This is a genomic window from Brucella tritici (assembly GCF_902825325.1).
Taxonomy (GTDB): Bacteria; Pseudomonadota; Alphaproteobacteria; order Rhizobiales; family Rhizobiaceae; genus Brucella.
This window is the reverse complement of record NZ_CADEAR010000002.1, coordinates 230,687-287,103: the sequence shown is the minus strand read 5'-3', so window position 1 is coordinate 287,103 and position 56,417 is coordinate 230,687. Positions and strand designations below refer to the sequence as shown.

The window sequence follows — 56,417 nt, the reverse complement described above, 5'->3', positions numbered from 1 at the left end:
GTTGTTTGGTTTCAGTGTTTCAATTTAGCCCGAATTGTAACTTTTTCAGGTTCGGAACGAAATTGAAACTGTCTGTCATGCAATATCAAATAGGTACGCATGATCGGGATTTGAATGATGACGTAAGCCGATCTATATGTATGAGATACAAACCAGGGATAGGGAAAGGCGAAATGCCTGATCCTTCAATCAGCGGCAGGCGGCATGGAATTTTTTGATTTTGGCACGATATTCTTCTTCATCGCAGCGGTGATCATCTTTCTCCAGCTGAGGAATGTTCTTGGCCGTCGTACCGGAAGTGAAAAACCGCCCTTCGATCCTTACACTTCAGCCCGCAGTGCCGATGCGGCACCGGCAAGCGGTGAGACCGATAATGTCGTCTCCCTCCCACGCCGTCCGGGCGAAAAAGATTTCACTGCCATCGACAAGGCCGCTCCGGTCGGCACGCCGATCAATGACGGTCTGCGCGCGATTTATTCTACCGATCCTTCGTTTGATCCGGCCAGCTTCGTGGATGGCGTGAAGATCGCCTATGAAATGATCGTGATGTCCTTTGCCGATGGTGATCGCAAGGTTCTGAAAAATCTGCTTTCCAAGGATGTTTTCGAAGGGTTCGTTTCGGCAATCGACGAACGCGAAACCCGTGGCGAAAGCGTGCGTTCGTCCTTTGTCGGCATTGATAAGGCGGAAATTGCCGGCGCAGAGATGAAGGGGTCTGAAGCGCATGTGACTGTCAATATCGTCAGCCAGATGATTTCCTCCACCTTTGACAAGGACGGCAAGCTGATCGACGGCGATCCGGAAAACGTGCTCGAGATCAAGGATCTGTGGACCTTTGCCCGCGATACACGATCGCGTGATCCAAATTGGAAGCTTGTCGCGACCGAGGCGGAAGACTAAGAGAAAGCGTATGAATCGGGCCGCTGACCCAGCTCAGCGGCCTTTTTGTTTATATATAGCTAAACGGATGCGGCGATGAACGACTTGGCGAGGATTTTGCGCCCGGTGGCTTTTTCCGATTGTCCGGGCTGGAACCGGGACGATCAGTCGGCAGCATTTGCTGCGTTTCGCCGTTCTGCTGATTACGCATCACACCAAACTTACAAGAGTGGCAGTCTGGGCATCCGTTTCGAAGCGCTGGAGCCGATCTTTGCGGCTGCACGTAGTCTCGACAATCCGGGTGTGGAAGAAGCGCGTGCTTTCTTCGAACAGAATTTCATCCCCTGCCGGATCGTTCCCGATCAGGGAACAGGCTTTGTAACTGCGTTCTATGAACCGGAGATCGAAGCCTCCCTTGAGGCCGACACCCGGTTCAACGTGCCCTTCCTGCGCCAGCCCGACGACCTGGTGAAAGTGACGGATGAAGCCCGTCCAGCAGGTCTCGATCCGTCCTTTGCCTTTGCGCGCCGGACGGAGAACGGCCTTGCCGAATATGATGATCGACAGTCAATCGAACGGGGGAGTCTTTCCGGGCGTGGGCTGGAAATCGCTTTCGTCGCCGACCGGGTCGATGCCTTTTTCGCGCATGTGCAAGGTGCCGCGCGCCTGAAACTGCACGATGGCGGGTTGCTACGCATTACATATGCAGCCAAATCCGGCCACCCGTTTACAGGCATCGGTCGCATTCTGGTTGCCAATGGCGAAATTCCGGCTTCAGAAATTTCCATGCAGTCAATCCGCCGCTGGCTGGCCGAGCATCCGGGCGAGGCCAATGATCTCATCTGGCAAAACCGATCCTACATTTTCTTCCGGGAAGCTTCTGTGGACGACCCGGATGCCGGTCCGATTGCGGCTGCAAAAGTCCCGCTGACTGCCGGGCGTTCGCTTGCTGTCGACAAGTTGCTCCACACATTCGGCACGCCGATCCATGTCAGTGCACCCAATGTCACGGTCTTTGACGGCGAACCTTTTGCACGCCTGATGATCGCGCAGGATACGGGAACGGCCATTGTCGGCCCTGCCCGCGGAGATCTGTTCGCCGGTTCCGGCGATACGGCAGGCGAGATCGCCGGTGGCGTGAAGGACGATGCTGACTTTTATGCGCTGGTGCCGCGCGGGCTTCTGGAGGCTTGAACGGGATGGCGCGCGACACCGACAAGCCGGAAAAAGACTATCTGCGGCCCGAAGACCGCATCCTGTGGGAAACGGTCGCGAAAACCGCAAAGCCGCTGATAAAGCCAAAGGCGAGTGAGGACGAGCTTCCTGATTTCAAATCCCTGATGGCGGAAGAAGAAAAGCGCCCTGCCAAGCCGAAAGTTCAGCCTGCGGTGGAGGCGAGCAAACCGAAAAGGGGCCTGTCGACGCTCAGCGAAATGCAGATTCAATCACTCGACAAGCCGACGCATCGAAAGATCGCCAAAGGTCGTGTCGATATTGAAGCCCGCATCGATCTGCACGGTCTCACGCAGGGAGAGGCGCACGGCCTGCTCTATGGATTTCTGGTTAGTGCACATGCACGCGGCCTGCGTCATGTCATGGTCATTACTGGAAAAGGGCGTTCATTCGGCAGTGAGGGGATTCTGCGACAGGCGGTGCCGCACTGGTTTTCCACACCGCTGTTCCGGCTTCTGGTGAGTGCCTATGAGGATGCGGCGCGTCATCATGGCGGGCATGGTGCCCTCTATGTAAGGCTTCGCCGCCAGACCCAAAACATGCCACAGCAGACCGTATTGCCTGGGGGGAGCAGACCGCGATGACGCCATTTGGAATACGCTTGCGCGAGTTGCGGGAAGAACGCGGTGTTACGCAGAAGGATATGGCGGCAGCGCTTCGCGTTTCACCTGCCTATCTGTCTGCGCTGGAACATGGCCGGCGCGGCCAGCCGACCTGGGACCTGCTTCAGCGCATCATCACCTATTTCAATATCATCTGGGATGAGGCGGAAGAGTTGCAGAACCTTGCCGCCGTGTCGCATCCGCGTGTTGTAATCGATACGTCGGGCCTGTCACCACAGGCAACGGAACTTGCCAATCTCCTGGCGCGCAATATCCGCATCATCGACCGCGAGACGATCAGGCATCTGAGTGAGGAAATAGAGGCGGCGCGAAAGCGCCGCCGCGGTATCAAGCCTGTTCAAGTTGATTAGAGCGCATCCCGAAAAGTGTGAAACGCCTACGCAGGGAAATCAGTCCACTGGACTGATTTCTGATCCTGCTTCGATCGGAAAAGATGCGCGTAGAAACAAATACTCAGAGCGCCCATCTGATCCAATCAGATCGAAACGCGCTCTAGTGGATTGAATTTGACGTTTGATACCCGTCCGATATAAATCACGTTTCAAACGTCAAATTCGAAAAATCCACTAGGATCATAAAGTTACTAGTGGTCTTTTTGCCTCCGACATTTGCTCAGCGCCCATATCCGAGGGATGCAAATGTCGGAATCAGACCACTAGAAAAGCGCTTTCAGCTCATCGAGCTTCGAATTGACCAGCCAGCCATAGTAGTTTTCCTGCGGTAGCACAGGTTCCTGACCGTCCGCCTTTCGCTTGGCGTTTTCATTGGCCAGCGCTCGTGCGCGTGCTTCCGCACCGCCCGTATTGTAAAGCGTGGCAGTGAGGCCGGGATTCTTCGAAATGTCGAAATCGGCAATCTGGCGGTAGGAGTTGATCGACTGTTTCAGCGTCGCCGCGATGTAGGGCAGCGTCAGATCGGGGTCCATGATCGTCTTGTAGACCACATTGCCGTCTTCTGCGTTGAGCTTGGGCAGACCGGAAACGCGGTTCACCATGTCGGACATCTGCAAGGCCGTCAGCGGATTGATCTGGCCAAGACCGAATGTCTGTCCGGCATAGAAAGGCTGGAAGAAGACCGCGCTGAAACGGTTGTTCGGATAGGCATTGCCGCCGACCGATTTGCCACGGAAGGTTTTGTTCCAGACATTTTCGCGGCAGGACCACAGCGAATAGCTGTCCTTGTGCTTCAGGCAGTCGGCAAATTCCGGCCGCTTGATGAACTGGCCGATGCTTTCGCCATTGTAGCCGAAACTCACGCCCTGGTTCACATAGGACATGGCCTTGACGTAATAGGTCTGGAGCCGGTCATAGACGTCGACATTATAGGTGTGCTCGCCCACAATCGCGCCGACGATGTGAATGGGATCGATACCATAGGCCGCTGCCGTCGAGCGGATCTTGGAGCGCAGCGAGGCATCCTTTTTCAGAAGATTGTAGATCTTCTGATATTTCTTCTCGTACGTCGTGCTCAGTTCACGCGTGCGCTTGGCGGATGCGCCTGGAATCGGCGGCTGTTCCGCATTGCGATTGCCCGGAGGCACGACCGTTGCCGCATAGGCGCTCTGGCAGGCAAGGCTGATAGCCAGGGCAAGTCCAACAAAAATGCGTCGCGGCTTTGCGCCCATTATTCTGATCATTGTAGGGGAACGGTCCTGCTATGGTGAATATTCGGTAAAAGTTGCGGGGAAAATAAAAAACCCCCCGATGCAAGTCGAGGGGTTTTTGCAGTATTTGCGAAAGTGAATTCGCGCCGTGGCTTTATGGCCACTTTTAGAGAATAAAGCGCGACAGATCGGTGTTCTTGGCAAGGCTGCCGATCTTGTCTTTTACATAGGCCGCGTCGATGACGAAAGTTGCACCGGTCTTGTCGGGCGCGGTGTATGAAATTTCATCGAGAACACGTTCCATCACCGTCTGCAACCGACGCGCACCGATGTTTTCGACCGACGCATTCAGATCGACAGCGATATCGGCCAGAGCGTCGATGGCGTCATCGGTGATTTCGAGCTTCACCTCTTCCGTCTCCATCAGGGCAATATACTGCTTGATCAGGCTGGCCTCGGTCTCCGTCAGGATGCGGCGGAAGTCTTCACGCGTCAGCGCATTGAGCTCCACACGGATCGGCAGACGGCCCTGCAGTTCCGGAAGAAGATCGGACGGCTTGGATACGTGGAACGCACCCGATGCGATGAACAGCACGTGATCGGTCTTCACCGGCCCGTATTTGGTCGCAACCGTGGTGCCTTCGACCAGCGGCAGCAGATCGCGCTGCACGCCTTCGCGCGACACGCCGGCACCCATGCCGCCTTCCCGCGATGCGATCTTGTCGATCTCATCGATGAACACGATGCCTTCGTCTTCTGTGACGCGAAGTGCTTCCTGAATGATCTGGTCCTGATCCAGAAGCTTGTCGGATTCATCGTTGATAAGGATCGGATAGGAATCCTTGACCGTGGTCTTGCGCGTCTTGGTGCGCCCGCCCATGGCCTTGCCCAGCATGTCGGACAGGTTCATGACGCCGATATTGGCGCCCGGCATGCCCGGAATTTCAAAGCTCGGACCGGAACCGGTATCGGCAACCTCGATTTCGATTTCCTTGTCGTCCATTTCGCCATTGCGCAATTTCTTGCGGAAGCTGTCGCGCGTGGCGGGGCTTGCTGTCTTGCCAACCAACGCATCCAGCACGCGTTCCTCGGCATTGAGATGCGCCTTGGCTTTCACGTCCTCACGGCGCTTTTCGCGAATGAGACCTATGGCAACCTCAACGAGATCGCGGACGATCTGCTCGACATCGCGGCCGACATAACCGACTTCGGTGAACTTGGTCGCTTCAACCTTGACGAAAGGCGCACCGGCCAGCTTTGCGAGGCGGCGGGAAATTTCCGTCTTGCCGACACCGGTCGGCCCGATCATCAGGATGTTCTTCGGCATCACTTCTTCGCGCATCTGGCCTTCGAGCTGCTGGCGGCGCCAGCGATTGCGCAGCGCGATGGCCACCGCGCGTTTGGCGTCGTTCTGGCCGATGATGAAGCGGTCGAGTTCGGAGACGATTTCACGGGGAGAGAAATTACTCATAATTATAACCCACTTTGCCACTGCTTGATGAACTCGAACGGATGCAGCAGCATGATCACGTTGAGCGTAAGATTGTCGCGAATGACGATCAGCGCCAGAACTTCAAAGAACAGCGCGATGGCGACGGTTATTTTCATTGGCAGTTTGGCTGCGATCAGAAAGCCAAGTGCGGCAGCGAGCGTATCGGAAACCGAATTCACGATGCTGTCGCCGAAATAGTCCACCGAGGACGTATTGGCGCGATAGCGTTCGATGATGAAATTCGAATTCTCGACCAGTTCCCATACCGCTTCGATGCCGACCGCCGCTGCAAGCCTCAAGCCGAGCGGGGCTTTGGGTGCGATGACCGTGAACAGCCAGTAGAACAGAAAGCCATGGATGATGTGCGACAGCGTATACCAGTCAGATATATGCTGGGAGTTCTCCGATTTCAGCGAACCCGACCATAATTTTATGGTTCCGCATTCGCACATGGCAATCCGCCCGTCGAGATAGAGCCAGAAGGCTTGTACCCCAACTATGGCGAGAACGATCAGGGCGCCCAGACCCCAGCGTTGCGCACTCGGTTTAGAGGCCTGCGCCAGCGAGCTCATTCTGCGTCCAGGCTTTCCACGATGATGTTGTGGTTGGTGTAGATGCAGATATCGGCGGCGATATCCATCGCCTTGCGGGCGATTTCCTCGGCTGACTTGTCCGTGTCGACCAGCGCGCGGGCGGCGGCCAGCGCATAATTGCCGCCCGAACCGATGGCCATGACGCCATGTTCTGGCTCAAGCACATCGCCGGTACCGGTCAGCGCCAGCGTGACCTTGCTGTCGGCAACCAGCATCATGGCTTCCAGCTTGCGCAGGTAGCGGTCGGTACGCCAGTCCTTGGCAAGTTCGACCGAAGCCCGCATGAGCTGGTCTGGATATTGTTCGAGCTTCGCTTCGAGGCGTTCCAGAAGGGTGAAGGCGTCGGCGGTGGCTCCAGCAAAACCGGCAATCACATTGCCCTTGCCGATGCGGCGAACCTTTCGCGCATTGCCCTTCATGACGGTATTGCCGAGCGAAACCTGTCCGTCGCCGGCAATGACGACCTTACCGTCCTTGCGCACGGTAACGATGGTTGTTCCGTAAATTGTCGTGGGATGATGTTCGATCATGGATGCTCCTTTGGCGGCACATGCAATCCCGGAAGGCAATTGCAGATGCCCCTTCATCTGTTAGAGAAACAGGTTCGGCCAGCCGTCGGCGGATGAATCGTGCTTCGCTGAGAATATTTAAGAACGTACGGACGAATTGCAAATGCCGATTTGCAGCTTGCCAAACCGGCAAAAGGAATTGGCAAAGTGAGCAAGCTGTTCTAGAACGCCTCCAAGCTATTGAATGAGGAAAGCTTATGACTGCTGAAAGCACCCGCAAGGCAAGCATCGAACGCTCCACGAAAGAAACGAGCATTGCCGTTTCGGTCGATCTGGACGGCGTTGGCAAGTTCGACATCACCACCGGTGTCGGCTTCTTCGATCACATGCTGGAGCAGCTTTCCCGACATTCGCTCATCGATATGCGCGTCATGGCCAAGGGCGACCTGCATATCGATGATCACCATACGGTCGAGGATACTGGCATCGCGCTTGGTCAGGCCATTGCCAAAGCCTTGGGCGAGCGGCGCGGTATCGTGCGCTATGCCTCGATGGACCTTGCCATGGACGATACGCTGACCGGCGCTGCCGTCGATGTATCGGGGCGCGCCTTTCTGGTCTGGAACGTCAATTTCACCACAGCCAAGATCGGTACATTCGATACCGAGCTGGTGCGTGAGTTCTTCCAGGCTTTCGCCATGAACGCTGGCATCACGCTTCATATCAACAATCATTATGGTGCCAACAACCACCATATTGCGGAATCGATCTTCAAGGCGGTTGCCAGGGTTCTGCGCACGGCGCTTGAAACCGATCCGCGCCAGAAGGATGCAATTCCCTCCACCAAGGGTTCACTGAAAGGGTAAGCCATGGCGCAATTCGTCGTTCTTGAACCGGAAGATACTCAAAACCTTGAGCAAGCCGTGTTCGTGCGCGACGGATTCCACGTTCTGGCGCTGGTCCTGCCTTTCGTCTGGCTTCTGACTCAACGTCTGTGGTTCGAAGCTTTTGCCGTTCTGGGCATTTCGATCCTGCTCGGACTTGCCGGTGCTTACTTTGGCATTACCGATGCGGTTCCGCTTCTGACCCTGCTGGTATCGCTGTTCGTGGCGCTGGAAGGCGTCGACTGGAAGATCGCCAAGCTCAGGCGACAGGGTTTTGTCGAGAAAGCGGTCATCGATGCCTCCAATCTGGAAGAGGCAGAAATCCGCTACTTCTACGGCCTCGAAGATGCATCCGGGCCAGCTACCGCTCTTACGGAAAAGCCTGCGCCGGAATGGGCACAGCAGCCCCCTCGTCCCACCTATTCCTCATTTGGCTCGACGATCGGGTTTGTCGGCCATCGCGGAGAAAACTGAAAATGCGTGTTGCAATCATCGATTACGGCTCCGGCAATCTGCGCTCGGCCACAAAGGCTTTTGAGCGCGCAGCGCATGAGGGCGGTGTCGCAGCAGAAATTGAACTGACGGCGGATGCCGACCGCGTGGCGACGGCTGACCGCATCGTGTTGCCGGGCGTTGGCGCCTATGCGGATTGCCGTCGCGGACTTCATGCCGTTCCGGGCATGGTGGAAGCGCTGGAAGATGTCGTTCTAAAAAAGGCGCATCCCTTCCTTGGCATCTGCGTCGGCATGCAGCTCATGTCAGAACGCGGGCTTGAAAAGCAAGTGACCGAGGGTCTTGGCTGGATCGCGGGCGATGTGCGTGAAATGACGCCGTCCGATCCTTCGCTGAAAATTCCGCAGATCGGCTGGAACAGGATTCACGTGAAACATTCTCACCCGATCTTCGAAGGAATCGAGACCGGCGAGAACGGGTTGCATGCCTATTTCGTGCATTCCTATATGTTCGATGCGAAGAACAAGGCTGACGTGCTGGCTGTGACCGATTACGGCGGCGATGTCACCGCCACGGTCGGTCGCGACAATATGGTGGGCACGCAGTTCCATCCTGAAAAGAGCCAGCTGCTCGGCCTTTCGCTCATTGCCAATTTCCTGAAATGGAAGCCCTGACATTATGATCCTATTTCCCGCCATCGATTTGAAAGACGGTCAATGCGTGCGCCTGAAGCTCGGCGACATGGATCAGGCCACCGTCTATAATGAAGACCCGGCCGCGCAGGCCAAAGCCTTCGAGGATCAGGGCTTTGAATGGCTCCATGTGGTCGATCTCAACGGTGCCTTTGCTGGCGAAAGCGTCAATGGCAAGGCTGTGGAAGCGATTCTGAAAGCCACCAAAAATCCGGTGCAGCTCGGCGGCGGCATCCGCACGCTCCAGCATATCGAGAGCTGGCTTTCCAAGGGGCTGCGCCGTGTCATTCTCGGCACGGTCGCCGTGCGCGATCCCGCACTGGTTATCGAAGCCTGCAAGGCGTTTCCGGGTCAGGTTGCCGTCGGCATCGATGCCAAGGGCGGCTATGTCGCGGTTGAAGGCTGGGCCGAGGCTTCCGAGCTTGGCGTGGTGGAACTGGCGAAAAAATTCGAAGGTGCTGGTGTTGCCGCCATCATCTATACCGACATCGACCGTGACGGCGTTCTGGCTGGCATCAACTGGGATTCGACGCTCGGCCTCGCAGATAGCGTTTCCATCCCGGTGATCGCATCGGGCGGCCTCGCTTCGATGGATGACATTAAACGTCTTGCCGCACCTGATGCCCGCAAGCTGGAAGGCGCGATTTCCGGTCGCGCGCTTTATGATGGCCGCATTGATCCGGCAGAAGCACTAGCGGTTCTGAGGGCTTCAGCATGACACTCAAAGCACGTGTAATTCCTTGCCTCGATGTTAAAGACGGCCGCTCCCGCCTGCCCGCAGCGAACAGTCCGGCAAAGGCCGGACCGCGAGGACAGGCAAAACTGAAAAGAGACGCGGCAGATCGAGGACAACCATGCTGAAAGCAAGAGTGATACCGTGCCTCGATGTGAAGGACGGACGCGTCGTCAAAGGCGTGAACTTTGTCGATCTGATCGATGCGGGTGATCCGGTGGAAGTTGCCCGCGCCTATGATGCGGCGGGCGCAGACGAACTGTGCTTCCTCGACATCACGGCGTCTTCGGACAATCGCGAGACAATTTTCGATGTGGTGGCCCGGACGGCAGAACAGTGCTTCATGCCACTGACGGTTGGCGGCGGGGTGCGTCAGGTTGCCGATATACGAAAACTGCTTCTGGCCGGGGCCGACAAGGTTTCGATCAATACGGCTGCGGTGAAGAACCCGGAATTTGTTGCGGAAGCCGCCGACAAGTTCGGCAATCAGTGCATCGTGGTAGCCATTGACGCCAAGAAGGTTTCAGGCGAAGGCGAAGCTGATCGTTGGGAAATCTTCACCCATGGCGGTCGTCAGACGACAGGCATCGACGCGGTGGAATTTGCGCAGAAGGTGGTGAGCCTTGGTGCCGGTGAAATCCTGCTGACCTCGATGGATCGCGACGGAACCAAGGCTGGTTATGATGTGGCACTGACCCGCGCCGTGGCTGACAGCGTGCGCGTTCCGGTGATTGCATCGGGCGGCGTCGGCAATCTGGATCACATGGTTGCAGGCATTCGCGACGGTCATGCGACGGCGGTTCTCGCTGCTTCGATTTTCCACTTCGGCACCTATACGATTGGCGAGGCCAAGCGCTATATGGCCGAAGCCGGTATTCCGATGCGGCTCGATCCGGTCCGTTGAGAATACAGCATGTCGCGGAAAAGTGGGAACCGTCTTCGCGGGGAAATCAGTCCACTGGACTGTTTTCTGATCCCGCTACGATCCGATAACGACATGCACAGAAATCTGAAGGAAATCCGATGACTGAGTTCACTCTTTCCGACCTTGAACGGATCGTCGCGGAGCGTGCCAGCGTGACGGACGGTTCGTCCTATACGGCAAGTCTGGTGGCAAAAGGCCAGACACGGGCTGCCAAAAAGCTTGGTGAAGAAGCCGTGGAAACGGTCATTGCCGCCGTTGAAGGCAACCGTGCGGAAGTGGTCACCGAAAGCGCTGACCTTCTTTATCATCTGCTGGTGGTTCTCAAGGTTGCGGACGTGCCACTCAATGAGGTTCTTGCAGAGTTGCAACGCCGCACGGCGCAGACCGGCCTTGAAGAAAAAGCCGGTCGTCCGAAAGCCTAAATGCAAATAGGATCGGAAGCTGTTAGTGCAGAATTGGCGTTGAGGGAGAGCAGCGACAATATGTGGGAAAAAGTGGACCAGCTAACGCCGTCGCGTTACTCGCCTTACCGTTTCTTTTCGGCTGAGGAATGGGCGGGCTTTCGCGCCGACACGCCGCTCACTTTGACGTATGATGAGGTCAAGCGACTGCGCTCGCTGGGCGATCCCATCGATCTCGACGAGGTACGGCGCATCTATCTGTCGCTGTCGCGATTGCTGTCGGCGCATGTGGAGGCAAGCCAGCTCCTGTTCGAGCAGCGCAAGCAGTTCCTCAACATGGAAGAGTCGTTCAAGACGCCGTTCATCATCGGCATCGCCGGTTCGGTTGCGGTTGGTAAATCCACGACTGCGCGTATCCTGAAAGAGCTCCTCGCACGCTGGCCGTCAAGCCCGAAGGTCGATCTGGTGACGACCGACGGTTTTCTCTACCCCAATGCGGTCCTGCGCGAGCAGAACATGATGGAGCGCAAGGGCTTTCCCGAAAGCTATGATGTCGGTGCGGTCTTGCGCTTTCTGTCAGCGATCAAGGCAGGTATGAGCCAGGTGCGCGCACCGCTCTATTCGCATTTGAGCTACGACGTCCTGCCGGGCGAATATCAGATCGTCGACAAGCCGGATATTCTGATCTTCGAAGGCATCAATGTGTTGCAGGTGCGCGATCTGCCGGAAGACGGCAAGATGGTGCCCTTTGTTTCCGATTTCTTCGACTTCTCGATCTATATTGATGCGGAATCCCAGCTGATCCACAAATGGTATATCGACCGCTTCATGCGGCTGCGGGAGACGGCTTTCGTCAATCCGGAATCCTTCTTCCATCGCTATTCGCAGCTTTCGGAAGATGCAGCGCGTTCGATTGGCGAAGGGCTGTGGAACAATATCAACCTGAAGAATCTCAAGGATAACATCCTGCCGACGCGCCCGCGCGCCGATCTGATCCTGCGTAAGGGCAGCGATCATCTGATCGAGGAAGTGGCCCTGAGAAAAATCTAGAGCATTTCCAGCAAAAATTCGAAGCGGTTTTGCGCAGGATAATGCGACGAAACAAGTACTTAGATATGAAGAGGGCCGGTTATCCGGCCCTTTCGTCTTTTGGCGATTGCAGCGGGTCAGGCCGTGCAGTCGCGTATAAAACGCTGCAGATAATCATCGAAGATGGCTGGTGTCTCGCGGAAAGGCGCATGCCCTGCCCCGTCGATGACATGGGTTTTGCCTTCCCAGAGATTGCCAAAACGGACTTTCGAGACGAAATCCAGTTCAACAAACGGCTCGTTGCAACCGTTGACGACTGCAATCGGGAGTCTTGCTTCGGCAACGATATCGCGCTGGTTGCCACCGGTTCCGGCTGCGAATTTTTCGAACATGATGCGCCGCGCGCGCCCATCCGTACGGGCGACAATCTCAAGCAACTGGTCTTCGAACGGTTCACCGCAGGTGCTGCGCGCATAGGATTCGACATCGCGGTCGGAAAATGCCTCTTGCCCGGCAAGTGCCATATCCGGGCCGCTTTTGAACCCCTGCCCCACTTCCTCACGCGCCACAGGGGGCGTGCCGGTAATCATCAGGCCGCGCATGCCGGGAAAGCGTGAAATCATCTCGATGCCGATATGGCCGCCAAGCGACCAGCCGAAAACGACCGCATCCCAAATGCCGAGCTTCGTCAGCACTTCCGTCATCGCGTCGGCATAGCCTTCCATGGAATAGCTGCGATCCGGATCAAGCGCGTTGCCGGACTGGCCATGGCCTGGCAAATCCGGCGCGATCACCCGCCAGTTTCTACCGATTTCGCCTTCAAGCTGGTGCGCGAAGATGGCGCCAGCGCTGGAATTGCCGTGGATCATCAGCAAGGGCGTTCCGCTGCCCCTGCTTTCACGGATGGCAATGCGACCGTGGCTGGTCTCGACTTCATGGGATTTCATGGTCTCGGGTTTCCCTGTGTGGAGTCTTTTTGGATCAGTCGTAAGAAACCTTGCCGCGGCCCTTCTTGATGTCGGATCGTCCGGACTTGGCCTTGAGGCGGCGTTCGACGGAGCCTTTTGTGGGCTTGGTCTTCTTGCGCGGTGGTGGCGGTGGTTCGGCAGCCTTGGCAATAAGCGCGATCAGCCGCTCGCGCGCGTCCTCGCGGTTGCGCTCCTGGGTGCGGAACCGATTGGCCTCAATCAGAATATCGCCGTCCTTGGTGCCTTTCTGTCCGGCAAGCTTGAAGAGCCGTGACAGGATATCTTCGGGCAGGCCTGCTCTCACGGCATGAAAGCGCAACTGCACGGCAGTCGAAACCTTGTTGACGTTCTGACCGCCCGGCCCGGAGGCACGGATAAAGCTCTCCTCCAGATCGTCGTCACGGATCGTCAGGCGATTGGTGATGCGGATGATGTTCCGGTTCTCTTCCATGACGAGGAGATATACCGCTTTGTATCCCTTATACAAAAGAAAAACCCGGCCTTTCAGCCGGGCTCTCCCTCCTCCTCAGAATGGTAAAAGCATGTCTCCAAAAAGTGGGAACCGGTTTTTGGATAAAGACATGCGTAGAAAAAGCTATTCCGCAGCGATACGGATCGCAGGGGCTGCGTCCTTTACCTCGTGATCGACATGGCTTTCGAACTTCTCGAAATTCGTGACGAACATGTCGACAAGCTTCCTGGCCTGCGCGTCATAGGCAGCCTTGTCGGCCCAGGTCGAGCGCGGATCGAGGATGGACGTGTCGACACCCGGTACTTCGACCGGAACGGCAAAGCCGAAATTCGGATCGATGCGGAATTCGGCGTCGTTCAGCGAACCGTCGAGCGCGGCTGCAAGCAGAGCGCGGGTTGCCTTGATCGGCATACGCTTGCCAACGCCGTAAGCGCCGCCAGTCCAGCCGGTATTGACCAGCCAGCAATCGACCTTGTGCTCGGCGATCAGCTTGCGCAGCAGGTTACCGTATTCCGACGGATGGCGCGGCATGAACGGTGCGCCGAAGCAGGTCGAGAAGGTGGCTTCCGGTTCGGTCACGCCCTTTTCGGTGCCAGCAACCTTGGCCGTGTAGCCGGACAGGAAGTGGTACATGGCCTGTGCCGGCGTCAGCTTGGCAATCGGAGGCATCACGCCGAAGGCATCGGCGGTGAGCATGATGATGTTCTTCGGCTGGCCGCCCTTGCCCGTCTTCGATGCATTCGGGATGAAATCGAGCGGATAGGCGCAACGGGTGTTTTCCGTCAGCGAGCCGTCGTCGAAATCCGGCTGGCGGTGTTCGTCGAGAACGACATTTTCCAGCACCGTGCCGAAGCGCTGCGTGGTCGCGTAGATTTCCGGTTCCGCTTCGGCGGACAGACGGATGGTCTTGGCGTAGCAGCCGCCTTCGAAGTTGAAGATGCCATGCTCGCCCCAGCCATGCTCGTCATCGCCGATCAGCGTACGGGTCGGGTCTGCCGAAAGCGTGGTCTTGCCGGTGCCGGACAAGCCGAAGAAGACGGCGGTGTCGCCGTTCGGGCCTTCATTGGCCGAGCAGTGCATCGGCATCACGCCCTTGGCGGGCAGGATGTAGTTGAGAGCGGTGAAGACCGACTTTTTCATTTCACCGGCATAGGACGTGCCGCCGATCAGCACGATCTTGCGGGTCAGGTCGACCGCAATCACCGTTTCAGTGCGCACGCCGTAGCGGTCTGGATCGGCCTTGAAGGACGGCAGATCGATGATCGTCATTTCCGGTACGTAAGTAGCAAGCGCTTCCTGTTCCGGGCGGATCAGAAGATTGCGGATGAACAGCGAATGCCAGGCATATTCGGTGATGACACGCGCATTGATCTTGTTGTCGGCATCGGCGCCGCCGATCAGATCCTGCACGAAAAGCTCCTTGCCCTTCGCATGATCGATGAAATCGGCATAGAGCAGCTCGAAGGCCTCGCGGCTCATCGGCTTGTTGTTGTCCCACCAGACGTGATCTTCCGTGTCGGCATCGCGCACGACGAACTTGTCTTTCGGCGAACGGCCCGTGTGCTGACCGGTGCGTGCGACAAGCGCACCTTGCGCCGACAGTTCGGCTTCGCCCCGGCGGACGGTTTCCTCATAGAGCCGGGCGGCTCCAAGGTTGTAAAAGACTGCGGAGAGTTCCTTCAGTCCTGAAGTGGCAATGGAAGCGGCCGTGTTGTGAATGCCGGTCTCTCTCATGATGTCTCCGCCATATGGTTTGACAATTGATCGGTCTCTTTTCGCGCCTACCAGATTGATCGCGAAATAGAGGATGGCAGTCAGAAACAGATTAATCGTGGCAATTCAAATATTTAATCGATTTAAAATTTTTGAAATTTTTTTAAATCGTTTAATCTAAGCGTTATGAGCTACGAGATTCGGGGAATCCCGGTCGTGCTGGCATCAACCCCGGTATTAACCAAAGAACGATTCGGCACGTGATGTTTCATGGCTTCTTCTGGCACCGCCACATTTTGTACCTAATTTGTACTGCACAAGCAGGCACATTATAATAGTATCTATGTTTAATAAGGCGCTCGATCTATAACCCGCCAGTCACTTGGCGGCTGAGCGACGTCACCAGCCGGACCTTCCGGTTGGCTTAGTTGAAGGAGAAAGGTTCGCATGAAGGAAGCCTCGGCAACGCAGACAATTGCGCTGGTCGACGACGACCGCAACATCCTGACCTCCGTGTCCATCGCACTGGAATCGGAAGGCTATCGGGTCGAAACCTACACCGATGGCGCGTCCGCGCTGGATGGTCTGATGGCGCGTCCGCCCAATCTTGCGATCTTCGATATCAAGATGCCACGCATGGACGGTATGGAGCTTCTGCGCCGTCTGCGCCAGAAATCCGACCTCCCCGTCATTTTCCTCACCTCCAAGGACGACGAGATCGACGAGCTTTTCGGTCTCAAGATGGGTGCGGACGATTTCATCACCAAGCCGTTCTCCCAGCGTCTTCTGGTCGAACGCGTCAAGGCGGTGCTTCGCCGGGTTGCCGCACGCGACGGCACAGCCAAGCCGACCGGACAGCAGGCGAAATCGCTCGAGCGCGGCCAGCTGGTCATGGATCAGGAGCGCCACACCTGCACCTGGAAGGGCGAACCGGTCACGCTGACGGTCACCGAATTCCTGATCCTTCATTCGCTGGCGCAGCGTCCAGGTGTCGTGAAAAGCCGTGACGCCCTCATGGATGCAGCCTATGATGAGCAGGTCTATGTGGATGATCGTACCATCGACAGCCATATCAAGCGCCTGCGCAAGAAGTTCAAAGCGGTTGACGACGATTTCGAAATGATCGAAACGCTTTATGGCGTCGGCTATCGCTTCCGCGAGGCTTGATAGATAATTACATACCGCCAGTCCATGAGGTCTGGCGGTAGTTTAATGAGAGCAGACAGAGCGACATGGTCGCAGAAACCCGGAACGATGGCCTTGTCGGCCAGAAATCGGATTTGCGCGAACGCAGGGCCCGGCGGCAGCGCTCGGTGTTCTGGCGTCGCTTTTTTGCGCCCCTGCGCAAGTTTCTCGGCCAGTATCTGTTTTCGAGCCTGACGCGCCGTATCCTGTTTCTCAATCTGGCGGCGCTGGCGGTTCTTGTTTCCGGCATTCTCTACATGAATCAGTTCCGCGAGGGACTGATTGATGCGAAGATCGAAAGCCTGCTCACCCAGGGCAAGATCATTGCGGGCGCGATTTCGGCTTCGGCGACCATCGACACCAATTCTCTGATGATCGATCCGGAAAAGCTCCTGGAGCTTCAGGCCGGGCAAAGCCTGATGCCTTCGCCGGATTCACCCGATAACTGGGAGTTTCCGATTAATCCGGAAAAGGTTTCTCCCCTGTTGCGCCGATTGATTTCGCCGACGAGCACGCGGGCGCGCATCTATGATCGCTATGCCAATATGCTGCTCGATTCACGCGCGCTCTATTCGCCAAGCTTTCCTTCGGCGGGGCCTGTGCTTCGCTATGACCTGCCGCCGATCGAGGAAGAGACACCAACCATTTGGGAACGGGCCGGAACGTGGATTTCGCACCTGTTTTACGGCGGAGGCCTGCCGGTCTATCAGGAACAGCCGGGCGGCAATGGCCTCGCTTTTCCGGAAATCGTAAAGGCTCTGGCCGGTTCGCCGCAAACGGCGCAACGGCGCAATGAAAAGGGCGAGCTGGTCGTCTCGGTTGCCGTGCCGATCCAGCGTTCGCGCGCAATATTGGGCGTGCTCCTGCTCTCTACCGAAGGCGACGATATCGACAAGATCGTGCAAGCCGAACGCATGGCGGTTTTCCGCGTGTTCGGCGTCGTGTCGCTGGTCATGGTCATCCTGTCGCTTTTCCTCGCATCGACGATTGCAAGCCCGCTGCGCAAGCTTTCGGCTGCTGCTGACCGCGTTCGCCATGGTGTGAAAAGCCGTGTGGAAATTCCCGATTTCTCCGAACGTCAGGATGAGGTCGGTCATCTTTCCACCTCTATCCGCGAGATGACCGATTCGCTCTATACTCGTATCGAGGCGATCGAAAGCTTTGCCGCCGATGTCAGCCACGAGCTGAAGAACCCCCTCACCTCGCTGCGCAGCGCTGTCGAAACCCTGCCGCTCGCCAAGACCGAAGAATCGCGCAAACGGCTTCTCGATATCATCCAGCACGACGTTCGCCGCCTCGACCGCCTGATTACTGATATTTCTGATGCTTCGCGTCTCGATGCGGAACTTGCGCGCGAACATATCGACCGTGTCGACATGAAGACGCTTCTGACCAATCTGGTGACGGCGGCGCGCGAAGTGCGCCGCAACAAGGTCGGGACGGAAATCGTCTTCAATACCGGCAAGCTGCCTGCCGGAAAGAAGGGCTTCAACGTTGCCGGTCACGATCTGCGTCTCGGTCAGGTGGTGAGCAACCTGATAGAAAATGCCCGTTCTTTCGTGCCCGACGATACCGGGCGTATCGTGGTGTCCCTGAGTGGTGAAGGCAGCCGCGTGCGTGTACTTGTCGAAGATAATGGTCCGGGCATTCCAATCGAGAATATCGAGCGTATCTTCGAACGTTTCTATACGGATCGTCCGGCGTCGGAGGCCTTCGGTCAGAATTCCGGCCTCGGTCTTTCGATCAGCCGCCAGATCATCGAGGCCCATGGCGGCACGTTGACGGCAGAGAATATTGTCGATCCGGCAAGGCCCGATCAGTTCAAGGGCGCACGTTTCATTGTTGATCTTCCTGCAAGCTCATGACCCCTGAAGAGGAAAAAAGCGGACTTCATGCAACGACGCTTCAGGTCCGCGGTCGTGGCGTCATGATCATGGGCCGTTCCGGCGCCGGCAAGACCGAGCTTGCGCTGACACTTGTAGAAAGAGCGCTCCTTCGTGGAGAGGCCGCATCACTGGTCGCCGACGACCGCACGTTGCTTCATGCGGAAAGCGGCAGGCTGATCGCCAGTGTTCCGGCTGCCCTTGCTGGCGGTGTGGAGATTCGCGGTGCGGGGCTTTACAAGGTTGCTTTTGCAGCGAGCACACTGCTCTATCTTGTCGTCAGGCTTGTGGATCGTGACGAGGCGGAACGCTATCCAAGTGGTGAAATGTGGGAATTCGAGGGTATTTCACTGCCCCGGCTTCTTTTGCCTGCGTTGTCGTCGAATGGCGATTCCAACGCGCTTTCGCGGGCCATCGAGGCAATGTTGTTTTACGAAAAATGGCCGTCGGACGAGGGCTGAATCCGGCTTTATTACGAATCGATTAATTTTTCACAACGCTGCGGCATTTTGCTTTTTTCATGGCAACGTGGAAATTTTTCACTTGCTATCAAGATTTGCGCTGCCAAGATGCACAACTCGCCGGCGCTTTTCCGGCGTGGTTTCAGTGCCATCTGACACTCTGGCGGGGTGATGCGGCGGGCACGCGACGGGAGCTTTTATAGTATGATCGGACTCGTGCTTGTCACGCACGGAAGGTTGGCCGAAGAGTTTTTGCATGCTGTCGAGCATGTAGTCGGGCCGCAAGACAATTTCGAGACCGTTTGCATCGGTGCCGAAGACGATATGGAACAGCGTCGGCGGGATATCGTTGATGCGGTGGAGCGCGCCGATAATGGCAGCGGGGTTATCATTCTGACCGACATGTTCGGCGGTACACCGTCCAATCTCGCCATTTCCGTCATGAAGGAAGGCAAGGTCGAAGTCATCGCAGGTGTCAATCTGCCGATGCTTATCAAGTTGTCGAGCGTCCGCATCGGGGGCGACATCAAGACAGCTCTGCGCGAGGCGCAGGATGCAGGGCGCAAATATATCAATGTTGCGAGCCAGGTCCTGACAGGAAAGTAATTCATGCATTCCAGCGTGCCCGTTACCGGTGAATACGAACCCGAAACTGCAGTTTCCCGATCCTTCGAGATCGTCAACAAGCGCGGCCTTCATGCCCGCGCTTCGGCCAAGTTCGTGCAACTGGTCGATGGTTACAATGCGCATGTCCGGGTCAGCAAGGATGGCATGACCGTTGGCGGCACGTCGATCATGGGCCTGATGATGCTTGCCGCCTCTCCCGGCTGCTGCATCGATGTCAGCGCCTCGGGCGAACAGGCCGGCGCGGTACTCGATGCCCTGCAGACACTCATCGCCGACAAGTTCGGCGAAGAATGCTGAAGAACAAGACGGCCGCCGCTGTGGGTGACCTCAACGATCCGGTGGCCGTTTTCGATGCGGGGATAGGCAGCTATGCTCTGGTTGAGCTGATCCGGCGCAGCCAGCCACAGCGCGACATCATCTATTTTGCCGATCGGGCCAGTTTTCCTTATGGCGCCAAGAGCCGCGATCAGCTGCTTTCCATCATGCGCCGTACGATTCATTACCTGACAGGCCTTGGCGCCCAAACAATCGTCCTGGCCTCCAATGCGCCTTCAGTCATGGTCCTCGATGTATTGAAAAGTGAGTTTGCCGTACCGGTTTACGGTGTTGCGCCGCCGGTTCGTGCTGCACTTGCGGCAAGCCGTAGCGGCAAGGTTGCCGTTATGGGCGTACGCTCGATGATCGAGAGCGAAGAGCTTGCAGATTTTGTCCGGACACAGACCGATAGGCCGGACAATGTTGCTTTGATCAATGCGTCTGCGATGGTGGAACTGGTGGAAAACGGCTCTTTTCTTCGCCAACCGGATGAGACCGCGCAAAAGGTGGCTACGTTCTGCGATGACATTGCTGCAAGCCACCCGCTCATCGACACGCTGACACTTTCCAGTACCCATCTGCCATGGCTCAGATCATTTTTCGAAACCGCCCGTCCCGACTGGCAGTTTCTTGACCCGGCAGACGACGTGATTGCTGCACTCCCGCAGCCCGAAGGCGGCTCCGGTCGCACGGTTGCCCTGGTCACGGAAAGCGAAATCTATCCTGTTGCCGAATTTCGCCGCATGCTCGAAATATTGCAGGTCGATCTTCCTTTGACGGTTATCAATCCCGCATTCGACAAACCTGCTTGATATGCACGTATAAAGATTTCTTTATGTTGCGTTGTGCTTCCGGCTGCGATCTGCTAGTCAAGGCGGCAGCCGGAGCGCTTTCCCGCATGGAAAGCTGCCCCACATTGGAATGCAATTCCGGCCGCTGATTACATCTTTATCGAGCTGGAACTGCCTTTTATTGGAGCACGCGATGACCGCAAGCCAAGATTTTGTCGTCAAGGATCTTAGCCTGGCCGATTGGGGCCGCAAGGAACTCGATATCGCAGAAACCGAAATGCCGGGCCTGATGGCTGCCCGTGAGGAATTCGGCAAGTCGCAGCCGCTGAAGGGCGCGCGCATTTCCGGATCGCTGCATATGACGATCCAGACCGCCGTTCTGATCGAAACGCTGCAGGTACTGGGCGCACAGGTCCGCTGGGCCTCCTGCAACATTTTCTCGACGCAGGATCATGCCGCCGCCGCGATTGCCGCAACCGGCACGCCGGTTTTCGCCATCAAGGGTGAAACGCTTGAAGAATACTGGACCTATACCGACCAGATCTTCCAATGGCCGGATGGCGAGCCATCCAACATGATCCTCGACGATGGTGGCGATGCCACCATGTACATCCTCATCGGCGCGCGTGCCGAAGCAGGCGAGGACGTTCTGTCGAACCCCGGTTCGGAAGAAGAGGAAGTGCTTTTCGCGCAGATCAAGAAGCGTATGGCTGCAACGCCGGGCTTCTTCACGCGCCAGCGCGACGCCATCAAGGGTGTGACGGAAGAAACCACCACCGGCGTCAACCGTCTCTACCAGTTGCAGAAGAAGGGCCTCCTGCCCTTCCCGGCGATCAACGTCAATGACAGCGTCACCAAGTCGAAGTTCGACAACAAATATGGCTGCAAGGAATCGCTCGTTGACGGTATTCGTCGTGGCACCGACGTCATGATGGCGGGCAAGGTTGCTGTCGTGTGCGGTTATGGCGATGTCGGCAAGGGTTCCGCCCAGTCGCTCGCCGGTGCAGGCGCCCGCGTGAAGGTGACCGAAGTCGATCCGATCTGCGCGCTTCAGGCTGCAATGGACGGTTTTGAAGTCGTGACCCTCGACGATGCTGCTTCGACTGCCGATATCATCGTGACCACGACCGGCAACAAGGACGTGATCACCATCGACCATATGCGCAAGTTTAAGGATATGGCGATCGTCGGCAATATTGGTCACTTCGACAATGAAATTCAGGTGGCAGCACTTCGCAACCTGAAATGGACCAACGTGAAGCCGCAGGTCGATCTGATCGAGTTCCCGGATGGCAAGCGCATCATCCTGCTTTCCGAAGGCCGCCTGCTCAATCTGGGCAACGCAACCGGCCATCCGAGCTTCGTCATGTCGGCTTCGTTCACCAATCAGGTTCTGGGACAGATCGAGCTGTTTACCCGTACCGACGCCTACAAGAATGAAGTCTATGTGCTGCCGAAACATCTCGACGAGAAGGTCGCGCGCCTGCATCTCGACAAGCTGGGTGCCAAGCTGACTGTGCTTTCTGAGGAACAGGCTGCCTATATCGGCGTCACTCCACAGGGCCCGTTCAAGTCGGAACACTACAGGTATTAACCATACGTTAAGCATTGCACTACATGTTGAGATCGGGCGGTTGACAAACTGCCCGGTCTTTCTTTTTGCGTGCAAGATGCTTCACGTGGATTCGCCGGAAGGGTATTGTGTAGGCGAATCAAGGTGTTTGAGCGGGTGTTTGCGTTGCGCGTTTTTTGCCGGTTGTGGCGGGAAGCGAGAGGACGATTCATCCCCTGAATACCTGAAAACGGGTTGATCATCGTGCACTGTGGCGGCGTGCGTATGGTCGGGCTTTGATGTGTATTGAAGTGTTTTAATACGGTCAGTCTGCCTTCGTGGCGATTTTCATGGCCGGGTGGCGGAGAAAAGGACAACATGCCTGAGTTCGGCGCAACTGGGATTTTGCGGAATGTTTCCGTAATCGTTACTGGCAGGCCACGGCGTCCTGTCGCCCATGTTGCAAAGCCGTTTGCCTGGCTTGCTCCGAAAACAGCCCTGATGAAGGCTTCCGTTTCTCTTGCAACGCTTTTCGCTGCAGTGCCCGCTTTTGCGCAAGGTGCGGAATCGGCACGCATCGCCCTGCCCTTTGGTGGCGGCAGCATCGGCGCTTTCGAGGTCATTCAGTTTTCCATGTTCCTCGGCGTGATGGGCGCAGCTCTTCTTTCAGCGGGATGGCTGATCCGCGAACGGTCGCGCGTTGCTGCGGAAAACAAGGAACTGCGTTCGAAATTCGCCGACCTCAATCTTGTCGCCCAGCGCAATGAAGCCCTGCTCAACCTCAAGGATCAGCGCATCGTGGTCTGGGATGGCCACAACACGCGCGCTGAAGTCGTTGGGCTGTTGCCGGATGAAAGTGCTGCTCCGCAGGATCGTTCGACCTTCCTGGCTTTTGGCCGCTGGCTGCGTCCCCAATCGGTCGTGGTACTTGAGCGCGCTATCGGCTTGTTGCGCGAACAGGCGCGGTCTTTCGACCTCACGGTTGAAACCGTCAACGGCACCCTGCTCGACGTGCGCGGACGCACATCGGGCGGCTTTGCGGTGGCGCGTTTCCTCAGCCTGCAAGGCGTGCAGGCGGAACGCGCGGCGCTGCAGGCACAAAACCGCGAATTTTCTGAGCGTATCGAGCTTTTCCGGCGTCTTCTCGACCGGATCGACCAGCCGGTCTGGACCCGCGACGCCGGTGGCCGCGTTGAATGGGTCAATGCCGCCTATGCGCAGGCTGTCGATATGGCCGACGCAAGCCAGGTCATTTCCGAAGGGCGCGAGCTTTTCGGCGCACAGGCGCGTCAGCGTCTGGAGCGTGACCGCTTTGCCGAGCCTGTCCTGCAGGACCAGCTGACGGCTGTGGTGCACGGTGACCGCCGCCTTTTCAACGTGACGGATGTGAGCGCGGAAACGGGTTCCATCGGCCTCGGCTTCGACCAGACCGAGGTGCAGGCGATGCGCGAAGAACTGAACCGCACGATGAAGAGCCACGCCGAAACGCTCGATCAGCTTTCGACCGCTGTGGCGATCTTTGATCCCGAGATGAAGCTGCAATTTTTCAATCAGGCTTTTGCCAAGCTGTGGTCGCTCGATACGGCATGGCTGGAATCGCAGCCGAGCAACACGCTGATCCTCGACCGCCTGCGTTCGGAAGGCAAACTTCCGGAACAGCCGGAATGGCGCAAATGGAAGGATTCGGTGCTTTCCGCCTATCGCGCTGTCGAGCCGCAGGAACATATGTGGCATCTGCCGGATACACGGACGATGCGCGTCGTCGCCAATCCGCATCCGCAAGGCGGCGTGACCTGGTTCTTCGAGAACATGACCGAAAAGTTTGAACTTGAAGGCCGTTACAACACGCTCATCAAGGTGCAAGGCGAAACACTCGACCATCTGGCGGAAGCCGTGGCGGTGTTCGGTTCCGATGGCCGTATCCGGCTTTCCAACCCGTCCTTTGCCGATCTTTGGGCGTTGCCGATGCCGCTCATTGTCGAAGGCACGCATATTTCGTCAATTGCCAAGATTTGCGGCGAGCGCGGCGGCAACGGCTTGTGGGATGATTTCGTCTCCACCGTCACCGGCTTCCTCGACAAACGCGATGGGCGCATGGGGCAGGTGGAGCTGGACGACGGCACCATTCTTTCCTTCGCTGTGGTACCGCTGCCGAAGGGCCAGACCATGCTGACCTTTATCGACGTCACCGATACGGTGCGCGTCGAACGGGCGCTCAAGGAAAAGAATGAGGCGCTGGAACTGGCCGACCAGATCAAGAATGATTTCGTCCAGCATGTTTCCTACGAGCTGCGCTCGCCACTGACTAACATAATCGGCTTTACCGAACTGTTGCAGACACCGGCTTTCGGGTCACTCAACGAGCGCCAGATCGAATATCTCGACCATATCAGCACGTCGTCATCGGTATTGCTGACCATCGTCAATGATATTCTCGATCTTGCGACCGTCGATGCAGGCATCATGGAACTGGAGGTCGGGGAAGTTTCCGTCGTGGAAGCGATTTCTGCCGCTGCCTCCCGCGTCGGTGAGCGCATGCGCGATCATGATATCGGGCTCGATATCGACATTGCCGACGACGTCGATGTATTCAAGGCCGATGCGAACCGCGTCCGTCAGGTGCTTTTCAACCTTTTGTCGAATGCGACCAACTATGCGCCGGAAGGCTCCAGCATCCAGCTGCAGGTGGCGCGCGAGGGGTCGGAAGTGGTCTTTGCCGTCCACGATGATGGTCCCGGCATGCCCGGAGAAGTGCTCGACACGGTTTTCAAACGCTTCCAGTCCTATCCGAATGGCGGTCGCCGCCGTGGTGCCGGGCTCGGACTTGCCATCGTCAAGAGCTTTGTCGAGCTGCATGGCGGATCGGTCGATATCGATACGGGTTCCGGTCGTGGAACAACGGTGATTTGCCGTTTTCCGTCGGAAACACGCAGCTTCCGCGTCGCCGCCGAATAAGGTAAAGGGTGCCCATGAGCGCCTCACAATCCAGCATCAGCTATTTCTTGCCCGACGAAGCTGCAACGCAGCGTTTCGGCGAGGATTTCGCCCTCGCCCTGCAGAAGGGCGATCTTGTCACGCTTTCCGGCGATCTGGGGGCGGGAAAATCCTCGCTTGCCCGCGCGATTATTCGGGCAATCGCCGATGATGAGGGGCTGGACGTCCCAAGCCCGACTTTCACGCTGGTGCAAAGTTACGAGACTTTGCGCATTCCTGTTGCCCATGCCGATCTTTATCGTATTTCACACGGTGAAGAACTGGATGAACTGGGACTGCCGGAGTTTCTTGAGGATGGCGTGGTTCTGGCCGAATGGCCGGAGCAGGGCGAGGGTTTCCTGCCTGAACCGTCTTTTGCCGTCACGCTGAGCCACGAAGGGGCAGGGCGGCATATTAGCGTGTCCGGACCAGTGGCTGCGATCCAGCGGCTGGAGCGCAGCCTGGCGATTCGTGCTTTTCTGGACCTTCATGGCCGCACCGACGCAACGCGACGCTATTTGCAGGGCGATGCGTCACCACGCAAATACGAGACGATCCGCACGGCTGCCCACGGCGTCGAGATTTTGATGAATGCGCCGCAGATGCCCTATGATCCGCCGCTGCGCGACGGAAAAACCTATCGGCAGATTGCGCATCTTGCGGAAAACATTCTTGCCTTTGCGGCCATTGATGGGCTTCTGGCAGGGCAGGACTTCCGTGTGCCGCAAATGCGTGCCGCCGATCTCGATGCCGGGTTCCTTATTCTTGAGAACCTCGGAACCGAGGGCGTGCGGGCAGCTTCGGGTGAACCTGTCGCGGAACGCTATGAGGCCGCCGGACGTTTTCTGGCGCATCTGCATGGCGTTGCCTGGCCTGACCATGCGCCTGTGGCGGGGCATCCCGACCACATCATCGCCGGTTTCGACCGTGATGCGATGATGATCGAGGTTAGCCTCATCGGCCAGTGGTATGCGCCGCGCATGATGGGAAGGCAACTTACCGACGCAGAAAAGCAAGCTTACGAAGCCGCATGGGATGATGTGATCGCCGACATTGCCGATGTTGAGAAGAGCCTGCTCTTGCGCGATTATCATTCGCCCAACCTGTTCTGGTTCCCGGAGGCGGAAGGCAAGGACAAGATCGGTGTCATCGATTTTCAGGATGCGATGATTGGACCGGCAGCTTATGACGTGGCTTCGCTGGCCCTCGATGCACGCGTGACGATTTCGCCGGAGCTGGAACAGGCTGTGGTCGCTGCCTATTGCGATGAGCGTTGTGCGCTCGGACATGCGTTCGACGAGGCTTTGTTCCGCAAGGCCTATGCGGCGATGGGCGCACAGCGCAATGCCAAGCTGCTCGGCCTTTTCGTGCGGCTCGATGAGCGTGATGGTAAGCCGGATTACCTAAAACACCTGCCACGCATTCATGACTATCTCGGCCGCGTGCTGAAACATCCAGTCATGGCGCCAGTGGCGGCATGGTTTGAGGAATTGGGATTGATGCAGCAGGAAGAGGCCGCGTAATGAAAACGCCTGAAACGGGCCCGAAGACGGCTATGGTTCTTGCCGCCGGACTTGGCAAGCGCATGCGTCCCATCACCGAAACCATTCCGAAGCCGCTGGTCAAGGTAGCGGGCAAGCCCTTGATCGACTGGGGGCTTGATGCAGCGGTGCAGACAGGCATTGGTACGGTAATCGTCAATGTGCATTATTTAGCCGACCAACTGGAAGAGCATCTGCGTCATCGCAACGATCTGGATATTGTGATTTCGGACGAACGCGAGATGCTGCTCGATTCCGCAGGCGGTATTGTGAAGGCGCTGTCGCTGCTCGGAGCAGAGCCGTTTTTCATTCTGAATGCCGACACATTCTGGGTAGGCGACGAGAAGACCCCCAATCTGTCAGCGCTCTCCGAGGCCTGGGACGCGGAGCGGATGGATATTCTCCTGATGACGGCGCGTCTCGATCAGGAAACCGGTTATGAAGGCAAGGGTGATTTCGTTGCCGACGAAAACGGACATTTGCGCCGTGCACGGGACGTCTCCGGCGAGCCGGTGATCTATGCGGGCGCAGGGATCATCCATCCCCGCATTTTCGCTGACGCCGAGCCGGGTGTGTCCTCGCTCAACCGCTATTTCGATGAAGCGATTGCAGCAGGCCGCCTTTATGGTATGCCAATGAGCGGGCACTGGCTGACCGTCGGAACGCCGGACGCAATCGGCGAGGCGGAGGCGGTACTCACAACATTTGCATGAGGGAGGCAAACGGCATGAGCGCACGACAACCCAGAGATGGGAGACAGCGCCTGTTTTCAATTCCTCCCGGCACGCCGTTTCTGCCTGCTTTTGCCAAAGCGCTTCTGGAAGGACGGCTGGTCGAAGGTTTTCCCGGCAATCCATCGGATCCGCTGGCATTGGCCAATGCAACCATCTATGTGCCGACGCGCCGTGCAGCGCGCGCCTTGAGATCGATACTGGTCGATAGGAATCCGGCTAAAGCATTTCCAGCAAAAGTGGGAACCGGTTTTGCGTCCGGAAATGCGTCGGAAAAAAAGAGCGCTATTTTGCCGACGATAAAACCGCTTGGTGATGTGGATGAAGATGCCGCGTTCTTCAATGCCGGTTCGTCGGACGTTTTCGATGTCAATCCGCCTATCGGTACAGCGGAGCGGCTTCTGCTACTGGCGCGATTGATCCGTCCATGGCGGGAATCGCTGCCTTCGCATGTGCGCGCGCTGTTCGGTGTTGACGATGTTTCCGTTCCTGCAACCACTGCCGATGCAATCTGGCTTGCCCGGGATCTGACCGGGCTGATGGATCAGGTCGAAACCGATGGGGCTAAATGGAGCGAGCTTGCGGGAATTGCCCCGGAAGACCTCGCCGACTGGTGGCAAGTTACGCTCGGCTTTCTCAACATCGTCACCAATTTGTGGCCGGATATTCTGGCGGAACGCCGGCTTTCAAATCCTGCTGCGCATCGCAATGACCTCATCTGGAGTGAAGTAAAGCGCCTGCGCGCTCATCCGCCTGCCGGGCCGGTTATCGTTGCGGGTTCCACCGGTTCGATACCTGCGACTGCTGAGCTTATTTCAGCTATTGCAGACCTGCCGAATGGCGCGGTCGTGCTGCCGGGACTGGACCGCGATCTGGACGATGCGGCCTGGCAGATGCTGGCATCGGCAACCGATAATCCCTCGACCTTCGGTCATCCGCAATTCGGATTGCGCAAGCTTCTCGACGCAATGCAGACATTGCGCGACGATGTGGAACATCTGGACGATATGCCTGCCTCCAAACGCCTGCGCGAGCGGGTTGTCAGCGAAGCCCTTCGCCCGGCGGAAACGACTGATGCATGGGGACAGCTTGCGCGCGACCCCGATATGCAGCCGGAAGCCTTGCGGCAGGCGGCACAGACGATCGACCTGATTGAAACCGCCAACGAGAGGGAAGAGGCGCTTGCGGTGGCTCTTGTCCTGCGCGATGCAATCAATGATGAAGGCAGAACAGCTGCGCTTGTCACGGCAGACCGCAATCTGGCGCGGCGCGTGGTGGGTGAACTCGCCCGTTTCGGGATCGATGCCGACGATTCCGGTGGGCGGCATTTGCGTGATGTCGAGACCACGACATTGTTGCGGCTGCTGGTCGAAACCGTCTTTGATCCGGGCGATCCGGTTGCTCTGCTGGCGCTGGTCAAGCATCCGCTGCTGCGGCTGGAAGCTCCCCGTATCGAGCGACGCCTTGCCGCCGAAACCCTGGAACTCATAGCCTTTCGCGGTGGCACGGGCCGCGCCTCGGTACTCGATCTTCCCGCATTTTTCGACAGGCGGCTGGAGGAAAGCGCCAGCCAGCCGTGGCAACCGGCATGGCACGATACGGTCACGCCGGACATGATCGCCGTCGCCCGCAATCTTTGCGAAAGCCTGTCCAATGCGGTGGTACCATTGGCGCCTTTCGTCATCGCTGGACGCCGGACCGAGATCGGTGAAATCGCGCGTGCAACGGTCGAAGCATTGGAAAATCTTGCGCGTAATGAAAAGGCCAGCATCGCGCCTTTTTATTCCGGCGAACGCGGCGAACAGCTCGCCGCGTTTTTGCGTGGTCTGGTTTCGAGCGAAGCCGGACTCGACTTTGAAGCTTCGGAATGGCCGGCTGTGCTCGATGCACTGATGGCGGGCGAGACGGTCAAGCCGCATCCGGGCGGCCATCCACGCCTCTTCATCTGGGGTGCGCTTGAAGCGCGCCTGCAAACCATGGATACGGTGGTGATCGGTGGTCTCAACGAGGGGAGCTGGCCCGCCCGCACCCGCAACGATCCGTTCATGTCACGCCCCATGAAGTCGATGATCGCGCTCGATCCGCCGGAGCGCCGCACCGGCCTTGCCGCCCATGACTTCCAGATGGCGCTCGGCATGGATCATGTCGTGCTGACGCGCTCGCAACGTTCCGATAATGCGCCGACCGTGCCATCGCGATGGCTGCAGCGGCTTGAAACTGTGCTGGGCGCGGATGTGACCACGCAAATGCGCAGGCGTGGGGCTCGCTTTATCCAGTGGTCGCGTGAAATCGATCAGGCGCCCGACGTGCCTTTCGTGAAAAGGCCGCAGCCCGCTCCTCCAGTCGCCGCCAGGCCGAAGCATTTTTCGGTGACGGAAATCGAAACGCTGCGCCGCGACCCTTATGCGATCTTCGCCAAGAAGATATTGAAGCTGCGGCCGCTGGAACCCTTGATCCGTGACCCGGCCGCGGCCGAACGCGGCACCTTGTTCCACGATATTCTGGGTCATTTCACGCAAGAGGCAATCGATCCGCTGGCTCCCGACGCTGCAGAGCGATTGATGGAGCTGGGACGCATCCTCTTTGCCGATATGGACTTGCCGACGGAAATCGAGGCCGTGTGGTGGCCGCGCTTCACGGCGCTCATTCCGCAGTTTCTGGCCTGGGAGCGCGAGCGCGCCTATAATGTCCAGACCCGCTTTGCCGAGATTTCGTCCGACAAGCGCGAGGTAGAAGGGCTCGGAATCACGCTGTCAGGCCGTGCTGATCGTATCGACCTGATGCGAGACGGAACAGCGGAGATCATCGATTACAAGACGGGATCGACACCATCGCCCAAACAGGCGCATGTGCTGCTGTCGCCGCAGCTTGCACTGGAGGCGGCGTTGCTGGTACGCGGTGCGTTTCGAGAACTGGGCTCGGTCCGCGCATCCGATCTGACCTATGTGCGCCTCAAGGCTGGTGGCGAGGTAAAGCCGGAATCGATCCTCAAGATCGGAAGGCCGCCATCGGAAAAAACTGCACCGGCGCTCGGCGAGGAATCCTGGCAGCGGCTGGCGCAATTGCTGGCGGAGTACCAGAAGCCGGATAAAGGCTACCTGTCGCGCGCATTGCCGTTTCGCGAAACGGACCTGACGGGTGATTACGATCATCTGGCACGAGTGCTGGAATGGTCTGCTGGCGGTGACGCGGGCGGGGAGGGCGGCGAGTGAAAAAAGCACCTATTATCCCTGAAGAAACGCTGCGGGCGCAAAGCAACGCAGCAAATCCGGCAGCTTCCGTCTGGGTGTCGGCCAATGCGGGTTCCGGCAAGACGCATGTTCTGACCGAACGTGTTATCCGCCTGCTGCTGGAGGGCACGGACCCGTCCAAGATTCTCTGCCTCACCTATACCAAGGCGGCGGCGGCGGTGATGCAGAACCGCGTGTTCATGCGGCTTTCCGAATGGGCTGTCCTGCCCGATATCGAACTTGCCGAACGTCTGAAGTCGCTGGAAGGGCGCAGACCGGGGGATGCGCGTCTTGCCGCAGCGAGACGCCTGTTTGCGCGCGCGCTGGAAACGCCGGGCGGACTTAAAATCCAGACCATCCATGCTTTCTGCGAAGCGATCCTGCACCAGTTCCCGCTTGAGGCGAACATTGCCGGTCATTTCGAGATGATGGATGATCTGATGCAGGCAGCCCTTGTCGGTGAAGCCAGGCGCCAGCTCCTTGAAACGGCGCATGGTGGCGGCGATACTGAGCTTGCAGCGGCCTTTGCCGATGTTTTGCAGGCAGCGGGCGAGATGGGGCTGCAATCGCTTCTGGATGAGGCGGTAAGCAGGCGCAACGGCTTGCAGACCTATATCGCCGAACTGGGCGCGGCGGCGCATCGCAGCGAAGCCCTGCACCGGGCTTTCCGCTTCGACCCGCAAATCAGCGAAGATGATCTTGTCGCCGATCTCTGGCCGATACCGGAATTTTCGGACGATGCGCTCGACCTTATCATGTCGATCCAGAAGGGTGCGTCGCGCGCGCAGGATTTTGCGCTGCAGCTCCGGCGTTTCGAAAAGGTGACAAGCCAGCGTGACCGCGAGGCCGTGTTGCGCGCAGCGTTTTTGAAAAGCTCCGGCGAACCGAAATCCGGCTCTTATGTCGGCTCGGCAGCGGTCAAGAAACTTCGGCCGGATTTCGAAGAGGATTTCGACGCGGCCGCGGCGCGTGTCGAACAGGGACTCGACCGGCTGAAGGAATTGCGCCTTGTGCGGCTCAATCTGGCCGCGCTGACGCTGATCGACAATCTGCTGCAACGCTATCACGACCTGAAACGTCGGCGCGGTCTGCTCGATTTCGAGGATCTCATCACCCGGACCGTGGCGCTGCTCGCCCGCGATGGGGCAGGGCAGTGGGTGCAGTACAAGCTCGATCGCGGTATCGACCATATTCTGGTCGACGAGGCGCAGGATACCAGCCCCGACCAGTGGCAGGTGATCCGCATGCTGTCGGAAGAGTTTTTCTCCGGCCTCGGCCAGCGCAATATCAGCCGCACGCTCTTTGCCGTTGGCGACGAAAAACAATCGATCTACTCGTTCCAGGGCGCGGTGCCGGAGGATTTCGCGGCGCAGGGTAGAGCAATCGACGTTAAAACTCGCAACGCTGATCTGACTTTCAGCGAAGTACGTTTGAATTTTTCTTTCCGCTCCACTCCCGATGTACTCCAGGCTGTAGATGAAGTTTTTGGACGTCCAGAAGCCTATCGAGGCCTCGGAGATGCGACCACTCATACTGCCATTCGCTCCAGCGAACCGGGCGAGGTGGAAATCTGGGATATGCTGACGCCGGAAGTGGTGGAAGAGCCCGACGACTGGCGCGAGCCGGTCGATCATCTGGCAGCACCTGCTGTCCGGCTGGCGGATCAGATCGCGGCCACCATTCGCCACTGGCTGGATCGAGGCGAACCCATTCCGGGCCAGAACCGGCGGATCATGCCGCGTGACATTATGGTTCTGGTACGAAAGCGCGACCAGTTCATGCCTGCTCTGTCGCGGGCGCTGAAAAACCTGTCCGTTCCAGTGGCCGGTGCAGACCGCCTGCGGCTCACCAGCCATATTGCCATTCAAGACCTGATGGCACTCGGTCGTTTCGTGCTCCAACCTTCGGACGATCTTTCGCTGGCATCGGTGTTGAAAAGCCCGCTATTCGGCTGGGATGACGACCGACTATTCGAGCTTGCTCATCCGCGCGGTTCAAGCCTTACGCTGTTCGAGCGGCTTTATCAGGTCTCGCGTGGCGATGGCGTGCTGGCCGAAGTGCACAAGACCTTGAGCCGCTGGCGCAATATGGCTGACACGATGCCGGTGTTCGAATTCTATGCACGGATATTGAGCGCGGACGGCGCACGGCGAAAACTCCTGGCGCGGTTGGGGCCGGAAGCTGGCGACATCATCGATGAATTCCAGAATTATGCCCTTTCGGCCGAGCGTGCCGGTCTGCCCGGCCTACAAGCCTTCCTTGAAACGCTGGAAGCGGCATCGCCGGAAATCAAGCGCGAACTGGATCAGGGGCGCAATGAAGTGCGTATCATGACCGTCCACGCCGCCAAGGGGCTGGAAGGGGCGGTGGTGTTTCTCGTTGATCCGGGAAGTGCTGTCTGGACGGGCAGTCGCGCGCCAAAGCTCATTCCTTTTGACTTTTCGAACGATAATCCGTCGGTGAAAGGCTATCTCTGGCAACCGAATGCCGGATACCAGACCGGTTTTACGACGGCACAGATCGAGAAGCTGAAAACGCGGGCCGAAGAGGAATATCGTCGCCTGCTCTATGTCGGTATGACGCGGGCGGAAGATAGGCTCATCATCTGCGGTTATCGCGGCACGCGCGAAAGCGGCGAGACATGGCACCGCCTTGTCGAGGACGCGCTGGCCACCAAGGCCGAGACATTCGTGCACCCCGTTCTGGGTGTTGCCGCGAGGCGTTATCGCAATACACCACGCGGATTGGTCGAGATTGCCGATCAGGATAGAACCGAAGACCATGCGCTGCCGTTGCTGCCGCTCGACTATTTGCGACCGATAAAGCCGGAAACCGGACTGCCGCGGCCGCTGGCGCCGTCTGGCGCATCCGCGCTGATCGAAGCCAATGAGGAACCGCCGCTCGATACGTTTTCGCCGGTATTGGGGGCGGGCGATGGGACGCCGGCCTTTGCGTTGCGGCGCGGCACGGCGATTCATATGCTGCTGCAATATCTGCCGGATGTACCGCAGGATGGGCGTGAAACGCTGGCACGCAACTATCTTGATCGGATCGCTGCCGACTGGCCGGAAACGGAGCGTCAGATAGCATGGCAAAGTGTGCGGACCATTCTGGACGATCCGACCTATGCGCCCGTCTTTGCCGAAGGCTCACGCGGGGAAGTCGCCATCATGGGCACGATCGAGCTTGGCGGACGCGATCATGCAGTGTCCGGTCAGATCGACCGCATCAGCGTCGGCGAGGACCGGGTTCTGATCGTCGACTACAAGACCAATCGACCGCCGCCGAAAACCATAGAGGCGGTTCCTTTCGCCTATCGAGCGCAGCTTGCACTCTATCGCGAATTGCTGGCGCCGCTTTATCCGGGACGGATTGTCGAAACAGCGCTTCTGTTCACCGAAGGCCCATATCTGATGCCGCTGCCGGATGTCGTTCTGGATGAAGCGCTGCAGTCTCTGAAAGACTCTCAAGGAAAGGTGACGAACCAGAACTTGACGGATGGCAGCAGACACGCCACATGATATAGCGAATAAAGAGCGGATCGTGGTGTGAGTCTGAAAAGATGTCTGCCGTTCTTGGTGAGAAAAGAGGATAGCCCTATGGCAACCGTTAAGGTCGATAACAGCAATTTTCAGTCGGACGTTCTTCAGTCGAGCGAGCCTGTTGTGGTGGATTTCTGGGCAGAATGGTGCGGTCCCTGCAAGATGATCGCTCCGGCTTTGGACGAAATCGCGACCGAGATGGCCGGTCAGGTCAAGATCGCCAAGGTCAATATCGACGAAAACCCTGAACTGGCTGCCCAGTTCGGCGTGCGTTCGATTCCGACGCTTCTGATGTTCAAGGACGGCGAACTCGCCGCCAATATGGTTGGCGCTGCTCCGAAGAGCCGTCTTGCCGACTGGATCAAGGCTTCGGCTGCATGATCGTTTCAGCATAAGAAATGCAAAACCCGGCCTTGGAGCCGGGTTTTTGTTTAGGCGACATTGTGAATGAGGCCTTGTGTGGCCAGCGCCTCCAGCGTCAATTTCCTGCGGACTTCTTCTTTCTGGGCCTGAATCATACCGGGAATCAGAAATGCATCGACAAGAGCCCATATGCCCACGGCAATCAGAAGGAAAAATCCGACCACGATAGCTGCGGTAATCACCCCGATAACCGTAAGCGCCAGCATGGCCGCACCACTACCGGGGCGTCCAAGGTAAAAGCGATGTCCACCAAGACTGCCCAGAAAGAACCACATCAAGTAAGCTGCACCCGTAGATTTTGCCTCGTTTGCAACTCTTTGTTCAATTAGTATTTGCTGTTGAGTAGATAAACTCATTTCAATCCCCCCAAGGTTTACTCTCGGGGATTATAGTTTTGCTAAATGATAATCAATCATATGTTTTTATTGAACGAAATATTAGATAAATTTAATATATCATAGTGCACAGACCAGATTAAATCAGATCAAAACGGTCTCCAGGGCATTTTCAATGATTCAATAAAGCCGGACATGCTTTAATGAGGTGGTGTGCCGTTATCATGCAAGACCTCACCTGCGAGATAAAGAGAGCCGCCAATCAGGATACGCGGCGGCGCCTCATCGGATGGCCAGGTGTCGCGCAGAAGCTTCAACGCGTTGGCAACCGAATGCACGGGCTCTGCCGACAGATTGGCCTTCTGGGCTGCGACTGCCAGCTCGTCATTGGGAATGCCCGCATCGCTGGATGGAATGGGCACGGTGAAAACATGTCGCGCCATACCGGCAAAGGCTTCGAAATAACCGACCGGGTCTTTGGTGTTGATCATGCCGGTGATGAGGAACAGCGGGCGCTCATTGCGCTCTTCAAGATCGCCGAGCGCCTCGGCGATGACTGCTCCTGCACCCGGATTATGACCGCCATCGAGCCAGATTTCAGATGCCGCCGGGGCCATATCCACGAGCGCACCATGGGTCAGTCGCTGCATACGTGCTGGCCAGTCCACCACCATCAACGCCTTCTCGACGGCTTTGTCGGTGAGGCTGAAACCAGCCATCTGCACAGCCTCGATTGCCGCTGCGGCATTGGAAATCTGGTGGCGTCCGGGCAGGCGCGGCAATGGCAGGTCGATCAGGCCGTCCTCGTTCTGGAACACCATACGACCATGTTCCTCGAAGGCCAGGAAATCCTGCCCATAAACCGAGACGGGACAGCCAAGCCTGTCGGCGGTCGAGACGAGAACTTCCCGCGCCGCATCGAAGGGCTGAAAACCGACGACGACCGGGCAATCCTTCTTGATGATACCGGCCTTTTCAGCGGCAATCAGCTCCACGCGGTCGCCAAGATAGGCCTGATGATCGATGGAAACCGGCATGATGAGCGAGACGGCAGGCTCGGTAATGACATTGGTGGCGTCGAAACGTCCGCCGAGACCGACTTCCATGACGACGACATCCGCCGGGTGCTCGGAAAAGAGCACGAAAGCCACGGCGGTCAGGATTTCGAAAACGGTGATATGCTGGCCGTCATTGGCCGCTGCAACGCGCTCTATTGCGTCGGCCAGAACATCATCGCTGACCAGCCTGCCACCGCCGGGCGCCGCCAAGCGGTAGCGCTCGTGCCAGTTGACGAGGTGCGGCGAGGTATGGACGTGAACATCAAAGCCGCCCGCTTCCAGAAGCGCGCGGCAGAAAGCTGTCGCCGATCCCTTGCCGTTGGTTCCGGCAATATGAATGACCGGCGGCAATTTCAGATGCGGATTGCCAAGCTTTTCCAGAAGACCACGAATGCGATCCAATGAAAGATCGAAGCCCTTTGGATGCAACTGCATAAGCCGCTCGATTGCGGCGGCGGCTTTTTCTGTCACGATCAGGCTGCCTTGTCGGTTGCTTCCGTCTTCTTGTGTTCCGGCGCGTCGCTATTGCCGGGCTGCCTGGTCATGATCTTGAGAAGGCGCGCAATCGTGTCCTTCAGTTCCAGACGCGAGACGACCATGTCGACCATGCCATGTTCCATGAGATAATCGGCGCTCTGGAAGCCCTCGGGGAGCTTTTCACGTATCGTCTGCTCGATGACGCGCGGCCCTGCAAAGCCGATCAGTGCACCGGGTTCAGCAATGTGGACATCGCCCAGCATGGCGTAGGAAGCGGTCACGCCGCCAGTGGTCGGATTGGTCAGGACAACGATATAGGGTAGGCCTGCCTCTTTCAGCATTTCCACGGCAACAGTGGTGCGTGGGAGCTGCATGAGCGACAGGATGCCTTCCTGCATGCGTGCGCCACCAGAGGCAGCGAACAGGACCAGCGGACGCTTCAGCTCGATGGCCTTTTCAAAACCCTGGATGATTGCTTCGCCGGCACCCATGCCGAGCGAGCCGCCCATGAAGCCGAAATCCTGAACAGTGGCGACAATCGGCAAGCCTTCGATCGTGCCGAGGCCGTTGACGACAGCGTCATCCATGCCAGTGCGGGTGCGGTAATCCTTGAGACGGTCGATATACTTCTTTTCGTCGCGGAATTTCAGCGGATCGACCGGCACTTTCGGCGCTTCAAGCGTGGTGTACTCACCATTGTCGAAGAAGAAACGCAGACGATCCTTCGCCTTGATGCGCATGTGATGACCCGAGGACGGAATCACAAACTGATTGCTCTCAAGGTCCTTGTGAAACACCATTTCACCGGTCGACGGATCCTTGATCCAGAGATTTTCCGGCATTTCACGACGGCCGAGCATCGAATTGATCTTCGGACGGACGTAGTTGGTGATCCAGTTCATGACGTTTGGTTCCGTTTCTTGTTCTTCGGCAAAGAGCTTCAGCCGCCTAGCACTTTTAAGATGTGCTCTAAATGGACGATTTATTGGGCGGCTTCAAGGCGTGTGGCACGCACACTCTCTGCAAGAGCGTGGACAAGTCTTGTTGCTGCGGCGACTGGATCGCCCTTCACCTTGCCGTTTTCGTCCAGTTCACCGGCAATTGCGTTGACAATCGCCGTGCCGACGACGACGCCATCGGCGTGGGTGGCGATGGCTGCTGCCTGCTCCGGCGTCTTGACGCCGAAACCGACACAGATCGGCAGATTGGTGCTCTTCTTGATGTGACGCACAGCTTCGCCGACCTTTGCCGTATCGGCAATGGCCGAGCCGGTGATGCCGTTCATCGAGACGTAATAGACGAAGCCCGACGAATTATGCAGTACCTTCGGCAAGCGCTTGTCGTCCGTGGTCGGCGTGGTGAGGCGGATAAAATTGATGCCCGCCTTCATAGCCGGAATGCAAAGCTCGGCATCCATTTCGGAGGGAAGATCGACGACGATCAGCCCGTCCACGCCAGAGGCCTTGGCATCGGTCAGAAAACGTTCCACGCCATAGATATAGATCGGGTTGTAGTAGCCCATCATGACGATGGGGGTGGTGTCGTCTTCCTTGCGGAATTCTGCTGCCATGTGCAGCGTCTTGGCAAGCGTCTGACCGGCGTTGAGGGCGCGCAGGCCAGCGGCCTGAATGGCGGGTCCGTCTGCCATCGGATCGGAGAAGGGCATGCCCAGTTCGATCACGTCGGCACCGGCCTTTGGCAGGGCCTTCATCACCTTGAGCGAGGTTTCCAGATCGGGATCGCCACCCATGAAATAGGTGACGAGCGCCGGACGGCCCTCGACCTTCAGTTCAGCGAATTTGGTGTCGATGCGAGTAGTCATACCGTGCCCCGTGGCAAAGTGCGCGCCAGATAGTCGGCAACGGGCTTGCCCGCCATCGCCGTTTCCATCCATGCACGCCGTTCAAAGTCTATGATTCCGAGTTCCCACACACAGGCCATCAGCAGCGGCTGTGCGGGCATGAATTCCACCTCGTCGCCGAGTTCCGACTGCCAGAGGATTTCCGTGGCGATGCCGCCCTCCAGCCACCAGTGCAGAAGCAGCCAGAGGCCCTCCTCGCCCTGATGAAGAACGGCGAAGCCAACCCCCAGATGCGGCAAGGCAGCGAGCTTTTCAGCGGCGGTTTCGATCTGTCTGCGGGCGAGGCCGACAGCAGCCTCCGCGACAGGATTGGCTGGATCGGCTTCGATGATGTTGAGCTTGATCGTCGCCGGACCGCACGTCGTCAGGCCGTCGAACCATGCGGCGCGCGGCTTGTAGACGGAGATTTCGGCAACGTCGTTACCCATGTCAGATGTCCATACCGAGAAGCTTGCCGACCGTGTGTACATCCTTGTCGCCACGACCGGACAGATTGACGATCATGACCTGATCCTTGCCCATGGTTGGTGCCATTTTCACGGCCTGCGCGATGGCATGGGCGGATTCAAGGGCAGGGATAATGCCTTCGGTGCGGGTGCAAAGCTGGAATGCATCCAGCGCCTCATCGTCGAGGATCGGTACGTAGTCGACGCGTCCGCTATCTTTCAGCCATGAATGTTCCGGACCTACGCCCGGATAGTCGAGACCAGCAGAAACGGAATGACCTTCGAGAATCTGACCGTCCTCGTTCTGCAGGAGATAGGTGCGGTTGCCATGCAGTACGCCGGGACGACCCGCGCTCATCGAAGCGCAATGTTCTTCACCGTCGAGACCGCGTCCGCCCGCTTCGACACCGACGATCTTCACCGAAGCATCGTCAAGGAATGGATGGAACAGACCAATGGCGTTGGAGCCGCCGCCAACCGCTGCCACGATCACATCCGGCAGGCGTCCTTCCTGTTCGAGTATCTGCTGGCGGGCTTCGGTGCCGATGACCGACTGGAAGTCGCGCACCAGTTCCGGATAGGGATGCGGACCGGCAGCCGTGCCGATGAGATAATAGGTGTCTTCGACATTCGTCACCCAGTCACGCAGGGCTTCGTTCATCGCATCCTTGAGCGTGCCGTTGCCCGCAGAAACCGGGATAACTTCAGCGCCGAGCAGCTTCATGCGGAACACATTCGGCTTTTGGCGCTCGACGTCGGTTGCGCCCATATAGACCACGCAGGGCAGGCCGAAACGCGCGGCAACGGTGGCAGACGCCACACCATGCTGGCCGGCGCCGGTTTCGGCGATGATCCGGGTCTTGCCCATGCGCTTGGCCAGCAGAATCTGGCCAAGGCAGTTATTGATCTTGTGACTGCCGGTGTGATTGAGGTCTTCGCGCTTGAAGTAAATCTTCGCACCGCCCAAATGTTTCGTCAGGCCTTCGGCATAATAGAGCTTGGAAGGACGACCGGCATAGTAGGTGGAAAGCGCGTTCAGCTCCGCCTTAAACTCAGGATCGTTCTTCGCCGTTTCATAGGCCTCCTGCAATTCGAGGATCAGCGGCATCAGCGTTTCGGCAACGAAGCGTCCACCGAAAATACCGAACATGCCCTCTTCATCGGGGCCTGTTTTGTAGGAATTAGGTTCAACCGGCTTGTTCAACGCTTTCGCTCCGTCATTTCAGGCTGCCTGCGGGCGTCAGTGACAGCCCGGAAAAAAATCTCGATGAGGCGCACATCCTTTTCGCCGGGCGCGCGCTCGACGCCGGACGATATGTCGATACCGGGCGCCTGGGTCTTGTGCAGCGCCTCTGCGATATTGTCCGCATTCAATCCACCGGAAAGCATGTAATCGATATCCGCGTCAAGCGCAGCCAGAAGTTCCCAGTCGAACGATACGCCGTTACCGCCCGGAAGGTCCGATCCCTTCGGCGGCTTGGCATCGAACAGGAAACGGTCGGCTATGCCTTTATAAGCTGTAACCGCGGCAAGATCGCTCGCTTCGCGCACCGAAAAAGCCTTCATGACCGGCAGGCCATAACGCGCCTTGATGAAGGCTACGCGTTCCGGCGTCTCGTGGCCATGCAGCTGCAAAATGTCGGGCTTCACCGTTTTCACGATGTCGTCCAGCGTTTCATCGTCGGCATCGACTGTAACGGCAACCGCAAGCGCGCGTCCCTTGACCGCATCGCGCAGACCCGCCGCTGTCTGCGGGGGTATATGACGCGGGCTTTTGGGAAAGAAGATGAAACCGATATGCGTCGCACCGCCGTCGAGGGCGGCGGCAACAGCCTCCGGCGTCTTCAACCCGCAAATTTTGATATCAAGGACCATAGGTTTCCCGTCGCACAAATCAGGGCACTACTCAAGTTGCTATCGGACCGGATGCCCGTCAAAACCCTGTGCAATCAGAAAATCATACGCCTCCATGACCTCAAGGGGAACTGCCTGCGCGATCTGGTAGCCCTTGGCGGGATATTCCAGAATGCGTTGCAGGTCGCCAGCCATCTCATGGATAAGCATTTCGACCGGATGATCCGCCGTCGGCTGATCTTCAAAGGCGGTGAGGGGAGCGGTGATGCTTGCGCGCGCTTCCGGCCATTGGCGCGCCACGGTCGCCAGAACGCGGCGCTGGGTCTGCGGCTTTGTCACAAGGATGGCGCTGATGGCGCCGGGCGCAAGCCTTTCGCGGCTGAACCTTATGTTTTCGCCGATATTGGTGGCATTGGGCTCGATCGCGATCGCTTCTTTGGGCACGCCGCGCTTGATGGCGATTTCGGCAAAGGCTTCCGCTTCGCTTGTCGTATAGAGCTTTTCCGTCCAGTGGCCGCTTTTGCCGGTGAATACCAGCCAGGTCGCCATGCCTTCGAGAAAAAGATCGGCTGCTCTTTCGGCCACGAGCGGATCGTAGCTGCCAAGCCCGATAATGACATCGGCGGTTTCCAGCGGATCATAGATGCAGTGATAATCCCACAGCACCTTGGCGGCGGTCAGTATGGATGGGGTCATGTGAAGTCGATAGCCTGTAATGCGCTGCCGTTGCGCTTCAGCCAAGCCTTGCAGCGCTCCGTATCGGGGCAAAGCTCATGGCAGAGTTTCCAGAATTTCGGCCCGTGGTTCATCTCGATGAGATGGGCCACCTCATGGGCGACAAGATAGTTGATAATCGGGGCAGGAGCCATGCCGATGCGCCAGGAGAAGGAAAGCACACCGTCGGAGGTGCAGGACCCCCAGCGGCTCTTCGTGTCCTTGAAACGCACGGATTTGGCCTTGCGGCCAACTGTGGCAGTGTGGCGGACGACAAGCGCCTCGATCTCGCGCTTCACTTCGCGCTTGATGTGATCGGCGACGCGGCGCGGCAGATGTGCCGGGTCGCCATGGACCAGCAGAATATTGCCTTCGATAAGCTGTGTGGTGCCGCGCCCGGGCTGGTGCACGATCTTGTGTGGCACGCCGCGCAAGGGGATTTTGATACCGGCACGCACGCCCGGCTGGTCAGGCAGTTTTGCGATGCGGCTCTCGATCCAGCCTTCGTGACGGTTGAGAAAGCTCAGCACTTCACGATCGGGAAGGCCGGGCGGAACCGTGATGCGCAGTCCCCTGCCACCTGCTTCGATACGCAGGGTTAGTCGTTTGGCACGCGGATTTTCGAAAATACGCAAGGAAAGTTGCCGCCCTGCGACCGCGTGAATACGTTCGCTGCGAACGGTTGTCGTCCCAGCGGATGCCCCTTTACCGCTGATTTGCCGAAGAAAGGATAAGCCCATCGCTTAAGAATAAGCGATTCGCTTAAAAAGCCAGAGAAAATTGCTATTTTAACTGAAACGGCGCAGCCAAACCGCGCCGTTTCGAGAGATTCCAGGGTGTTATACCTTATCAAAGATCGGTGATGTCATCCTTGCCGCCTTTCGCGCGCGGGGCAGGCGTCTTCTTCGAGGCCGCACGGCGCTCAGCCATGAAGCGGTCGAATTCTTCCTTGTCGCGAGCGCGGCGAAGTTCTGCAGCATAGGCCTCGAATTCGGCGCGTGCTTCTTCGAGCTTGCGGCGTTCTTCGGCCAGTCGCTCCAGTTCGGCGCGACGCCAGTCGTCAAAAGCCTCGTTGCCAGTGGTGCCACCGAAGTTGAAGCTTTCGCCCTTGCGGCAGTTGCGGAACGAGCCGAACATGGAATCGGTCTTCTCGTTCACGCCGCGCTTGAACCCTTCGAGGCGATCACCCCAGAGGATATAGGCGAGCATGGCGAGGCCAAGCGGCCAGAACAGGAAAAAGCCGAGCACCATCAGCGCAATCGTGGCTGGCGTCCATGCCGGGCGGATCAATGCAGTATTGGTCATGGTCTGCTCCGTCGAAAAGCGCATGCCATTCAACCGTTCGACATCGTCCGGCAACATGCGCGAAACCAAGGCCTGCCAGCCCGCCCTATGCGGGCATTTTGTTCTGGCGGCTTGACTTCGACGTGGTGAAAAGAATGCGGTTTTTCAAGAATGCAACCTGCGGATTCAGACCGTGTTTCCGCTAACCAATGTGATTATCTCGAAATTTTTTTACGAAAATGTTCGAGAAAAGTGACGGCAAGCCCGGCGATCAGCGCCCAGAAGGCGGAGCCGACCCCGAAAAATGCCATGCCGGAAGCCGTCACGGCAAAGGTTATCGTTGCAGCAAGACGCTCATGTTCGTCCTTCAGCGCCAGCGACATCGCATTGATGAACGGGCCTGTCAGGGCAAGACCAGCAACAAGGGCGATGAGCGTTACAGGCAATACGGCAAAGATCGCGACCAGCGAGGCGCCGAAAAGGGCAAACACGACATAAATCGCTGCATAGACCGGTCCGGTGAGCCAGCGTTTGCTGTGGTCCGGATGTGCGTCGGGATTGGTGCAGAGCGCTGCCGAGATCGCGGCAAGATTGGTGGTAGAAGCCCCAAAAGGCGCTGTCAGCAAAGAAGCCAGGCCGGTTACGCGCAGGCAGGCGCTGGTTGGCGGCTCATAGCCCGAAGCGCGCAGCACGGCGAAGCCCGGCAGGTTCTGCGAGGCCATGGTCACCAGATAGAGCGGGATCGCGATGCCGATCATCGCGCTCATGTGGAATTCCGGCCAGATGAGGGTAAGCGTCGAGATTTCAGGCGCGGGCAGGGTGGGTGAGCGTCCTGTGATCAATGCGAAGATCATGCCGGTCACCAGAACGGCAATGACGGCAAGCGACGGGTTGAACAGGCGGATGATGAAAAACAGTGCCACCAGCGGCAGGACGAAAACCGGATCGCCAGGCACTGTTTTGGCGGCGGCAATGACGAAACTCAGCAGCACACCTGCAAGCATACCTGATGCGACGGAGGCTGGAATGCGGGAAACGAGCACCGACAATTGGCGGATCAGTCCGGTGGCGACCAGTGCCAGTGCCGTCACGATGAATGCGCCGACCGCTTCCGGCATGGTGAAACCGGCACTGGCGCCGATCAGTGCCAGCCCCGGTGTGGACCAGGCTGCGATGATCGGCATCTTGTAGCGGATGCTGAGCCAGGCGGAGGAAGCGGCAATCGCAAGGCAGATCGCAGTCACCCAGCTTGCGGTTTCGGCCTGCGTGGCGCCCAGCACCTGCGCTGCAGCAATGATGAGCGCCAGCGTGCCGCCGAAACCGACAATGGCCGCAACCGCCGAGGAAGCGAAAACCGAAAACCGCATGACTGTACTCCGTTACGATTTTTCGCCGATGCGCTCTGCCAGCCCGGATACGGTGCGGATCAGAAGATCGAGATCCTGTGGTCGTGACAGGCGATGATCGCCGTCGCGCACCAGCGTCAGGGTCACGTCATCGACTGGCAGGTGTTCCACAAGCGTCAGCGCATGCTTGTAAGGAACATCCGGGTCTTGCATGCCCTGCAGGATATGAATCGGACAGCCGGTCTCGATGATACCCTTGAGAACCAGATTCTTTCGCCCGTCCTCGATCAATGCGCGGGTATAGACATAAGGATTGGGCGAATAGTCGGACGGTTCTTCGAAATAGCCCTTTTCCTGAAGATCGTTTTTCTGTGCATCGGAAAGCGTGGGTTCCACGAGCGCCGCCGTAAAATCCGGAGCGGGTGCTATCAGAACGATCCCGGCGGGCGAGTTGCCTTCCTGCTTGAGCTCCTGCGCCATGCGCAGCGCGATCCAGCCTCCCATGGAGGAGCCAACCAGAATCTGCGGACCTTTGGCAAATTGCCGGTAGACGGCGAGACTTTCATTCAGCCAGCGCGAGATGGTGCCCTGATTGAAATCGCCACCGGATTCGCCATGGCCGGAATAATCGTGTCTGAGAGAACTGTGGCCGGTTTGACCAGCCCATTCGTCGAGAACCACGGCTTTGGTGCCCAACATGTCGGAACGATAGCCGCCGAGCCACACTACACCCGGAGATTTGCTTCCGGCTCTGTAACGCAGGGCGATTTTCGCTCCGTCCACGTCGATGAATTCCGGCCCCGCAGCGCTCATTTCAAATCTCCTCATTTTCCTACAGTATCGGCCCGAAAATCAGAATCGATTTTCGGAAAGCACGATGCGTAGATTCAATAGATTAGAGCGTCCTTTGTGCGTCCGAAGGGACGCACGGCGCTCTAGATTGTTTTGGCATGTTCGTAATTGAGTGAAAACCCGCCATCTGGTGCGAGGCCCTTGAAATGACGGCAAATGTGACCGATATGCCGCTTGTCCGCCGCGAAATGACGCCAAAAAGAACGTTTATCACGCGGGGGTGATTTTTCCTGTCAAAGATGCTATTGACTTCGCCGCCTGCTTGACGACATTTCCGCGATCAACTGTGGTTTGATCGGGGACATGCCGTCTGGCAGCAAGTATCCGACCGCATGAGACGTAACAATTCAGGAGATAACGACCATTCGCCGACCCTTCAGAGCGACGCCGGTTCAGAAAGACGGACCGCGCTCCAACCGTGATATCCGGGTTCCCCGGGTTCAGCTTATCGATGCCGAAGGCCAGAACCACGGCGATGTTTCCATTCAGGAAGCTATCGCCATGGCTGAAGAAGCAGGTCTCGATCTCGTCGAGATCGTGCCGAACGCGGAGCCTCCGGTTTGCAAGATCGTCGACCTCGGCAAGCTGAAGTATCAGAATCAGAAAAAGGCCGCCGAAGCGCGCAAGAAGCAGAAAACGGTTGAAATCAAGGAAATCAAGATGCGACCGAACATCGACACCCATGATTATGAGGTGAAGATGAAGGCTGCTCTGCGTTTCTTTGAGGAAGGCGACAAGGTCAAGGTTACCTTGCGTTTCCGTGGACGCGAAATGGCGCACCAGGAACTTGGCATGAAGCTTTTGCAGCGCGTCAAGGAAGACACTGTCGAGATCGCCAAGGTCGAGTCCGAACCGAAGCTTGAAGGCCGTCAGATGATGATGGTTCTCGCTCCGCGCTGAACATTTCGAAATGCCTTGGAAAAGCCGCCTTCGGGCGGCTTTTCATTTGCCCGGATAAATATGGGATCGTGGAATGACAATGAAAACTTTGGGCGAATTGGGGAAATATCAGCAGCGTCGGCGCCTTACGATCGGCGCCGTCGTGGTACTTCTGGTCGTGGCGTTGCTTTTTGTCAGCTCGCAATCGACAGGCCATTTCCATGAGTATATCGAAGCGTTCGGTCTGAGCCTGATCGTTGCGGCCATCATAGGGCGCATGTGGTGCACGCTCTATATCGGCGGGCGAAAAAGCGCGGAAATCGTGCAGAGCGGACCCTATTCGGTTACGCGCAATCCTCTTTACGTCTTCAGCAGCGTTGGTGCGATGGGCATCGGCGCGCAGACCGGCAGTGTTATCATTGCGGTCGCCTTCGGCGTGCTTTGCTATCTCGCTTTCTCGGTTGTCATTCGGACGGAGGAGAAATTTCTCAGGCAGAATTTCGGCAAGCCTTATGAAGCCTATTGTGCGAGTGTGCCGCGTTTCTTCCCGAAGTTTTCGCTGTTTCGCGACGACAAGGAGCTGATCGTTCGTCCTGATCGGCTTTATCGTACCTTCACGGATGGACTGGTGTTTTTCGTCGCCTATCCGTTTTTCGAGTTCGTGGAGTATTTGCAGGACATCCACGTCCTGCCGGTGCTTCTGCGGCTTTATTGACGTTTAGACTGCGATTCAGCCCAATTCGGGCATTGCGTTTTGCGGTCTTTGAGCCTATAAGGCCGCGTTCGAACCGCCCGGCAGGGCATGCCGTGGCGGTTTCGTATGCTTTTCGGGCTTGGTCAGTCCGGAAGTAAAACTAGGTTCCCATCCGCATCAGGCATGACCGGACGCCACGACAAGAGGCGTCGAGTGCCGGAGGCACGAGGGGGATCGCAAAGAAGGAGTAGCAAAATGCCCAAGATGAAGACCAAATCAGCCGCCAAGAAGCGGTTCAAGATCACCGGCACCGGCAAAATCAAGGCCGCAGCTGCTGGTAAGCGTCATGGCATGATCAAGCGTTCGAACAAGTTCATTCGCGATGCACGCGGCACCATGGTTCTCGCCGATGCCGATGCAAAGATCGTGAAGCAGTTCCTGCCGAACGGCCTCTAAGATTAGTCTGAGAAGGAGATCATAACATGGCACGCGTAAAACGCGGCGTTACCGCCCACGCAAAGCACAAGAAGGTTCTGGATCAGGCTGCTGGTTTCCGTGGCCGTCGCAAGAACACGATCCGCACCGCCAAGGCTGCAGTCGACCGTTCGAAGCAGTATGCTTACCGCGACCGCAAGAACCGCAAGCGCTCGTTCCGCGCTCTCTGGATTCAGCGTATCAACGCTGCTGTCCGCGAGCAGGGCCTGACCTATGGCCGTTTCATCGACGGTCTTGCCAAGGCTGGCATCGAGATCGACCGCAAGGTTCTGTCCGACATCGCAATCCACGAACCGGATGCATTCGGTGCGCTGGTTGCGTCGGCAAAGAAGGCTCTCGAGTACCTCAAGAACACCGAGACGCCGAACGCTTTTGAAGGCGCTGTCCGCTAAGCCAGCCGCCTTTCCCAAGCAGTATCGATAATTTGGGGACCCGCGCTGGCTCGGCTGGCGCGGGTTTTCTCGTTTTAAGGATTCAAATCGGGCATGAAGGATGAACCGGGCAAGTTGAGACTGGATCTGGATGCGGATGATCTCCGCAGCCTGCTGGTTCTGCTTGCCCAGAGCCAGGGCAAGCGCATTTCCAGCGCTGTCATTGGCGGTCGGCGTGTCTGGATCAAGCGCCACGATGCCGAAAGGCGCCCACTTCCGAAGCGCCTGCACAGCCTGATTTCGCCGCTTCTTCCCTATCCGTTCCTGCGTAGCCCGAAGGATGTCGGAGAAGCAGGCATGGCCGACCGCGAAGAGCGCAAGATGAGCGCTTTTCTGCAGGCGGGTTTTCAGGTGCCCAGAATTGTCTACCGCCAAGGGGCGGTAATGGTTTTGAGCGATGTCGCGCCGATCATCCAGGATCGACTTGACCAGTTGCGTCGCAATGATCCGCAGGGCCATGACGCGCTTCTCGTCCATTGTGCCCGTTCTTTGGGCGAGGCTCATGCGGCAGGACTCTGCCACGGGCGCCCGCATCCGCGCGATTTTTTCCAGAAAAACGGTGTTGCCGGCTTTCTCGATTTCGAGGAAGAGCCGGAAACCGTCATGCCGCTTGCTGCCGCGCAGGCGCGCGATGTCTGGCTTCTGTTTTTCCAGATCACGGCGCAGGCGCGTCTTGCCGGGACACCGCAGCAGACATTCGCAGCCTATCGTGCGGTTGCGCCCGCTGACGTAATTCCGGAATTGAAGAAAATCGTTGGATTCTTCCGATTTACCATCGCGCCGTTGAAGCTGTTCCGCCGCATTTTTCTCGGTGGCGATGGAAGACGGCTTTTGCAGGCGATGGAATTTTTTGACGCTAATCTTGATGCGTCTCGTCAATCAGGCCAAAGAGAGTGACGACAACGCTTCTTTGGCTGCAAAGCGAAATATATGGAGCGCTGCAGGCGCAACAGGGAACTCAAAACAAGAGGCGTGGAGTGCCGCGGGCACGACAGGGATTTAAACAATGAGTGATCTAGAACAACTCGAACGGCAGATTCTCGAAGACATCGCGGCGGCGGCTGACGAGCCTGCCATTGAAGCCGTGCGTGTCGCCGCTCTTGGCAAGAAGGGCTCGGTTTCGGAAAAGCTGAAGACGCTGGGCAGCATGACGCCGGAAGAGCGTCAGGCACAGGGCCCGGCCATCAACGGCTTGAAGAACCGCGTTACTGATGCACTGACCGAACGCAAGACAGAGCTGCGCAAGCAAGCCATTGCAGCGCGCCTTGAGCGTGAGAAGGTCGATGTGACACTGCCGGTACGCGAAAGCGCTGTATCGCGCGGACGCATCCATCCGATTTCACAGGTCATCGATGAGATCACCGCAATCTTCGCTGATATGGGTTTCTCAATTGCCGAAGGTCCGGATATCGAAACCGACTATTATAACTTCACCGCCCTGAACTTTCCTGAAGGCCATCCGGCGCGTGAAATGCATGACACCTTCTTCTTCAATGCGGATGAGAAGGGTGAGCGCAAGCTGTTGCGCACCCACACCTCGCCGGTGCAGGTGCACACGATGGAGAAATTTGCCGCCATCCGTGACAAGGAAGGCCGTGACGAGCCGATCCGCATCGTCATTCCGGGCAAGACCTATCGCATGGATTCCGACGCCACCCATTCGCCGATGTTCCATCAGGTCGAAGGTCTGGTCGTGGACAAGTCGGCCAATGTCGCCAACATGAAATGGGTGCTGGAAGAGTTCTGCAAGGCCTTCTTCGAAGTGCCTTCGGTCAAGATGCGCATGCGTCCGAGCTTCTTCCCGTTCACCGAGCCATCGGTTGAAGTGGATATTCAGTGCGACCGTTCCGGTCCGCATGTGAAGTTCGGCGAAGGCAATGACTGGCTCGAAATTCTGGGCTGCGGCATGGTGCATCCGAATGTGCTGCGCGCTTCCGGCTACGATCCGGACGTCTATCAGGGCTTCGCCTGGGGCATGGGCATCGATCGCATCGCCATGCTGAAATACGGTATGCCTGACTTGCGCGCCTTCTTCGACGCCGATGTGCGCTGGATCGAACATTACGGTTTCCGTCCGCTCGACATTCCGACGCTTTTCGGCGGACTGAGCGCGTAAGGACAGGAAGGGACAAGACAAATGAAATTCACGCTTTCCTGGCTCAAGGATCACCTTGAAACCGATGCGACGCTCGATCAGATCGTCGAGAAGCTGACCGATATCGGTCTGGAAGTGGAATCGGTCGATGACCGCGCTGCTTTCAAGGCCTTCAAGATCGCCAAGGTCGTGAGCGCCGTTCAACATCCGGATGCCGACAAGCTGCGCGTTCTTTCGGTCGATACGGGCGAAGGCCAGCCGGTTCAGGTCGTCTGCGGCGCACCGAATGCCCGCGCCGGTCTCGTCGGTGTTCTGGGCCGTCCTGGCGACTATGTGCCGGGCCTCGATGTCACGCTTTCGGTCGGCAAGATTCGCGGTGTCGAAAGTTTCGGCATGATGTGTTCCGAACGCGAGCTGGAGCTTTCCGACGAACACAATGGCATCATCGACCTGCCGGAAGATGCTCCAGTCGGCACCAGCTTCGCGATCTATGCCGGACTGGACGATGCGGTGATCGAGATCGGCCTGACACCGAATCGCGCCGATTGCACTGGCATTCGCGGCATTGCGCGCGATTTGGCCGCTGTCGGTCTTGGCACGCTCAAGAACACGCTGCCGGAAGCAGTCAAGGGTGAAGGCGAAACGCCGGTCAAGGTCATACTGGATCAGGATGCCGAAAACCCGTTCTGCACCGGTTTCGCACTGCGCATGGTCAGGGGTGTCAAGAATGGCCCAAGCCCGAAATGGATGCAGCAGCGTTTGAAGGCCATCGGCCTGCGCCCGATCAATGCACTGGTCGACATCACCAATTATGTGACCTTCGATCAGGGCCGTCCGCTGCACGTCTTCGACGCGGCCAAGGTCAAGGGCAATCTGACGGTGCGACTGGCAAAGGATGGCGAAACCATTCTCGGCCTTGATCAGCGCGAATATAAGTTCAAGCCGGGCATGTATGTGATTGCCGATGAAAACGGTCCCGAATCAATTGCCGGTATCATGGGTGGCGAGCATTCCGGCTGCGACGAAAACACGGTCGATGTGCTGATCGAATCCGCTCTTTGGGACCCGCGCATGATTGCGCGCACGGGCCGCGAGCTAGGTATCGTTACCGATGCGCGCTACCGTTTTGAACGTGGCGTCGATCCGGAAATGATGGTTCCAGGTGCAGAAATCGCGACCAAGCTGGTGCTGGAACTTTGCGGCGGCGAGCCGACAGTTCTCGACGTGGTCGGATATAGCAAGCCTGAGCCGCGCGTGATCGATTTCCCGGTATCGGAAGTCAAGCGCCTGACGGGTATCGAAGTGTCCTATGAAGCGTCGCTCGATATTCTGAAGCGTCTCGGCTTCGGCGTCGAAGGTGATGGCAAGGTCATCAGGGCAATCGTTCCGTCATGGCGTGGTGATGTGGAAGGCAAGGCTGACCTTGTTGAAGAAGTCATGCGTATCCACGGCATCAACCAGATCGATCCGCAGCCGTTGCCAAACCATGGCGCCGTCAACGGGCGCATCCTGACCACCTTGCAGATTCGCACGCGCCATGCCCGCCGTATGCTCGCTTCACGGGGCATGCTGGAAGCGGTGACCTATTCTTTCATTTCCGAAGCGCAGGCCAAGGCATTTGGCGGCGGCCAGCCGGAGCTGAAGCTTGCCAACCCGATTGCAGCCGACATGTCGGATATGCGTCCGTCGCTTCTGCCGGGCCTCTTGGCTGCGGCACAGCGCAATGCGGATCGCGGTTTTGGCGATATCGCTCTGTTCGAGGTTTCGGGCATCTATGAAGGCGACACGCCGGAGAAGCAGCGCCGTGTGGCCGGTGGTATCCGTCGCGGAACGGCGGGCGTTGAAGGCGCTGGCCGCTTCTGGTCGGGCAATGCGGCGACCGTTGGCGTGTTCGACGCCAAGGCCGATGCGCTGGCGGCGCTGGAAGCTGCCGGTGCGCCGGTTGATCGCATCCAGATCGAAGCCGGTGGACCGGAATGGTTCCATCCGGGCCGTTCCGGCACGCTGAAGCTCGGCCCCAAGGTCGTGCTTGGCTATTTCGGCGAGTTCCATCCGGACACGCTGGAAGCCCTCGACGTGTCGGGCAATCTCTGCGGCTTCGAAATCTATATCGATGCGATCCCTGAGCCGAAGGCAAAGGCGACCCGCACCAAGCCGGCTTTGAACCTTTCACAGTTCCAGAGCCTCAAGCGCGATTTCGCGTTTGTGGTGGATGCAGATGTAGAAGCCGGAAATGTCGTGAAGGCGGTCTCAAGCGCGGACAAGAAACTAATCGTCGGCGTTCAGGTGTTCGATATCTTCACAGGCGCATCGCTTGGCGAAGGCAAGAAGTCGATCGCGGTTGAGGTGCTACTGCAGCCACAGGACCGCACATTGACGGATGAAGATTTGGAAGCGTTGTCGAAGCAGGTCGTGGCCAGTGTGGCCAAACAGACCGGCGGCGTCCTTCGCGGATAGGCATGAAACAAAAAGCCCGGCTTCAAGCCGGGCTTTTTACCTTGGCGGGCATGGCGCGCATGGCCATATCGATGATCTTCTGCACATTGGCGCGTGAATTGCCATCGCGGGCTTCAAAGGAAATGCTCTGCTGTATCATGTGATAGAACTCGGTCATTTGCGTAATATCGGAATCGGACGGGAGGTCGCCCGTCTCTATCGCTCGCTGCAAGCGCCTGGAAAGCCGGTCATGATTGGCGTGGCGGATAGCTTGGAGAAATTCCTTCACAGGCACATTTTCCGGTTTGCACTGTATCGAGCTGACACTGATCATACAGCCACCCGCCGGACAGACAAAAGCACTGTCCGCGCTCAGTTCCAGCCATTGGCGCATGCCTTCCTGAATGGTGGTCGCGTTTTCCAGTGCGTCGAACGGAGCGGCGCCGATGGTACGACGATAATAGTCGACGGCTTCACGAAACGCCTGCTCCTTATTGCCGAAGGCGGCATAGAAGCTTGGCGGCGTAATGCCGATGGCGGTCGTGAAGTCGTTGATCTGGGCACACTCGTAGCCTTTGGCCCAGAAAACCTTCATCACCTTGTCCAGCGCTGCATCGCGGTCGAAGCTGCGCGGGCGTCCGCGTGGAACCATTTTTCTCCCTTTCTGTAGTCATCCCTATATAATTCTCTTGACCCTTTCGGGCAAGGCGATATTAATTATGTAGCTTACACTATATAAATAGGATTCGTCCCATGAACGATACGTGCGAATCTGCCCTTGCGGCGGAAGAGGTTTCTGCGTCTTCGCAAAAGGCGCGAGCGATCCCGCTGGTTGTCTATTGCCTCAGCTTGGGCGTGTTCGCGCTCACGACTTCCGAACTCATGATTTCGGGCATGCTGCCGTCGCTTCAGGTGGCATTTGACCGTTCCATTGCTGATATAGGCAATCTCATTTCGCTCTATGCGCTTGGCATGATGATCGGAGGACCGCTGGTCACGATCCTGTTTCTGGCCTTGAAGATCGAGAACAAGCGGGGGCTTCTGATTCTGCTTGTATTTTATGCGGCGGCGCAAAGCGTGGCGGCATCCACAAGCAGCTTCCAGGTTCTGCTGATTGCGCGTGTTCTGACCGGCATGGCGGCGGCAACGAGCTTCGGGCTGATGCTTGCCATCACGGCACAGCTCGTCGGACCGGAACTGCGCGGACGGGCTTCATCGCTGGTCTTTGCCGGCCTCATGCTCTGTACAGTCTTCGGCGTGCCCATCGCGACTGCGATCACCAATGCGTTCGGCTGGCGGGCGAGCTTCTGGGCCATTGTAGTCCTGATTCTGGTTTGCGCGCTTGTCATCGCAATCAAGGTCGAGTCGTCGCCCGATACGCCGCAGGCCGATCTGCGCTCTGAACTGAAGGAGATGCGCAAGCCGAAACTCTGGGCTGCCTATGCCACCAGCGCGCTGGTCATAGGCTCGTCCTTCGCCGTCTATAGTTATCTGTCGCCGATTACGGTGCAGCTTGCCGGTTTCTCCGCGATGCAGGTGCCATTGTTGCTTGCCCTCTATGGCGGTGCCAATATCGTTGGCAACTATGTCACGGGTCGCTTTGCCGACCGTCACACGATCCCGACTATCGCCATCGGCCTCGTGTTGATGCTGTCGGCCATGCTGATTTTCGCGCTTTTCGCAGAGCTGAAACCGGCTGCAATCCTTGCCATCGTGATGATCGGCCTTACGGGCATTGCGCTTAATCCGGCCTTTATTGCGCGGGTGATGCGGATCGCACATCCGGGCGCGCTGGTGAACGCGATGCACGCATCGGTCATCAATATCGGTCTCGGGCTTGGGCCGTGGGTTGGCGGACAGGCAATGGAGGCCGGGTATGGCCTGCATGCACCGCTATGGGTCGGCTTTGCCATGACGCTGGCCGGGCTTCTGACGCTTGCACCGCCAGCCTTGCGCAGAATGTAATAAAAAGGGAGCCCGACGGGCTCCCTTTTTATTTGGAACAGTTAGGGCGCGTTTCGATCGGATTGAAACAGATCGGCGCTCTAACTGCTTTTTTACCGCGCATCTTGCCCGAAAATCGTTTCACACTTTTCGGGATGCGCTCTCATCAGAGACCGGTCAGCGCAAGTTGCTGTTCGTTATAACGCTTGCCTGCGATCAGGTCGGGTGCGGATACCTCATCCAGACGCTGGAGATCTTGTTCTGTCAACACGATGTCCACGGCTTTCACATTGTCTTCCAGATGATGGATCTTGCGGACGCCGGGGATCGGCACAATGAAATCGCCCCGGCTCAGCACCCATGCCAGCGCCAGTTGCGCGGGCGTGACATGCTTTTCCTGTGCGATCTCGACGATGCGATCCACCTGCCGGTTGTTGGCTTCCAGATTGCCCGGCTGGAAACGCGGCAGGGTCTTGCGGAAGTCATCTTCGGCGAGATCGGACTGTGAACGCAACGTGCCGGTCAGCATACCGCGCCCAAGCGGGCTATAGGGTACGAAACCGATACCGAGTTCACGGCAGACCGGCAGCACATTGTCTTCCGGATCGCGTGCCCATAGCGAATATTCGCTTTGCAGCGCGGCGATGGGATGGACCGCATGCGCACGGCGCAAGGTAGTGCTACCTGCTTCCGAAAGACCGATGGCGCGTATCTTTCCCTCATCGATCAGGTCTTTCAAAGTTCCGACCACATCTTCAATCGGCACGGATGGATCGACGCGGTGCTGGTAGAACAGATCGATCACATCGATGCCGAGCCGTTTCAGGGAGGCCTCGGCTACATCGCGAATATGTTCAGGGCGGCTATCGACACCCTTCATCTGGCCGTCTTCGATCTTGAAGCCGAACTTCGTTGCAATGGTCACCTGGTCACGGAATGGCTTGAGTGCCCTGCCGACAAGTTTCTCGTTCTCAAACGGACCATAGACCTCTGCCGTATCGAAAAATGTCACGCCAAGATCGACGGCGCGATGCAGCGTGCGGATCGCATCGTGTTCATCCTGTCCGCCATAAGCATAGGTCATTCCCATGCAGCCGAAACCAAGGGCAGAAACGCTCAATTGCTGGCCGAGTTTGCGCTGTTGCATCGTAGTTCCTTTCGAATGATTGATTGAAAGTACTGAAAATTGTGCGGGAAAATCGGGAGGAGATTCCGGCGGGATGCGCCTTGTCTGTGGCTGCGTTCCGACCGAGGACCATGTCGCAAACAATAAAACGGGGCGGTAAGTTCGATAATACCGATTTATTTTCACGGCTTGTTCTGTAATTTGTAACAATGAATCGAAGCCAACTGTCACAGCTTGCTGTTCTCGCCGCCGTTGCAGCGCATGGAAGTTTCCGTGGCGCTGCGCGGGAACTGGCAATTGCACCTTCAGCCGTCAGCCACGCAGTGGCAACACTGGAGGACAGTCTGGGTGTGCGTCTTCTTGCACGCACAACGCGTAGCGTCGCCCCGACGGAAGCCGGGCGGCAATTGCTGGAGAGGCTGGCACCGGCGCTTGAGGAGATCAATGCGGCCTTGGGTGCCGCCGTTGATTCGCGGGATCGACCGTCGGGGGTGCTGCGCATTACAGCGCCCTATGTGGCGGCGCAGCTTGTTATCGCTCCGCGTCTGGGCGAATTCGCCAGAGCTTATCCCGACATTACACTCGATCTGCGAGTGGAAAATGGCTTCACCGATATCGTAGCGGCCGGCTTCGACGCAGGCGTGCGTCTCGGTGAGAGCCTCGAAGCGGATATGATTGCAACGCGGTTGACCGGCAATGTGCGTGCGGCAATCGTTGCGGCACCTGTTTATTTTGAGAACCGTTCGGTCCCCGTCGAACCGCGCGATCTTTTGCAGCATGCATGTATTCGCCATCGCTTTCCGAGCGGACAAACCTATCGCTGGGAATTCGAAAAGGCAGGCGAGGTGCAGGAAATTGCAATTGAAGGGCCTTTGATCGTCAACGATGACAGAGTTATTCTGGAAGCAGCTCTGAACGGCACCGGACTTGCTTATCTGTTCGAGGCCTATGTTCACGACGCTTTGGCGGAAAGGCATCTTGTTCGGGTTCTGGACGACTGGTGCCAGCCTTTCGCGGGGCTTTATCTCTATTATCCGAGCCGCCGCCAGATGCGCCCGGCGTTGCGGGCATTCATCGACTTTTATCGCCATGGAAGCGGTCAATGAAATCAGTGTCGAACCATTTGCGTCATGCCGGTCTGCCGCTCGCACAGCAGCGGGATATCTTTTCACAGATGATTCTGGAAAGCCCGCTGTTGACGGATGCGCTGCATCGGTTGCATGAACTGGCCGGGGAAGCGTCTGATTTCTGGCTCGTCTCAGGCGCGCTCTATAACACCATCTGGAACCGACTGACCGGGAGGCCGGTCCTGCACGGGATCAAGGATCTCGATATTATCTATTTCGACGGCAGCGATCTTTCCTGGGAGGCAGAGGACGCTGTTATCACCCGCGGGGCTGGCGTCTTCCGCGACTTCCCGCTTCCGGTGCAGGTTCGCAATCAGGCGCGGGTGCATCTGTGGTTCGAAAAACGCTTCGGACAGCCCTATGCGCCGCTTCGCTCTGCGACCGAATCGATAGAACGTTATTCGACGATTGCCCATTGCGTGGGCGCGCGGCTGGCAAAAGACGGCGAAGCGACGGAGGATGGGCTGCTCATTCACGCTCCTTTCGGCTTCGATGATATTTTTTCAT

55 protein-coding genes (1 of these 55 cut by a window edge) are annotated in these 56,417 nt (G+C 57.7%); 34 read left to right on the top strand and 21 right to left on the bottom strand.

Annotation, left to right across the window (positions count from 1 at the left end):
• The first annotated feature begins 204 nt into the window (after positions 1–204).
• The 4 genes from HWX93_RS03555 to HWX93_RS03540 all read left to right on the top strand — a co-directional run bounded on the left by HWX93_RS03555 (position 205) and on the right by HWX93_RS03540 (position 3,085).
• Positions 205–900 (top strand): Tim44/TimA family putative adaptor protein, encoded by a 696-nt coding sequence (locus HWX93_RS03555; RefSeq protein WP_176036519.1) that lies wholly within the window; start codon positions 205–207, stop codon positions 898–900.
• 75 nt (positions 901–975) lie between these two features.
• Positions 976–2,073 (top strand): murein transglycosylase A, encoded by a 1,098-nt coding sequence (locus tag HWX93_RS03550; protein ID WP_176036518.1) that lies wholly within the window; start codon positions 976–978, stop codon positions 2,071–2,073.
• Positions 2,074–2,078: 5 nt separating this feature from the next.
• The gene (locus HWX93_RS03545; protein ID WP_109987007.1) at positions 2,079–2,696 is read left to right on the top strand and encodes a Smr/MutS family protein; all 618 of its coding nucleotides are present in this window, start codon (positions 2,079–2,081) and stop codon (positions 2,694–2,696) included.
• A complete protein-coding gene (locus HWX93_RS03540; RefSeq protein ID WP_010657663.1) occupies positions 2,693–3,085 on the top strand; it encodes a helix-turn-helix transcriptional regulator in 393 nt (130 codons plus the stop codon). Before HWX93_RS03545 ends, HWX93_RS03540 begins: the two co-directional genes overlap by 4 nt.
• Positions 3,086–3,390: 305 nt before the next feature.
• Here HWX93_RS03540 and HWX93_RS03535 read toward each other — a convergent pair whose 3' ends face one another.
• From HWX93_RS03535 to hslV, 4 genes are all read right to left on the bottom strand, one after another.
• Entirely contained in the window at positions 3,391–4,371 is a 981-nt protein-coding gene (locus HWX93_RS03535; protein ID WP_235969062.1) for a DUF1402 family protein, read from the bottom strand.
• A 133-nt stretch (positions 4,372–4,504) separates the two neighbouring features.
• Positions 4,505–5,809 carry an ATP-dependent protease ATPase subunit HslU gene (gene hslU / locus HWX93_RS03530; RefSeq protein WP_176036517.1) on the bottom strand — a complete coding sequence of 435 codons (1,305 nt, stop codon included), beginning with the start codon at positions 5,807–5,809 and terminating at the stop codon, positions 4,505–4,507.
• 2 nt (positions 5,810–5,811) lie between these two features.
• On the bottom strand, positions 5,812–6,402 hold the full coding sequence (locus tag HWX93_RS03525; protein WP_176036516.1) for a DUF2585 domain-containing protein: 591 nt from the start codon (positions 6,400–6,402) through the stop codon (positions 5,812–5,814).
• Positions 6,399–6,953 carry an ATP-dependent protease subunit HslV gene (gene hslV / locus HWX93_RS03520; protein WP_061344603.1) on the bottom strand — a complete coding sequence of 185 codons (555 nt, stop codon included), beginning with the start codon at positions 6,951–6,953 and terminating at the stop codon, positions 6,399–6,401. The genes HWX93_RS03525 and hslV overlap by 4 nt, the downstream gene beginning before the upstream one ends.
• A gap of 236 nt (positions 6,954–7,189) precedes the next feature.
• Between hslV and hisB the strand changes: the two genes are divergently transcribed.
• From hisB to coaA, 7 genes are all read left to right on the top strand, one after another.
• On the top strand, positions 7,190–7,798 hold the full coding sequence (gene hisB, locus HWX93_RS03515; RefSeq protein WP_112586829.1) for an imidazoleglycerol-phosphate dehydratase HisB: 609 nt from the start codon (positions 7,190–7,192) through the stop codon (positions 7,796–7,798).
• A 3-nt stretch (positions 7,799–7,801) separates the two neighbouring features.
• The gene (locus HWX93_RS03510) at positions 7,802–8,290 is read left to right on the top strand and encodes a DUF2628 domain-containing protein (RefSeq protein ID WP_176036515.1); all 489 of its coding nucleotides are present in this window, start codon (positions 7,802–7,804) and stop codon (positions 8,288–8,290) included.
• Between the two features lie 2 nt (positions 8,291–8,292).
• Positions 8,293–8,943, top strand: coding sequence for an imidazole glycerol phosphate synthase subunit HisH (hisH, locus tag HWX93_RS03505; RefSeq protein ID WP_109987013.1), 651 nt, complete (start codon positions 8,293–8,295; stop codon positions 8,941–8,943).
• Positions 8,944–8,947: 4 nt separating this feature from the next.
• Entirely contained in the window at positions 8,948–9,679 is a 732-nt protein-coding gene (hisA, locus tag HWX93_RS03500) for a 1-(5-phosphoribosyl)-5-[(5-phosphoribosylamino)methylideneamino]imidazole-4-carboxamide isomerase (RefSeq protein WP_176036514.1), read from the top strand.
• 136 nt (positions 9,680–9,815) lie between these two features.
• Positions 9,816–10,598 (top strand): imidazole glycerol phosphate synthase subunit HisF, encoded by a 783-nt coding sequence (gene hisF, locus HWX93_RS03495; protein WP_176036513.1) that lies wholly within the window; start codon positions 9,816–9,818, stop codon positions 10,596–10,598.
• A gap of 119 nt (positions 10,599–10,717) precedes the next feature.
• Positions 10,718–11,041, top strand: a complete 324-nt coding sequence (locus HWX93_RS03490) for a phosphoribosyl-ATP diphosphatase (RefSeq protein ID WP_061344609.1) — start codon at positions 10,718–10,720, stop codon at positions 11,039–11,041.
• 60 nt (positions 11,042–11,101) lie between these two features.
• Positions 11,102–12,070, top strand: a complete 969-nt coding sequence (gene coaA, locus HWX93_RS03485) for a type I pantothenate kinase (protein WP_010657674.1) — start codon at positions 11,102–11,104, stop codon at positions 12,068–12,070.
• Positions 12,071–12,186: 116 nt separating this feature from the next.
• Here coaA and HWX93_RS03480 read toward each other — a convergent pair whose 3' ends face one another.
• From HWX93_RS03480 to HWX93_RS03470, 3 genes are all read right to left on the bottom strand, one after another.
• Positions 12,187–12,996, bottom strand: a complete 810-nt coding sequence (locus tag HWX93_RS03480) for an alpha/beta fold hydrolase (protein WP_176036512.1) — start codon at positions 12,994–12,996, stop codon at positions 12,187–12,189.
• A 34-nt stretch (positions 12,997–13,030) separates the two neighbouring features.
• Positions 13,031–13,468 (bottom strand): alternative ribosome rescue aminoacyl-tRNA hydrolase ArfB, encoded by a 438-nt coding sequence (gene arfB, locus HWX93_RS03475; protein ID WP_109987172.1) that lies wholly within the window; start codon positions 13,466–13,468, stop codon positions 13,031–13,033.
• Positions 13,469–13,612: 144 nt separating this feature from the next.
• Positions 13,613–15,223, bottom strand: coding sequence for a phosphoenolpyruvate carboxykinase (locus tag HWX93_RS03470; protein WP_176036511.1), 1,611 nt, complete (start codon positions 15,221–15,223; stop codon positions 13,613–13,615).
• 426 nt (positions 15,224–15,649) lie between these two features.
• Between HWX93_RS03470 and HWX93_RS03465 the strand changes: the two genes are divergently transcribed.
• The 13 genes from HWX93_RS03465 to trxA all read left to right on the top strand — a co-directional run bounded on the left by HWX93_RS03465 (position 15,650) and on the right by trxA (position 34,414).
• Positions 15,650–16,369 carry a response regulator transcription factor gene (locus HWX93_RS03465; protein ID WP_006468074.1) on the top strand — a complete coding sequence of 240 codons (720 nt, stop codon included), beginning with the start codon at positions 15,650–15,652 and terminating at the stop codon, positions 16,367–16,369.
• 65 nt (positions 16,370–16,434) lie between these two features.
• On the top strand, positions 16,435–18,252 hold the full coding sequence (locus HWX93_RS03460; RefSeq protein WP_176036510.1) for a stimulus-sensing domain-containing protein: 1,818 nt from the start codon (positions 16,435–16,437) through the stop codon (positions 18,250–18,252).
• Complete coding sequence (locus tag HWX93_RS03455) at positions 18,249–18,731, top strand: HPr kinase/phosphorylase (protein WP_176036509.1); 483 nt, start codon at positions 18,249–18,251, stop codon at positions 18,729–18,731. Before HWX93_RS03460 ends, HWX93_RS03455 begins: the two co-directional genes overlap by 4 nt.
• 204 nt (positions 18,732–18,935) lie before the next feature.
• The gene (locus tag HWX93_RS03450) at positions 18,936–19,337 is read left to right on the top strand and encodes a PTS sugar transporter subunit IIA (RefSeq protein ID WP_006472522.1); all 402 of its coding nucleotides are present in this window, start codon (positions 18,936–18,938) and stop codon (positions 19,335–19,337) included.
• A gap of 3 nt (positions 19,338–19,340) precedes the next feature.
• Complete coding sequence (locus HWX93_RS03445; RefSeq protein ID WP_109987021.1) at positions 19,341–19,655, top strand: HPr family phosphocarrier protein; 315 nt, start codon at positions 19,341–19,343, stop codon at positions 19,653–19,655.
• Positions 19,649–20,485, top strand: a complete 837-nt coding sequence (locus HWX93_RS03440) for a glutamate racemase (RefSeq protein ID WP_176036508.1) — start codon at positions 19,649–19,651, stop codon at positions 20,483–20,485. The genes HWX93_RS03445 and HWX93_RS03440 overlap by 7 nt, the downstream gene beginning before the upstream one ends.
• A 172-nt stretch (positions 20,486–20,657) precedes the next feature.
• Complete coding sequence (ahcY, locus tag HWX93_RS03435; RefSeq protein ID WP_061344616.1) at positions 20,658–22,058, top strand: adenosylhomocysteinase; 1,401 nt, start codon at positions 20,658–20,660, stop codon at positions 22,056–22,058.
• A 459-nt stretch (positions 22,059–22,517) separates the two neighbouring features.
• The gene (locus tag HWX93_RS03430; RefSeq protein ID WP_419190677.1) at positions 22,518–24,971 is read left to right on the top strand and encodes a PAS-domain containing protein; all 2,454 of its coding nucleotides are present in this window, start codon (positions 22,518–22,520) and stop codon (positions 24,969–24,971) included.
• Between the two features lie 14 nt (positions 24,972–24,985).
• Entirely contained in the window at positions 24,986–26,512 is a 1,527-nt protein-coding gene (tsaE, locus tag HWX93_RS03425; RefSeq protein WP_176036506.1) for a tRNA (adenosine(37)-N6)-threonylcarbamoyltransferase complex ATPase subunit type 1 TsaE, read from the top strand.
• The gene (locus tag HWX93_RS03420; protein WP_176036505.1) at positions 26,512–27,243 is read left to right on the top strand and encodes a nucleotidyltransferase family protein; all 732 of its coding nucleotides are present in this window, start codon (positions 26,512–26,514) and stop codon (positions 27,241–27,243) included. Before tsaE ends, HWX93_RS03420 begins: the two co-directional genes overlap by 1 nt.
• Before the next feature lie 14 nt (positions 27,244–27,257).
• On the top strand, positions 27,258–30,473 hold the full coding sequence (gene addB / locus HWX93_RS03415; protein WP_176036504.1) for a double-strand break repair protein AddB: 3,216 nt from the start codon (positions 27,258–27,260) through the stop codon (positions 30,471–30,473).
• Positions 30,470–34,012, top strand: coding sequence for a double-strand break repair helicase AddA (addA, locus tag HWX93_RS03410; RefSeq protein ID WP_176036503.1), 3,543 nt, complete (start codon positions 30,470–30,472; stop codon positions 34,010–34,012). Before addB ends, addA begins: the two co-directional genes overlap by 4 nt.
• A 78-nt stretch (positions 34,013–34,090) precedes the next feature.
• Positions 34,091–34,414, top strand: a complete 324-nt coding sequence (gene trxA / locus HWX93_RS03405) for a thioredoxin (RefSeq protein ID WP_006473274.1) — start codon at positions 34,091–34,093, stop codon at positions 34,412–34,414.
• Between the two features lie 50 nt (positions 34,415–34,464).
• Here trxA and HWX93_RS03400 read toward each other — a convergent pair whose 3' ends face one another.
• The 12 genes from HWX93_RS03400 to HWX93_RS03345 form a co-directional block, all read right to left on the bottom strand.
• Positions 34,465–34,731: a TM2 domain-containing protein gene (locus HWX93_RS03400; RefSeq protein WP_235969061.1), complete on the bottom strand. Its 267-nt coding sequence runs from the start codon at positions 34,729–34,731 to the stop codon at positions 34,465–34,467.
• Between the two features lie 260 nt (positions 34,732–34,991).
• On the bottom strand, positions 34,992–36,284 hold the full coding sequence (locus HWX93_RS03395) for a bifunctional folylpolyglutamate synthase/dihydrofolate synthase (protein WP_176036627.1): 1,293 nt from the start codon (positions 36,282–36,284) through the stop codon (positions 34,992–34,994).
• 38 nt (positions 36,285–36,322) lie between these two features.
• The gene (accD, locus tag HWX93_RS03390) at positions 36,323–37,228 is read right to left on the bottom strand and encodes an acetyl-CoA carboxylase, carboxyltransferase subunit beta (RefSeq protein WP_109987031.1); all 906 of its coding nucleotides are present in this window, start codon (positions 37,226–37,228) and stop codon (positions 36,323–36,325) included.
• A gap of 80 nt (positions 37,229–37,308) precedes the next feature.
• Positions 37,309–38,148: a tryptophan synthase subunit alpha gene (gene trpA, locus HWX93_RS03385; protein WP_176036501.1), complete on the bottom strand. Its 840-nt coding sequence runs from the start codon at positions 38,146–38,148 to the stop codon at positions 37,309–37,311.
• Positions 38,145–38,615 (bottom strand): hypothetical protein, encoded by a 471-nt coding sequence (locus HWX93_RS03380; protein ID WP_109987033.1) that lies wholly within the window; start codon positions 38,613–38,615, stop codon positions 38,145–38,147. The genes trpA and HWX93_RS03380 overlap by 4 nt, the downstream gene beginning before the upstream one ends.
• 1 nt (position 38,616) lies before the next feature.
• Positions 38,617–39,837, bottom strand: coding sequence for a tryptophan synthase subunit beta (gene trpB, locus HWX93_RS03375; RefSeq protein ID WP_109987034.1), 1,221 nt, complete (start codon positions 39,835–39,837; stop codon positions 38,617–38,619).
• Positions 39,834–40,508, bottom strand: coding sequence for a phosphoribosylanthranilate isomerase (locus HWX93_RS03370; RefSeq protein WP_109987035.1), 675 nt, complete (start codon positions 40,506–40,508; stop codon positions 39,834–39,836). The genes trpB and HWX93_RS03370 overlap by 4 nt, the downstream gene beginning before the upstream one ends.
• A 39-nt stretch (positions 40,509–40,547) precedes the next feature.
• Positions 40,548–41,183, bottom strand: coding sequence for a YdcF family protein (locus HWX93_RS03365; protein WP_176036500.1), 636 nt, complete (start codon positions 41,181–41,183; stop codon positions 40,548–40,550).
• Positions 41,180–41,941, bottom strand: coding sequence for a M48 family metallopeptidase (locus HWX93_RS03360; protein ID WP_176036499.1), 762 nt, complete (start codon positions 41,939–41,941; stop codon positions 41,180–41,182). The genes HWX93_RS03365 and HWX93_RS03360 overlap by 4 nt, the downstream gene beginning before the upstream one ends.
• A 109-nt stretch (positions 41,942–42,050) precedes the next feature.
• Entirely contained in the window at positions 42,051–42,506 is a 456-nt protein-coding gene (locus tag HWX93_RS03355) for a DUF2852 domain-containing protein (protein ID WP_176036498.1), read from the bottom strand.
• A gap of 194 nt (positions 42,507–42,700) precedes the next feature.
• The gene (locus HWX93_RS03350) at positions 42,701–43,852 is read right to left on the bottom strand and encodes a benzoate/H(+) symporter BenE family transporter (RefSeq protein ID WP_176036497.1); all 1,152 of its coding nucleotides are present in this window, start codon (positions 43,850–43,852) and stop codon (positions 42,701–42,703) included.
• Between the two features lie 12 nt (positions 43,853–43,864).
• Positions 43,865–44,644 carry an alpha/beta hydrolase gene (locus HWX93_RS03345; protein WP_176036496.1) on the bottom strand — a complete coding sequence of 260 codons (780 nt, stop codon included), beginning with the start codon at positions 44,642–44,644 and terminating at the stop codon, positions 43,865–43,867.
• Positions 44,645–45,046: 402 nt separating this feature from the next.
• Here HWX93_RS03345 and infC point away from each other — a divergent pair, with 402 nt between their 5' ends.
• The 7 genes from infC (at position 45,047) to pheT (ending at position 51,734) form a co-directional block, all read left to right on the top strand.
• A complete protein-coding gene (gene infC / locus HWX93_RS03340; protein ID WP_012091035.1) occupies positions 45,047–45,583 on the top strand; it encodes a translation initiation factor IF-3 in 537 nt (178 codons plus the stop codon).
• 79 nt (positions 45,584–45,662) lie between these two features.
• The gene (locus HWX93_RS03335; RefSeq protein WP_176036626.1) at positions 45,663–46,277 is read left to right on the top strand and encodes a methyltransferase family protein; all 615 of its coding nucleotides are present in this window, start codon (positions 45,663–45,665) and stop codon (positions 46,275–46,277) included.
• A 234-nt stretch (positions 46,278–46,511) separates the two neighbouring features.
• Positions 46,512–46,712, top strand: a complete 201-nt coding sequence (gene rpmI, locus HWX93_RS03330; protein ID WP_006473268.1) for a 50S ribosomal protein L35 — start codon at positions 46,512–46,514, stop codon at positions 46,710–46,712.
• 26 nt (positions 46,713–46,738) lie between these two features.
• Positions 46,739–47,143, top strand: a complete 405-nt coding sequence (gene rplT, locus HWX93_RS03325) for a 50S ribosomal protein L20 (RefSeq protein ID WP_006468099.1) — start codon at positions 46,739–46,741, stop codon at positions 47,141–47,143.
• 93 nt (positions 47,144–47,236) lie between these two features.
• On the top strand, positions 47,237–48,079 hold the full coding sequence (locus HWX93_RS03320) for a serine/threonine protein phosphatase (protein ID WP_176036495.1): 843 nt from the start codon (positions 47,237–47,239) through the stop codon (positions 48,077–48,079).
• Between the two features lie 109 nt (positions 48,080–48,188).
• On the top strand, positions 48,189–49,298 hold the full coding sequence (gene pheS / locus HWX93_RS03315) for a phenylalanine--tRNA ligase subunit alpha (protein WP_176036494.1): 1,110 nt from the start codon (positions 48,189–48,191) through the stop codon (positions 49,296–49,298).
• Positions 49,299–49,319: 21 nt separating this feature from the next.
• Entirely contained in the window at positions 49,320–51,734 is a 2,415-nt protein-coding gene (gene pheT / locus HWX93_RS03310) for a phenylalanine--tRNA ligase subunit beta (RefSeq protein WP_176036493.1), read from the top strand.
• Between the two features lie 22 nt (positions 51,735–51,756).
• Here pheT and HWX93_RS03305 read toward each other — a convergent pair whose 3' ends face one another.
• The gene (locus HWX93_RS03305; RefSeq protein ID WP_176036492.1) at positions 51,757–52,365 is read right to left on the bottom strand and encodes a TetR/AcrR family transcriptional regulator; all 609 of its coding nucleotides are present in this window, start codon (positions 52,363–52,365) and stop codon (positions 51,757–51,759) included.
• A 101-nt stretch (positions 52,366–52,466) separates the two neighbouring features.
• On the opposite strand from HWX93_RS03305, the gene HWX93_RS03300 reads away from it, so the two are divergent.
• Positions 52,467–53,678 (top strand): MFS transporter, encoded by a 1,212-nt coding sequence (locus HWX93_RS03300; protein WP_176036491.1) that lies wholly within the window; start codon positions 52,467–52,469, stop codon positions 53,676–53,678.
• 145 nt (positions 53,679–53,823) lie between these two features.
• On the opposite strand, the gene HWX93_RS03295 is transcribed toward HWX93_RS03300, so the two are convergent.
• Positions 53,824–54,804 carry an aldo/keto reductase gene (locus tag HWX93_RS03295; protein ID WP_176036490.1) on the bottom strand — a complete coding sequence of 327 codons (981 nt, stop codon included), beginning with the start codon at positions 54,802–54,804 and terminating at the stop codon, positions 53,824–53,826.
• Between the two features lie 188 nt (positions 54,805–54,992).
• On the opposite strand from HWX93_RS03295, the gene HWX93_RS03290 reads away from it, so the two are divergent.
• Together HWX93_RS03290 and HWX93_RS03285 are read left to right on the top strand one after the other, a co-directional pair.
• Complete coding sequence (locus HWX93_RS03290) at positions 54,993–55,889, top strand: LysR family transcriptional regulator (RefSeq protein ID WP_176036489.1); 897 nt, start codon at positions 54,993–54,995, stop codon at positions 55,887–55,889.
• Positions 55,886–56,417, top strand: the 5' portion of a protein-coding gene (locus HWX93_RS03285) for a nucleotidyltransferase family protein (RefSeq protein WP_176036488.1). Its footprint extends 116 nt past the window's final position; only the first 532 of its 648 coding nucleotides appear in the window; its start codon is at positions 55,886–55,888; its stop codon lies off the right edge, out of view. The genes HWX93_RS03290 and HWX93_RS03285 overlap by 4 nt, the downstream gene beginning before the upstream one ends.

What these genes read in the sequence shown, in the direction of transcription:
- HWX93_RS03555 (WP_176036519.1), top strand. Translation starts at nt 205, where the DNA reads ATGGAATTTTTTGATTTTGGCACGATATTCTTCTTCATCGCAGCGGTG.
- HWX93_RS03550 (WP_176036518.1), top strand. Translation starts at nt 976, where the DNA reads ATGAACGACTTGGCGAGGATTTTGCGCCCGGTGGCTTTTTCCGATTGT.
- HWX93_RS03545 (WP_109987007.1), top strand. Translation starts at nt 2,079, where the DNA reads ATGGCGCGCGACACCGACAAGCCGGAAAAAGACTATCTGCGGCCCGAA.
- HWX93_RS03540 (WP_010657663.1), top strand. Translation starts at nt 2,693, where the DNA reads ATGACGCCATTTGGAATACGCTTGCGCGAGTTGCGGGAAGAACGCGGT.
- HWX93_RS03535 (WP_235969062.1), bottom strand. Translation starts at nt 4,371, where the DNA reads ATGATCAGAATAATGGGCGCAAAGCCGCGACGCATTTTTGTTGGACTT.
- hslU (WP_176036517.1), bottom strand. Translation starts at nt 5,809, where the DNA reads ATGAGTAATTTCTCTCCCCGTGAAATCGTCTCCGAACTCGACCGCTTC.
- HWX93_RS03525 (WP_176036516.1), bottom strand. Translation starts at nt 6,402, where the DNA reads ATGAGCTCGCTGGCGCAGGCCTCTAAACCGAGTGCGCAACGCTGGGGT.
- hslV (WP_061344603.1), bottom strand. Translation starts at nt 6,953, where the DNA reads ATGATCGAACATCATCCCACGACAATTTACGGAACAACCATCGTTACC.
- hisB (WP_112586829.1), top strand. Translation starts at nt 7,190, where the DNA reads ATGACTGCTGAAAGCACCCGCAAGGCAAGCATCGAACGCTCCACGAAA.
- HWX93_RS03510 (WP_176036515.1), top strand. Translation starts at nt 7,802, where the DNA reads ATGGCGCAATTCGTCGTTCTTGAACCGGAAGATACTCAAAACCTTGAG.
- hisH (WP_109987013.1), top strand. Translation starts at nt 8,293, where the DNA reads ATGCGTGTTGCAATCATCGATTACGGCTCCGGCAATCTGCGCTCGGCC.
- hisA (WP_176036514.1), top strand. Translation starts at nt 8,948, where the DNA reads ATGATCCTATTTCCCGCCATCGATTTGAAAGACGGTCAATGCGTGCGC.
- hisF (WP_176036513.1), top strand. Translation starts at nt 9,816, where the DNA reads ATGCTGAAAGCAAGAGTGATACCGTGCCTCGATGTGAAGGACGGACGC.
- HWX93_RS03490 (WP_061344609.1), top strand. Translation starts at nt 10,718, where the DNA reads ATGACTGAGTTCACTCTTTCCGACCTTGAACGGATCGTCGCGGAGCGT.
- coaA (WP_010657674.1), top strand. Translation starts at nt 11,102, where the DNA reads ATGTGGGAAAAAGTGGACCAGCTAACGCCGTCGCGTTACTCGCCTTAC.
- HWX93_RS03480 (WP_176036512.1), bottom strand. Translation starts at nt 12,996, where the DNA reads ATGAAATCCCATGAAGTCGAGACCAGCCACGGTCGCATTGCCATCCGT.
- arfB (WP_109987172.1), bottom strand. Translation starts at nt 13,468, where the DNA reads ATGGAAGAGAACCGGAACATCATCCGCATCACCAATCGCCTGACGATC.
- HWX93_RS03470 (WP_176036511.1), bottom strand. Translation starts at nt 15,223, where the DNA reads ATGAGAGAGACCGGCATTCACAACACGGCCGCTTCCATTGCCACTTCA.
- HWX93_RS03465 (WP_006468074.1), top strand. Translation starts at nt 15,650, where the DNA reads ATGAAGGAAGCCTCGGCAACGCAGACAATTGCGCTGGTCGACGACGAC.
- HWX93_RS03460 (WP_176036510.1), top strand. Translation starts at nt 16,435, where the DNA reads ATGGTCGCAGAAACCCGGAACGATGGCCTTGTCGGCCAGAAATCGGAT.
- HWX93_RS03455 (WP_176036509.1), top strand. Translation starts at nt 18,249, where the DNA reads ATGACCCCTGAAGAGGAAAAAAGCGGACTTCATGCAACGACGCTTCAG.
- HWX93_RS03450 (WP_006472522.1), top strand. Translation starts at nt 18,936, where the DNA reads ATGATCGGACTCGTGCTTGTCACGCACGGAAGGTTGGCCGAAGAGTTT.
- HWX93_RS03445 (WP_109987021.1), top strand. Translation starts at nt 19,341, where the DNA reads ATGCATTCCAGCGTGCCCGTTACCGGTGAATACGAACCCGAAACTGCA.
- HWX93_RS03440 (WP_176036508.1), top strand. Translation starts at nt 19,649, where the DNA reads ATGCTGAAGAACAAGACGGCCGCCGCTGTGGGTGACCTCAACGATCCG.
- ahcY (WP_061344616.1), top strand. Translation starts at nt 20,658, where the DNA reads ATGACCGCAAGCCAAGATTTTGTCGTCAAGGATCTTAGCCTGGCCGAT.
- HWX93_RS03430 (WP_419190677.1), top strand. Translation starts at nt 22,518, where the DNA reads ATGAAGGCTTCCGTTTCTCTTGCAACGCTTTTCGCTGCAGTGCCCGCT.
- tsaE (WP_176036506.1), top strand. Translation starts at nt 24,986, where the DNA reads ATGAGCGCCTCACAATCCAGCATCAGCTATTTCTTGCCCGACGAAGCT.
- HWX93_RS03420 (WP_176036505.1), top strand. Translation starts at nt 26,512, where the DNA reads ATGAAAACGCCTGAAACGGGCCCGAAGACGGCTATGGTTCTTGCCGCC.
- addB (WP_176036504.1), top strand. Translation starts at nt 27,258, where the DNA reads ATGAGCGCACGACAACCCAGAGATGGGAGACAGCGCCTGTTTTCAATT.
- trxA (WP_006473274.1), top strand. Translation starts at nt 34,091, where the DNA reads ATGGCAACCGTTAAGGTCGATAACAGCAATTTTCAGTCGGACGTTCTT.
- HWX93_RS03400 (WP_235969061.1), bottom strand. Translation starts at nt 34,731, where the DNA reads ATGTGGTTCTTTCTGGGCAGTCTTGGTGGACATCGCTTTTACCTTGGA.
- HWX93_RS03395 (WP_176036627.1), bottom strand. Translation starts at nt 36,284, where the DNA reads ATGCAGTTGCATCCAAAGGGCTTCGATCTTTCATTGGATCGCATTCGT.
- accD (WP_109987031.1), bottom strand. Translation starts at nt 37,228, where the DNA reads ATGAACTGGATCACCAACTACGTCCGTCCGAAGATCAATTCGATGCTC.
- trpA (WP_176036501.1), bottom strand. Translation starts at nt 38,148, where the DNA reads ATGACTACTCGCATCGACACCAAATTCGCTGAACTGAAGGTCGAGGGC.
- HWX93_RS03380 (WP_109987033.1), bottom strand. Translation starts at nt 38,615, where the DNA reads ATGGGTAACGACGTTGCCGAAATCTCCGTCTACAAGCCGCGCGCCGCA.
- HWX93_RS03370 (WP_109987035.1), bottom strand. Translation starts at nt 40,508, where the DNA reads ATGGTCCTTGATATCAAAATTTGCGGGTTGAAGACGCCGGAGGCTGTT.
- HWX93_RS03365 (WP_176036500.1), bottom strand. Translation starts at nt 41,183, where the DNA reads ATGACCCCATCCATACTGACCGCCGCCAAGGTGCTGTGGGATTATCAC.
- HWX93_RS03360 (WP_176036499.1), bottom strand. Translation starts at nt 41,941, where the DNA reads ATGGGCTTATCCTTTCTTCGGCAAATCAGCGGTAAAGGGGCATCCGCT.
- HWX93_RS03355 (WP_176036498.1), bottom strand. Translation starts at nt 42,506, where the DNA reads ATGACCAATACTGCATTGATCCGCCCGGCATGGACGCCAGCCACGATT.
- HWX93_RS03350 (WP_176036497.1), bottom strand. Translation starts at nt 43,852, where the DNA reads ATGCGGTTTTCGGTTTTCGCTTCCTCGGCGGTTGCGGCCATTGTCGGT.
- HWX93_RS03345 (WP_176036496.1), bottom strand. Translation starts at nt 44,644, where the DNA reads ATGAGCGCTGCGGGGCCGGAATTCATCGACGTGGACGGAGCGAAAATC.
- HWX93_RS03335 (WP_176036626.1), top strand. Translation starts at nt 45,663, where the DNA reads ATGAAAACTTTGGGCGAATTGGGGAAATATCAGCAGCGTCGGCGCCTT.
- rpmI (WP_006473268.1), top strand. Translation starts at nt 46,512, where the DNA reads ATGCCCAAGATGAAGACCAAATCAGCCGCCAAGAAGCGGTTCAAGATC.
- rplT (WP_006468099.1), top strand. Translation starts at nt 46,739, where the DNA reads ATGGCACGCGTAAAACGCGGCGTTACCGCCCACGCAAAGCACAAGAAG.
- HWX93_RS03320 (WP_176036495.1), top strand. Translation starts at nt 47,237, where the DNA reads ATGAAGGATGAACCGGGCAAGTTGAGACTGGATCTGGATGCGGATGAT.
- pheS (WP_176036494.1), top strand. Translation starts at nt 48,189, where the DNA reads ATGAGTGATCTAGAACAACTCGAACGGCAGATTCTCGAAGACATCGCG.
- pheT (WP_176036493.1), top strand. Translation starts at nt 49,320, where the DNA reads ATGAAATTCACGCTTTCCTGGCTCAAGGATCACCTTGAAACCGATGCG.
- HWX93_RS03305 (WP_176036492.1), bottom strand. Translation starts at nt 52,365, where the DNA reads ATGGTTCCACGCGGACGCCCGCGCAGCTTCGACCGCGATGCAGCGCTG.
- HWX93_RS03300 (WP_176036491.1), top strand. Translation starts at nt 52,467, where the DNA reads ATGAACGATACGTGCGAATCTGCCCTTGCGGCGGAAGAGGTTTCTGCG.
- HWX93_RS03295 (WP_176036490.1), bottom strand. Translation starts at nt 54,804, where the DNA reads ATGCAACAGCGCAAACTCGGCCAGCAATTGAGCGTTTCTGCCCTTGGT.
- HWX93_RS03290 (WP_176036489.1), top strand. Translation starts at nt 54,993, where the DNA reads ATGAATCGAAGCCAACTGTCACAGCTTGCTGTTCTCGCCGCCGTTGCA.